This is a genomic window from Geobacillus sp. C56-T2, from assembly GCF_007829715.1.
GTDB lineage: Bacteria > Bacillota > Bacilli > Bacillales > Anoxybacillaceae > Geobacillus > Geobacillus icigianus.
This window is the reverse complement of sequence record NZ_VJWB01000001.1, coordinates 2,367,450-2,421,599: the sequence shown is the minus strand read 5'-3', so window position 1 is coordinate 2,421,599 and position 54,150 is coordinate 2,367,450. Positions and strand designations below refer to the sequence as shown.

Here is a 54,150-nt window from a genome sequence, read left to right as displayed (position 1 = left end):
AAGTGGCGAACGTGCCGATCGTTCCGGAGGTCGAGCCGCCGGAGCAGCTGTTTCAAGTCGGGGCGGACAAATGTTTCGGCTTGAAAATCAGCCCGGACAAACTGCTGTCCATTCGCCGCGAGCGGCTGAAATCGCTCGGTTTGAACGACCAAGCCATTTATGCGAACATGGACCGGATTAAAGAAGAGCTCGCCTACTTTGATGAGGTCGTGAAAAAAATCGGTTGCGATGTCATTGATGTGACGAACAAAGCAGTAGAGGAAACGGCAAGCATCATTCTAAAAACGTTCAAGCGTTAACAGCTCGCCATCCGCACGATTTCCTGCCGGTGATCGTGCGTTTTTTTATGGCATCTTTTCAACGCTTGTATTATAATAAAAAATTGCGAGAAAAAATGGCTCGTCGAGGTTTAGAGCGAGGATGAGACGAGTAAACTATTGATAGCTGTTTGTCAAGGGAAACCAACAAAAGATTTTCGACAAAGTTGTCGATGGTTCGCCAAAAAAAGCAGGATTTTTTGACGAAGGTGTAGAATAGTAGGGGGGAAGCCGACCCTTGTTCGCCTCCGGCTGTCCGGTGTCCCAAAAATGAAAAGAAAAAAGTGAAATTTTCTGTTTCTTGCTGAAATATAATATATCGAGTACATCGTTGGGCTGCGCCGCTGCCGTCGGCGCGCCCTTGGCAGTCTAGGGCGGTCGGCCGGGCTCATTCACTTGGCGGGCAAGGGGCGAACCTAGAGACGTTGAAAAAATTTGTCGAAACAAAAAGGGAAATCGGCCTGCCGCCGAGAATAAATACGATGCGAGGTTGTTCGTATGGGACATCGCATTCCCGAAGAGACGATTGAGGCCATTCGCCGAGGCGTTGATATCGTGGATGTCATCGGCGAGTACGTGCAGTTAAAAAAGCAAGGCCGCAACTATTTTGGCTTATGCCCGTTTCACGGGGAGAAGACGCCGTCGTTTTCCGTTTCCCCGGAAAAACAAATTTTCCACTGCTTCGGTTGCGGGGCAGGCGGAAACGTCTTTACGTTTTTAATGGACATCGAGGGCCTTTCGTTTGTGGAAGCGGCGAAACGGCTTGCCGTCAAGGCTGGTGTTGATTTGTCCTCCTATGATGAGAACGTTGGCGAAGGGGCGGACGGCCCGGCTAGCGAAGCGAAGGCGATGATGGAAGCACACGCGCTGTTGAAGCGTTTTTACCATCATTTGCTTGTCCATACAAAAGAAGGACAAGCCGCGCTCGACGCTTTACAAGCGCGCGGGTGGACGATGGAGACGATCGAGCGGTTTGAGATCGGCTATGCGCCCGATGTGCCTGACGCAGCCGCCAAGCTGCTCGAAAGCCGCGCTTTTTCGCTGGCATTGATGGAAAAGGCGGGCCTGTTGCTGAAACGAGAAGACGGGCGGTATGTCGACCGTTTCCGGAATCGGATGATGTTTCCGATTCATGACCATCGGGGCGCAACGGTCGGGTTTTCCGGCCGCTCGCTTGGAGAAGGGCAGCCAAAGTACATCAATAGCCCGGAAACGCCGATTTTCCGCAAAGGGACGCTTTTCTATTTCTTTCACGAGGCGCGTGTGCCGATTCGAAAGCGCCAAGAAGCGCTGCTTGTGGAAGGGTTTGCCGATGTCATTTCCGCCGTGCAGGCGGGCGTTGATTACGTGGTGGCGGCGATGGGAACGTCGCTCACCGAGGAGCAGGCTCGCCTGTTGCGCCGTCATGCGGAGACGGTCACGATTTGCTATGACGGCGACCGCGCCGGAATGGACGCGGCTTGGCGGGCCGCCGAACAGCTGAGCGCGCTCGGCTGCCAAATCAAGGTGGCCTCGCTTCCGGATGGGCTTGATCCGGATGAATATATACGCGTTTACGGCGCGGACCGCTTCGTTGGCGAAATCGCCGCCGCAAGGCCGCTGATGGCGTTTAAACTGGAGCGGCTGCGGCACGGCAAAAACTTGCAGGAAGAAGGCGATCGGCTCCGTTATATCGAGGAGGCGCTCCGGGAAATCAGCAAGCTGTCAAGCCCGGTCGAAAAAGATTATTACGTGCGCCAGCTCGCGGAGGAGTTTTCGTTGTCGCTGTCTGCGCTTTACGAGCAGCTCTCCCACCATAAGCGCGAGCAGCCTAAGCCGCCGGAAGCCGACGCTGGCCGGACGGAGGCGCGGCCGGCGCTGGCGAAAAAGCTGCTGCCTGCCTTTCAAAACGCCGAGCGTCTGCTGCTTGCCCATATGATGCGAAGCCGCGACGTGGCGCTCATCGTGCAAGAGCAGGTCGGCGGACGGTTTAATCTCGAGGAGCACCAAGCGCTGGCCGCTTACATTTACGCCTTTTACGAGGAAGGGCACGAGGCCGACCCAAGCGCCATTTTGTCCCGGCTGCCGGGCGAATTGCGGCCGCTCGCAAGCGAACTGTCGCTTTTGCCGGTGGCCGATGAGGTTTCGGAGCGCGAGCTTGCCGATTGCATTCGGCATGTGTTGAATCGCCCGAAATGGTTAATGCTAAAGGAAAAAGAGCAAGAACAAACGGAAGCGGAGCGAAGAAAAGATTTTTTGACAGCCGCCCGCATCGCCAAAGAAATGATTGAAATAAAAAAAATGTTATCTTCTTCATAACATGTGGTATGAGTTTTTAAAGGAGGTAATGAAATGGCTGAAAAACCAGCCCAATCCAAACAGGCTGAAGCTGCCGGCGAATCGCTCGAGCAAGTCAAAGAGCAGCTCGCTGAGCTGGGGAAAAAGCGGGGCATTCTCACCTACGAGGAGATTGCTGAGCGGCTGTCCGGATTCGATTTGGACTCCGACCAGATGGACGAATATTATGAATACCTTGCTGACCAAGGCATTGAAGTCATCAGCGAATCTGGGCTCGAGGCGGACCCGGATCTTGACGAGCTGGAGAAAGAGGAGGAGTTTGATTTAAACGATTTGTCCGTTCCCCCTGGCGTCAAAATCAATGACCCGGTGCGCATGTATTTAAAAGAAATCGGCCGCGTTCCCCTTTTGTCAGCCGAAGAGGAAATCGAGCTGGCCAAGCGGATCGAGCAAGGCGATGAGGAAGCGAAGCGCCGGTTGACAGAAGCCAACCTCCGCCTTGTCGTCAGCATCGCCAAACGGTATGTCGGCCGCGGTATGCTCTTTCTCGATCTGATCCAAGAAGGAAACATGGGCTTAATCAAGGCGGTCGAAAAGTTTGACTACCGAAAAGGCTATAAATTCAGCACGTACGCGACTTGGTGGATCCGGCAAGCCATCACGAGGGCGATCGCCGATCAGGCGCGAACGATCCGCATCCCCGTTCATATGGTGGAAACGATCAATAAATTGATTCGCGTCCAACGGCAGCTGCTGCAAGATCTCGGCCGCGAACCAACGCCGGAAGAAATCGCCGAAGAAATGGATTTGACGCCGGAGAAAGTGCGGGAAATTTTAAAAATCGCCCAAGAGCCGGTGTCGCTGGAAACGCCGATCGGTGAAGAGGACGACTCGCATCTTGGCGACTTCATCGAAGACCAAGACGCCACATCGCCCTCGGAACACGCCGCTTACGAGCTGTTAAAAGAGCAGCTGGAAGATGTGCTCGACACGTTGACCGACCGCGAGGAAAACGTGCTCCGTCTCCGCTTTGGTCTTGACGACGGCCGGACGCGAACGCTCGAAGAAGTCGGCAAAGTGTTCGGTGTGACGCGCGAGCGCATCCGGCAAATCGAAGCGAAAGCGTTGCGCAAGCTGCGTCATCCAAGCCGCAGCAAACGGTTGAAAGACTTTTTGGAGTGACCGGTTTTTTCGATAGTTTACTTCTTCATGAAGTAAACTATTTTTTTCTCTCATGTTTAAGAAAGGTGAGCGACCGATGAATCGGCAACGACAGGAAATCATTATCCGAGAAATTGAATATTGGAAACGCTCGCGGCTTTTGCCGGAACAGTATTGCGATTACTTGCTGGCGCTCTACACCGAAGGCGGCGTTCGCCCGCGCGGTCGCCCATGGCGCGGCTCGCTCGCCGTCGCCCTTTGTCTTCTCCTTCCAGCCGCTGCTCTTGTCATTTATTTTACTGAATTGTCATTCGTTTTGCAAACGCTCCTTTTTGCCCTTTTTTTGGCGATCTGTCTTTTTCTCGGTTGGCGATGGCGGCGTGAGCGTCTGCTGTTCCATGTTCCGCTCATCGCCGGCGCTTGGCTGCTGCTCGTTGCGTCCGTTGCCGGGAGCGAACGGTATTTTCCCAGGCAAGGGGGAATGCTGGCGGCTGTTGTGCTTGGAAACTGCGCGCTTTGGCTGGTGATCGGGCGGTTGTTTCGCATCCCTTATCTGTTGGTTGCCGCCGCGCTTGGCGCGCTGCTTGTCGCCGTGATCGCTTGGTGGCGCTGAATGTGGGCCGTTTCCATTTGTAAAACTTAGGGCTTTTCGTTGTCCCGCATTTACAGTAAAATAAAATTGTTTGTAGCGCTTTTCATCATACATAAGGGAGGTAAAAAGATGAACCGCAATCCGCTCATCCCGTTTTTCATCATCATGGCGTTCGGGATTGTGCTGACGTTCGTCTTGTCGTTTAAAGGACTAGGCGATGAAAAGGAGATGGCTCAAGAGAAAAAAGGCGGCGAAAAGACAGAACAGGCTGCTGAATTTAATCCGGAGCAGTTTTACCAACAAACATGCGCCAGCTGTCACGGACAAAATTATGAAGGCGGCATGGGTCCGGCATTAAAAGGAGTTGGCGAACGGTTATCGGCAGACCAAATCAAAGATGTCCTGCAAAATGGGCGCGGCCAGATGCCGGGCGGTCTTGTACCGGCCGAAAACCTCGATGCGATGGCCAAATGGCTGGCCGGCCTGAAATAATGGCGATTGCATCCCTTTGCTTTTGGCAAAGGGATCTTTGTTTTGTACAATAAAAGCAAAAGGCATGGAAGGGAGGGAAACGCAGCCCGCCATCGTGGAAAAATGGTGGAGAGCCGGTTGCATCGAAAGCCATGAATGAATATCGTCTATCCAAACGGCTGGAAACGGTCGCTTCCTTCATTCCAAAGGGGGCGGTGCTTGCCGATATTGGTTCGGATCATGCCTATTTGCCTTGCTACGCTTGTTTGCACGGCTATGCCACCAAGGCCGTTGCCGGCGAGGTGGCGGATGGGCCGCTGCGCTCAGCCCGGCAGCAGGTGGAAACGTGCGGCCTTTCTGACCGGATTTCGGTGCGTAAGGGCGACGGTCTTTCGGTCATCGCTCCCCACGAAGTCGATTGCATTACGATCGCCGGCATGGGCGGAGCGTTGATCGCTCGCATTTTGTCCGACGGAAAAGAAAAGCTTTCCGGCGTGAAGCGGCTCATTTTGCAGCCGAACGTCGGCGCTGAACGAGTTCGCCGCTGGCTGCTCGAACATGATTGGGAGTTGATCGCCGAGCGCATTTTGAAAGAGGACGGGCACATTTATGAAGTGTTGGTCGCCGAACGCGGCGAGGCCGAGCGGCCATACCGCCATTTGGAAGCCGAACTGCTGCTTGGGCCATTTTTGCTTCGGGAAAACAATGACGTGTTTCGGGAAAAATGGCAACAGGAGCTTCGCCATTGGAAGCAAATCGCCGCTGATTTGGCGGCCAACGGGCAAAGCGAAGCAGCGGCAAGGAAGCGGCGCGAACTGGAGCGAAAAATTCGTTTGGTCGAGGAGGTGCTGCCATGAGTCGTGTTCCGTACGGCTACGAAATCGTTCAGCTCATCGAGCAGCTGGCCCCGAAACAGCTGGCGATGAAGGACGATCCGATCGGCTTGCAAATCGGCACGCTCAACAAGCCGGTCAAAAAAGTGATGGTTGCCTTGGATGTGCTCGAAGAAGTCGTGGCTGAAGCGGCGAACGAGCAGGTCGATTTAATCATTGCCCATCATCCGCCGCTTTATCGCCCGCTCAAGCGGCTGCTGACCGATGACGGGCATGGGCGGATGATCGCCGCCTGTCTCAACTATGGCATTGCCGTGTACGCTGCCCATACGAATTTGGACGTGGCCGCTGGCGGCGTGAACGATTGGCTCGCCGAGGCGCTCGGTCTCCACCATCCGACCGTGTTGGTGCCGACCTATACCGAGCCGCTCAAAAAACTGGTCGTGTACGTGCCGGTGACGCACGCTGAAGCGGTGCGCAAGGCGGTGGGCGATGCCGGCGCCGGCCATATCGGCCGTTACAGCCATTGCACATTCAACAGCCGCGGCATCGGGACGTTTTTGCCGGAGGAAGGGGCTCAGCCGTTTATTGGTGCGCAAGGGCGGCTTGAGGAAGTCGAAGAAGTGCGCATCGAAACGATTGTGCCGACCGCGTTGGAACGGGAAGTGGTACAGGCGATGCTGGCCGTTCACCCGTACGAGGAAGTCGCGTACGATCTTTACCCGCTTGACAATGAAGGTCGTCGCTTTGGGCTTGGTCGCATCGGCCGCCTGCCGCAGCCGATGACGCTGCGCGCATTGGCTGAGCGGGTAAAGACGGTGTTTTCGGTTCCGGCGGTGCGCGTTGTCGGCCGGCTTGACGATGTCGTGCAAACGGTGGCGGTGCTCGGCGGGGATGGGAATAAGTTTGTTGCCGCGGCCGCATCGGCCGGGGCGGACGTATACGTGACAGGGGACGTGTATTACCACACCGCCCATGACGCCCAAGCGCTCGGCCTTCGCCTCATTGATCCCGGACATCATATCGAAAACATTATGAAAGAAGGTGTAGCTCGATACTTGACCGCCGAGCTCGCCAAACGTCAATGGGACGTGGAAGTGTTCGCTTCTCGTGTTCACACCGATCCGTTTCAGTTCGTATGAACGGCCGATAAAAAGGCTGTCTTGGACGCGCGGTTTTCTCGCTTGTCCAAGGCAGCCTTTTCAAACAGCGGTTACTGTTCTTTTTTTGTTTTCACTTTCGGCAAGATTTTTTGCAGCGGCACTTTCCGTTCCCATTTCCATGTCGATGGGTCGTTCGGGTCAAACTGCTCCAAAAAGTCGATCACTTCTTTCGTAATCGGCGTCGGAGTGGAAGCGCCGGCGGTGACGGCGACTTTTTTCGCCGTTTTAATCCAGTCGATGTCGATCTCGGTCACATCGGCAACGCGATACGCTTTCGTGCCGGCGATTTCTTCCGACACTTGGGCAAGGCGGTTCGAGTTGTTGCTGCGCGGATCGCCGACAACGATCGTCACATCGGCTTCTTTAGCCTGTTCGGCGACCGCTTCTTGCCGGAGTTGGGTCGCAAGACAAATTTCTTTATGCATTTCCACATGAGGATATTTCTCTTTCACTTTCGCCATGATGTCGGCGACGTCCCATTGGCTCATCGTCGTTTGGTTCGTCACCATCAGGCGTTCGTTGGCAAGCGACAGCCGTTCGACATCTTCGACCGTTTCAACGAGATGGATGCGTTTCGGGTTGATGCCGACCGCCCCCTCCGGCTCCGGATGCCCTTTTTTGCCGATATAGATGATATCGTAGCCGTCGGCGAGCTTTTGTTCGATAAGCTGATGGGTTTTGGTCACATCCGGGCAGGTGGCGTCAATCGTGACGAGCCCTTTTTCCAGCGCTCGTTTTTTTACTTCCGGCGACACGCCATGGGCTGTGAAAATGACCGTGCCGCGGTCGATTTTTTCTAAAATTTCCAATCGATTTTCCCCGTCCAGCGTGATGATCCCTTCTTCGGCAAACGCGTCTGTGACGTGTTTATTGTGAACGATCATGCCAAGAATATAAATCGGACGCGGCAATGACGCATCCAACGCCGCGTTGCGGGCGATGACCATGGCGTCGACGACTCCGTAACAATACCCGCGCGGGGTAATTTTAATCACTTCCATTGCATTCCCTCCCTGCCGCCGGTCATGCGGCGGTTGTTCATCTTCATTATATCGGAGTGCGGGAAGGAAGACAAAGAATAACCGCCCCATGGTGCCAATGCTGGGGCGGATCGGGGTTAGATATCCGATTTTGTCATCAAGGTGGGAAGCGGCTTGCTCCTTTGATTTGCCACCCTTCTAGGTTCGCTATCCAATGTTGGCGCCGAGCGGTTTCCCCGTTTGCGATGGTTCGGCTGAAAATGGATCAGTTTAGATATACAATTTTGGCGTCGAGGGCCGCGGCGCGGTCGATGGCGGCCGTTTTTGCGGCTCATCGTCCGCCGCCTTGGGGACGGGGCGCTTTTTTTGTTTCGCTGCCGCCGGTTTTGGCGCGCTGTCTTTTGTCGCGCTCTCCGTCTTGGCCTCGCTTTCTTCTTCATCGGCCGGCTTTAGCTCCCGAAAAATGCGGATCATGGCCGGAAGATTGCGGATGAGCGGACCGTATTGCTGAACCATCGGCATCACGTTTTGGGCGATGCCGAGCATTTTTTGCACGTTGTTCAACATGCCGATCAATCCGCCGCCCGTGTTGGTCGCTGCCGCTGTAGGGGCGGCGCCTGGCAGCGTTGGCAGCCCCCACAAAGACGAAGAAACGGTCGGCGTCTGTGCGCGCGAAAAGAGGCGGGTCAATAGGTTGCCAGGGCCGTTCGGACGAAGCGGCGCCGCTGGCATCCGGGTGAAAGGGAACGGCGGCCCGCCGGAAAACGGGGACGGCATCATCGGGGGGCGTCCGTATCTCATGGCCGTCATGTCGGTCTCCTCCTTTCAATCGAGCGGATGAACAAATGTCCTCGTTCTAACCTATGCGTGCGGGAAAGGAAAGGTTTTTCGTTGACTACCCCTTGAGTTGCGGCCGGCGGCAGACATTCGCTATAATGGTGAAGCGAACAAAGGGCGTACCAAAGAAGGGAGTGATGTGAAATGGCCGAGACGCTATTTTCCCGTTTCCCGTTTCAGCCGTTTCTGATCGAAGCGATCAACGCGCTTCGCTTTTATAAACCGACGGAAATTCAAGAGCGCGTGATTCCCAAGGTGTTGCGCGGCGAAAGCATGGTCGGACAGTCGCAAACCGGCACGGGGAAAACGCACGCCTATTTATTGCCGATCATAGAGAAGATCGACCCGAAGCGCGCCGAAGTGCAAGCGGTGATCACCGCACCGACCCGCGAGCTGGCGACGCAAATTTACCACGAAACGCTGAAAATAACAAAGTTTTGTCCAAAAGATCGCATGATTGTCGCCCGCTGCCTCATCGGGGGGACGGATAAACAAAAAGCGCTCGAAAAGCTTCATGTGCCCCCGCATATCGTCATCGGTACGCCGGGCCGCATCAACGATTTCATTCGCGAACAGGCGCTTGATGTGCACACCGCTCGCATCCTTGTGGTCGACGAGGCGGATTTGATGCTCGATCTCGGGTTTCTCGTCGACGTCGATCAAATTGCCGCGCGGATGCCGAAAGAGCTGCAAATGCTCGTCTTTTCGGCAACGATCCCGGAAAAGCTGCGACCGTTTTTGAAAAAATATATGGAAAATCCAACCTTTGTCCATGTCGCTCCGAAGCAGGTTGCCAACGAGCAGATCGAACACGTGCTCATTCCGCTGCGCGGACGGGACAAGGTAAAGCTTCTTTATGACGTATTGGTCAGCTCCAATCCGTATTTGGCCATCGTGTTTGCCAATACGCGAAAGATGGCGGATGACATCGCCGACCGTCTCGCGGAACAAGGGCTGAAAGTAGGCGTCCTCCATGGGGATTTGACGCCGCGCGAACGGAAAAAGATGATGAGCCAAATCCGTGACTTAGCGTTTCAGTACGTCGTCGCCACCGACCTAGCGGCGCGCGGCATTGATATCGAAGGCGTCAGCCACGTCATCAATTATGAGCTGCCGGAGGACTTGTCGTTTTATATCCATCGAGCTGGGCGGACGGCGCGCGCCGGTTATAGCGGGGTAGCGATGACGATTTATGAGCCGTCCGATCAAGACGCCATCGCCCGGTTGGAAAAAATGGGTATCGCCTTTGTCCATCGCGATCTCGTGCGCGGGGAGTGGAAGGAGCTGCCCCCATGGAATCGGCGGAGCAAGCGGGCGGACGAAAAGCGCGATGAGCTGGCGCTGCTTGTTGACAAGATGAAAAAAGCGAAGCGAGTCAAGCCCGGCTATAAGAAAAAGCTGCGCGCCGAGCTGGAGAAGAAAAGGAAGCGGTTGGGGCGCTTCAAACAGTCATAGCCGGTGCGGACAGAAAAGGGAGAGAATGACAAATGGTAAAAATCGGATCACACGTGTCCATGAGCGGGAAAAAAATGTTGCTTGCCGCCAGTGAGGAGGCGGCATCGTATGGCGCGAACACGTTTATGATTTACACCGGGGCGCCGCAAAACACAAGGCGCAAAGCGATTGAAGAGCTCAATATCGAAGCCGGGCGCGCGCACATGAAAGCGCACGGCATTGAGGACATTGTCGTCCATGCTCCGTATATTATCAACATTGGCAATACGGTCAATGCCGATACGTTTGCGCTCGGTGTCGAGTTTTTGCGCGCGGAGATCGAGCGGACGGAAGCCATCGGCGCAAAACAGCTCGTCCTCCATCCGGGCGCCCACGTCGGCGCTGGCGTGGAAGCCGGGCTTCGGCAAATCATCCGCGGGCTGAACGAAGTGTTGACGCGCGAGCAGACGGTGGAGATCGCCCTTGAAACGATGGCCGGCAAAGGGTCGGAATGCGGGCGCACGTTTGAGGAGCTCGCTTATATTATTGACGGCGTCACGCACAACGACAAACTGTCTGTCTGCTTTGACACGTGCCATACGCATGACGCCGGCTATGACATCGTCAACGATTTCGACGGCGTTCTGGCTGAGTTTGATCGGATCATCGGACTGGAGCGGCTCAAAGTGCTGCACATCAATGACAGCAAAAACCCGCGCGGAAGCCAAAAAGACCGCCACGAAAACATCGGTTTTGGCTACATCGGGTTTGCCGCGCTCAACTACATCGTCCATCATCCGCAGCTTTCGTCGATTCCGAAAATTTTAGAGACGCCTTACGTTGGCGAAGACAAAACCAACAAAAAGCCACCGTACAAGCATGAAATCGCCATGCTGCGCACACAGGCATTCGATGCCCAGCTTCTTGAAAAAATCATGGCTGAAGAGCAATAAAAAAGGGCGTTTCGCCCTTTTTTACTTTTTTTTCATAAATTGCAAAAATAGTTCGTTCGCTTTCCTAGCGATCTCGGGTGACGTAATTTTGGCCAACTCGCGCACCCACTTTTTCCGTTCTTGCGGGTCAAAGACGTTAATGTCATTTGTGCGGGCGAGATCGAGAATGGTTTGCGCTTGTTTGATCGTAATCGCCAAACCGTAACGATGGCTGTAGGCAACGAGCTCCTCGGGAGTGATCGTTTTCAGCTTTTGCCTGACAAGTTGTTGATACACGTTCATCGCAGCCGCCTCCTTGCTTCTGCTCCCATCATATGACGTGAATGGAAAAGACGTGTATGGTATAATAAAAAAGGCTCTTCTTCAGCGCCGGTGCCTGAAGGCTAGGGAAAAACCGCTGATTTGCTTCATCAATGGGAGAGCGAGTGAAAAACAGGACCGATGCAACAAGATGTTTCGAATTGAGAAATGACATGGTAAAGCCGCATCGACAAGTCAACCACCAGCCTCCTAGCAAACGGGAAGGGAAGCTCGACGTAAGCGTTTGACGATGCGCACAGCCGGGGTCATTTACACGGAACGGAAAGGATGGGAGAGAAGTTTGGGAGTCAAACAACATAAAAAAGAACCGTTCGTCCACGTGATGTATCGGGTGCTGATGATCGCTATCGGCGCCTCTTTGGCGGCGTTTGCCATTGAGCGGCTGCTCGTTCCGAACAAAATGATTGATGGCGGCATTATCGGTGTCTCGCTGATTTTGGATTATGTCATTCCGGACGAATGGCGGCTGTTGAATTTCGCCACGCTTGTCATCCTCTTGAACGCCCCGTTTATGTATTTCGGCTACAAGCAAATCGGCAAAACGTTCATGTTATCGACCATTTTGGGCGTCTTTGTTCTCGGCGCCACGGAACGGCTGTTTCATCATTTTTCCCCGCTGACGACCGAGCCGATTTTGGCGACCGTGTTCGGCGGTTTGGCGCTCGGGCTTGGCGTTGGGCTCGTCATCCGCCACGGAGGATCACTCGATGGAACGGAAATTTTGGGCATCCTCTTGACGAAAAAGATTCCGTTCTCTGTCGGCGAATTCGTCATGTTTGTCAACGTGTTTATTTTCGGATGGGCGGCGTTTGTGCTCGGGATTGAATCGGCGATGTATTCGGTGATGACGTATTACATCGCTTCGAAAACGATTGATGCGGTGATCGAAGGGCTTGATGAAACAAGGGCGGCTTTTATTGTCACTGACTATTATGAAGAAATTTCCGACGCCATTTTGCACCGCTTGGGTCGCGGGACGACGAAGCTGATCGGCAAAGGCGGCTACACGGACGAGCAAAAAGAGATTATTTATGCGGTCGTGACGCGGCTCGAGGTAAGCAAGTTAAAGGCGATTGTCAATGAAATCGACCCGGATGCCTTCATCACCATTATGGCGACGCATGAAGTGCGCGGCGCTCGTTTCAAATCAGCGATTCATTGAGTTTACAAACGCGGCGCGATCGTCTATACTGGCACATAGGGGAAAATCGTAATGATTCTGAATTGCTGAGGGAGACCAGTTATGGAACAACGGCCTGTTGTGCAAGTAGAAGATGTATCGTTTCGGTATGAAAAAGAAGACGTGCTAGAGCACGTCCATTTGTCCGTGCCCAAAGGGGCGTTTTTGGGGCTCGTAGGGCCGAACGGTTCGGGAAAATCAACGCTGTTGAAATGTGTGCTCGGTTTGTTAAAGCCGACAAGCGGACGCATTTTCTTGTTCGGCGAGCCGGTCGAGTCGTTTCGGGCTTGGCAGCGGATCGGGTTTGTATCGCAAAAAGCAAACAGCTTTAACCGCGGGTTTCCGGCAACGGTGGAAGAGGTCGTGACGGGCGGATTGGCGGCGAAGCGCGGCTTGTTCCGGGCATTGCGGCGCGAGGACTACCGGGCGGCCGAAGCGGCGCTCGAAGCGGTTGGCCTAGGGGGCTTGGCGAAGCGCAATATCGGTGAGCTGTCTGGCGGCCAGCAGCAGCGAGTCTTTATTGCCCGGGCGCTGGCGAGCGAACCGGAGTTGCTCATTTTGGATGAGCCGACCGTCGGGGTCGATGCGCGCCATGTGCAAGAGTTTTATGAGCTGCTTGGCGATTTGAACCGCCGCGGCTTAACGCTCATATTAGTGACGCATGACATCGGAACGATCACTGACCGCGTGACTCATATCGCCTGCTTGAACAAGCGCCTTTATTTTCATGGAAATACAGAAGAGTTTGCGCAGCTCGGCGATGAGGCGATTTCCCGGTTTTACGGCCATTCGCTTCGCGTTCTTTGCCACGGGCATTAACGAGAGCGGCGAAACACGGAACAGCGGTCCAGAGCCGTTCGCCCCTTTTGAATAGCAACGCTTCAAAAAACGGAATCGTTTGTTTCGGCGCGGGCCCTTGGCAGGAAATGATGACAATGGAGGAATGACGGGTGTGGGAAGCCATTTGGCACTATGAGTTTTTGCGCAATGCGTTTTTCGCCGGCGTTTTGCTCGGGTTTGCCGCGCCGCTGCTTGGCGTGTTTATTGTCGTGCGGCGGTTATCGCTAATTGCGGATGCGTTGAGCCATGTGACGCTCGCCGGCATCGCCGCAGGGCTGTTGCTTGGGAAAACGGCAACGGCCGCGGCCGGTTGGAATCCTCTTTACATCGGGATGGGCTTTTCGGTGCTCGGCTCGTTGTTTATTGAGAAACTGCGAACCGTCTACCGTCATTATGAAGAGCTCGCCATTCCGATCATTTTATCGGCGGGCATCGGCCTTGGCGTCATATTGATTTCCATCGCCAACGGGTTTACCACCGATTTGTTTTCATATTTGTTTGGCAGCGTTAGCGCTGTCAGTCGAACGGACGTGTGGACCGTGCTGGCGGTGGCGCTCGCCGTGGCGTTGGTGATTGCGTTGTTTTATAAAGAGCTGTTTCTTCTTTCGTTTGATGAAGAGTATGCTCGCGTTTCCGGCGTGCGCGTCAAGCTCATCCACTTTTTGTTTATTTTGTTGGTGGCGCTTGTCATCGCGGCGTCCATGCGCATTGTCGGCGTTCTTCTCATTTCTTCGCTGATGACGCTGCCGGTCGCAGCGAGCATCCGCGTGGCGAAAAGTTTCCGCCAAGCCATCGCTTTTTCCGTGCTGTTTGGCGAGCTGGCGGTCGTCGCTGGGCTTTGGGCGGCGTATGAGCTCGACTGGGCGCCAGGCGGGACGATTGTCATGACGGCGGTCGTTCTGTTGCTTCTCGTTTTGGGCTGGAAAAGGAGGCGGCGTTGATGAACGTCAACGAAGCGTTGCAATTCATGAAAGAAAAAGGGTTCAAATATACGGAAAAACGGCGACAAATGCTCGAGCTGCTTGCCGAAAGCGACAAATATGTAACGGCGAAAGACGTGCTTGAAGCGCTTCGCCCTCTTTATCCGGGCTTGAGCATGGATACGGTCTACCGCAATTTGGCGCTCTTTGCTTGGCTTGGCATTTTGGAAATGACGGAGCTGTCCGGGGAAAAGCATTTCCGCTTTGCCTGCGACGCTCATCGCCATCATCACCACTTCATTTGCACTCGCTGCGGCAAGACGAAGGAAATTGACGCCTGCCCGATGGATCGGCTGGCTATCGAACTCGATGGCTATGAGATCGCTGATCATAAATTCGAAATTTACGGAACGTGCCCGCAGTGTCAACAACGGGGCTGACCGAAAAGGTTGTCTGCCTTCAAGATCGGCACAACCGATCGTGCGGCAGAAGCAGTCAGCACGTAGATAGCAACGAAAGAGGGTATCCCGATCCTTTTGGGACACCCTCTTGTTTTATGGGGAAGGAGAAAGGCGCCGCTCGATTTCGCGCTTCGCTTGGAGCCAGTTGCGGACGCGGATGACGTTTTCCGGAAGCGGTCCTTGGTTGTAAGGGGTGTCAAACAAAATGACCGGGATGCCGCATTGTTCGGCGATGGCGCAAGCGTTGTCGTAGTTGTCTTCGAAAAAAGCAGCAAGCTGGTAACGGCGGACGGCGTCAAGTTTATCGTGCGAGCCGAGCAGTTCAATATGATGGTAATGAACGCCATGCCGCTGGAACCAGCGCTCGGTAAGCTTGTGCAAATGACGGCCGCGCGCGCTGATGTAGTACAGCTCATACCGGTCTTTCCAGCTGTCGATCACCTCGAGGGCGTAGCGAGCGAGCGGAGCCCGCTCATAAATGTCTGCCTCGTTTTCTTCAAGCCAACGGTCCATTTCCTCGTCCGTCACCCCATACAGCGGGGCTAAATGATATTGAGTAATATCGGTGAAGGACAGCGGCTTGCCAAACGCCTCGTTTAAATAAGGAATGAAGGTGGTTGGGCATGTCACAGTGCCGTCGATGTCAAGACCGAGCCGTTGTTTCATCGCTATATCCCCCTTTTAGAAAATATTCACAATGATAAAATGGCGCCGCTTTCCCATACTAAGAATGCTCCTTACTTTAGGAAAGCGAGGGAAGCATATGGCAGATGACCGCGAGCGCACGTATAATGGAAACTACGTGCAATCGATTGGAAAAGAAGAACCTGAACGCCCATTCATGGAAGAAACTGCTGCTGAAATGGCCGAGCCGATTCGCCGCCGCGATGAGCGGGACGAAGAGCGCGCCGATGGCACAGGGCTTGGATGGCTCGCCTTGGCGTTGTCCATCATCGCTTTGTTTATTTGGCCCATTTTGTTGGGAGCGGCCGGCATTATTGTCGGATTTATCGCGCGCCGGCGCGGAGCGGAAACGCTCGGAGCGTGGGCGATCGGGATCGGCGTCATCGCGATTCTCGTCCGCCTGTTTATTATGCCGTTTTACCCGTAAAAAAAGCAAGGGTGTCCCCGTCAAAGGGACGCCCTTTTTCGCGTTGGTCTGTCGGTCGCGCTTCGGCTACTCTAGGAGGGCGGTGATGAAAGGGATGGGTTGCTTCACCGCCTTGTTTCTCAAATGGAGAACCTTTGTGGCACGGGCTTCTCGTTTCACGTCATCCGCCGCGGGCTAGGGGCGGTTGCTGTTTTTCACCAGCTTCCTAGGAGGCTGGTGATTTGATCGTGGACACGGCTTTACCGTGTCATTTCTCAATTCGAAAAGCCTTGTCGCCACTCATAAGGGGACCGGCCGTCTTTCACCGGCCTTCTAGACCGCCGCCTTTCAGCGCAGCTGCTTTTTCCTTTTGTTTTGCAAAATATTCCTCGGCCAGTTTGTCGACTTCTTTTTTCAGCTCTTCGACCATCTGCTCTTCCGGCACTTTGCGGACGATTTTGCCGTGGCGGAACAGCAGCCCTTCGCCGCGGGCGCCAGCGATGCCGATGTCGGCTTCGCGCGCTTCGCCCGGCCCGTTGACGGCGCAGCCGAGCACGGCGACTTTGATCGGCGCTTTGATTTTGGCGATATAATCCTCGATTTCATTGGCGATGCTGATCAAGTCGATCTCAATCCGTCCGCACGTCGGGCAGGAAATGAGCGTCGCGGCATTGGAGGCGAGCCCGAACGTTTTTAAAATTTCGCGCGCCACTTTTACCTCTTCAACCGGATCGGCGCTTAAGGAAACGCGGATCGTGTTGCCGATGCCTTTGCTTAAAATGGCCCCGAGCCCGACCGCGCTTTTAATCGTGCCGGAAAAGAGCGTCCCGGCTTCGGTAATGCCGACGTGAAGTGGATAATCAAACGTGCGCGCCGCTTTTTCATACGCTTCAATGGCGAGGCGGACATCGGACGCTTTTAACGAAACGATAATATCGTGAAAATCGAGCTCCTCCAAAATGCGGATATGGTACAAGGCGCTCTCGACCATGCCGTCGGCGGTCGGATATCCGTATTTTTCTAAAATGCGTTTCTCAAGCGACCCGGCGTTGACACCGATGCGGATCGGCACGCCGCGCTCTTTGGCGGCTTTGACGACCGCTTCCACCTTCTCGCGCCGCCCGATGTTGCCCGGGTTGATGCGAATTTTGTCAACGCCTCCTTCGATCGCCTTTAACGCCAATTTATAGTCAAAGTGGATGTCGGCGACAAGCGGAATGTTGATGCGCTTTTTGATTTCAGGGATCGCCGCGGCCGCCCGCTCATCGGGACAGGCGACGCGGACGACTTGGCAGCCGGCTTCCTCGAGCCGATGGATTTGTGCCACCGTCGCATCGACGTCGTGCGTTTTCGTTGTCGTCATGCTTTGGATGATGACTTCGTTGCTGCCGCCGATCGTCAGCGGACCGACGCGGACCGGCCGCGTTTTTGAACGATGGATGATTTCACCCACGGGAATCGCTCCTTTAAAAACGAGTGCTTTTCTGCACTAAGTTTATCAATAGTGACGGACATTGACAAGAAATTCGCCGCGGTTATTTTTTGTACACCGGAATTTTGTATGTTTTTCCAATTTGAAGAGCATCCGCTTTTGCTTTCGGATTTAGTTTTTCAAAATCGCGAATCAATGTCTCAATGGAAACGGGAAGCGGCCCTTGCTGTTCGCGTTCGGCAATGGATAACAGTGTGTCGCCGGCTTTAATTTTGATGACCTTATAGGAGGGCATGCCTGTGTTCTCTCGAACAACCGGTGCCTTTGATGATCCCGGAAGCGTTCCGACAGTTAAATCTTCGTATGCGATATAGCCGACAAGGAAGGCGACGAGCAACAAAAACCACTTTTTCATTGTACCCCTCATTGCGTTTTTTATGAAATGTATGCTTGTCCGCCCAAAATATGCGAATAATTCCATAAAACATAACAAATTATTTATACGTTCTTAATATTGGATTGACATAATGGGGATGGAGAGGGGGACAACCATGAGAAAGACATTTGGAAAGATCAGTCTGCAAAATCAGCTAATGATTCTGTTTATCGCTATTTTGATTGCCACAGTCGGAATAGGCGGCGTAATATCGTATATCAAAGCTAAACATGAAACGATGGTGGCAATTGAACACCGCCTTCAACGAGAAACCGATATGATGTATGAATTGGCTCAGCAGTTTTTGTTTATGTACGTAGGAGACCGGGAGCGGTTTATGGAACGGGTGAATACAAGCGTTCGCAAGCAACAGGCAGAACTGATGCAGGACGGAATACCGGCCGAATTTTTTCTCGTTACTGACAAGGTTCATCCGTTTCACATTAATCGGCGTTCACGTCTTGTGTTTTCAGAAACGCTCATCGAACATATCAAAAAAGAAAAGAACGGCCTTTCTTATACAGTTATAGACGGGAATGATTATACGCTTGTTTATCGAACTATACAGGAGTTAAAAGGAGTTTACGTCATTGTGGTGCCTACCAGTTCATACATGAACGCCATCCACCAAATGGCTGTTTTCATTTTCACGGCAACACTCATCGGTGCATGCGTTGCTTCACTCCTGATTGTCGCGTTTGTACGCACGTTGACAGCACCGATCATCCGGCTCCAAGAAGCGATGAAAAGGGTAGCGAGCGGCGACTTGAGCCCTAGCCCGCTTATTGTTTCCCGAACGCGGGAAATTCAATCATTGGTTGGTAGTTTTCAACAGATGGTTCAAAACATGAGGGAGATGATGTATCACATATGTGTTACAACGGAACAGTTGGCGGATAAAGGGGAACAATTAAAAACAGTGTCTAAAAAAACGATGCAAAGCAACGAGAAATTGATGGAATCGATTGGAATTGTCAAACGGGGAGCTGAAGAAACCGCTTCTTCCTCCGATTTAACGATTGCTTTTTTTCAACAAATGAAAGAAGACATTATGCAAGTCAGAGAACAGATGAAAATGATCGAGGAAAGCTCGCACTATATGAATACAGCTGCTCTTGAGGGAGGGAGACAAACGAGACAAATGACTCAGTTGGTTCAGACATTTGAACAGGAGTTTGCCAAAATGGCGGAAGCGGTAAGAGAGGTCGAGAAATACTCATCATTGGTTGTTACGGTCGTGCAAGTGATTCGTGAGATCGCCGAGCAAACGAAATATCTTTCTTTAAACGCAACGATTGAGGCGGCGAGAGCAGGAGAGGCTGGAAAAGGGTTTGCTGTGGTGGCCAAGGAAGTGAGATCATTAGCGGAACAGTCCGGGAAAGCAGCTGAATCGGTCGCCAAAACAATGACGGAGATGGCGGAAGTTATTATAAAAGCTTCTAAGCAATGCACTGACGTTTCAGGACGTTTTTCTGACTACATACAGGCATCTTATCGATCGAAAACCGCTCTTGATGAACTGCTAAACGAAATTGCTGTTGTTACAGAGAATATTGAAAAAATGAAGGGAAGCATGGTTGAGCTGGCCCAATCCATTCCTGCTATCGAACACGCGACGGTTTCGTTTGTATCAACGGCCCAACAAACGCTGGCAAGCGCCGAACAAATGCTATATTCTTCCCATGCGCAAACAATGGAAATGAAAACGATGCATGCGATCGGGTTCGAAATCATTGAGCTCGGCCAAACGTTAAGGAAGCGTGTGGAACGGTTTGAAATGAGCGGATAAAAAAAGCCGCCCAACCTCTCTTGGCGGCTAGTCGTTGCGCTGGGCGGCTGCAGGGACTTCTTTGACCGCTAAGAACAGGACGGCGAGCGAAACGAACCAATGGATAAAGGTGCTGTACGGGACGATCGTTTGGACTGTTTCCATGAAAGCAAAAAAGACCGTTGACAGCGTAATTGCATAAGCCGACATGATCCATGTATGACGGTAGCGAAGCTTTTTGTCTAACATGCCGGCAAACAGGAGGCCAAAAAAAGCGAGCAAGCAAACGCTGACGAATTTTCCTGCACAAGCCAGCACATATAAAACAAGCCCAAAAAGCGGAATAAGAACGGGGAGAAGCGACTGCAAGCTGGCAATAAACGCGCGCACGTCCTCGTCCGTGATGGTCACATCAGGAAACGTGGCATAGCTGTAGTGCTGCGCCTGATAGCCAACGACGAGGACAGCCTCACCTTTCAACAAAGCGATGGCGTTCGGTAGCCGTTCTACCTCCCGTCTCGTCACTTTCCCCGTGCTGTCAAAAATGATCGTAAATCCACCTTGGTTAATATGAATCGGTTCAGTCGCTGCGGAGCGGAGTTCGCCGTTTTCAATCGAAAAGGGCGGGAGGTCGTTGCGCAGCAAAGCGCTTGTCGTGCGGATGCTCTCAGCTAGCGACGTTGAGGCATAATAAAAGGTCGGAAGAACGGATAAAAGCGTCAGCAAAAACAAGTAGCCAATGGTTTTCCCAATTCCTTGAAATCGAAAACGGGCAATGTCTTTAGGGGAATATAGACTTTTCCAAAGTTGGACGAATACATTCATCATGGCCACACCTTTCCTTTTCTCCATTTCCATTGTATATGTCAGAACAAGCGAATTCAACTATGAGCGTTTCCTGTTCATTGGCGGACAGGCAAATTCATTGAAACATTGTGGCAATTTTGGTAAGCTAATTTACACGGACGGCTTTACGTCCGCACTACATATACGAACAAAAGGAGGAGATTGTATGCCGTTTGAACTGCCAGCATTGCCGTATCCGTACGATGCGCTTGAGCCGCACATTGACAAAGAAACGATGAACATTCACCACACGAAGCACCATAACACCTACGTCACCAACTTGAATGCGGCGTTGGAAGGGCACGCCGATTTGCAAAACAAATCGCTCGAAGAACTGCTCAGCAATTTGGAAGCCCTTCCGGAAAGCATCCGCACCGCGGTGCGCAACAACGGCGGCGGCCATGCGAACCACTCGCTCTTCTGGACGATTTTGTCGCCAAACGGCGGCGGCGAGCCGACGGGTGAGCTGGCTGAAGCCATCAACAAAAAATTCGGCAGCTTTGCCGCGTTTAAAGACGAGTTTTCGAAAGCAGCGGCCGGCCGTTTCGGTTCGGGCTGGGCGTGGCTTGTTGTGAACAACGGCGAGCTGGAAATTACGAGCACGCCGAACCAAGACTCGCCGATCATGGAAGGCAAAACGCCGATTCTCGGCTTGGACGTTTGGGAGCATGCGTACTACTTGAAATACCAAAACCGCCGTCCGGAATACATCGCCGCTTTCTGGAACGTCGTCAACTGGGACGAAGTGGCGAAACGGTACAGCGAAGCAAAAGCGAAGTAATCAACGAAGCGGGGCGAAACAAAACGCCCCGCTTTTTCATGGTTGGCACGACCCTCGGCGGTCGCCGGTTTCGAATGGGCGCGAACAGCCCGGGAACCGGCGGCCGTTTTCTTTGTTGCGGATGCATAGCGGCAGCGGAAATGGTCACACTACCGGATAGACGAAAAGGGGAGTTTTATGATGTCATTGTTCGAAAAATTGCTGGGTCAAGAACGGGTCGACCGTGATTTGCTGCTGCTTCTTTGCATCGGTGGATTTTATGCGCTCGCGGTTTCGCTGTCGAACACGTTTGTCAACATTTATTTATGGAAACAGACCGGGGATTTTCGCGACGTGGCGTTGTATAATTTGGCGGTCGTCACGATGCAGCCGCTGACGTTTCTATTCGCCGGCCGGCTGGCGAAACAAATCGACCGCATTCTCATTTTGCGGCTCGGGGTGTCGTGTTTGGCCGTTTTTTTTGTCACAGTGTTGTTCGTCGGTCCCCGAGCCCATCAATATTTGCTCGTTCTCGGCGCGCTGTTGGGGGTTGGCTATGGCTTTTATTGGCTGGCGTTTAACGTGTTGACGTTTGAAATTACGGAGCCGGAAACGCGCGACTTTTTTAACGGTTTTTTCGGAGTGCTCACCTCGTCAGCCGGCATGATCGGACCGATTGTCGCCGGCTATGTGATTTCATCGCTCGCCGGCCAAAAAGGGTATACGCTCGTTTTTTCGCTGTCGCTTGGCTTGTTTCTTGTCGCCGTGCTGCTCAGCTTCTTTCTCAAGCGCCGTACAGCGGCGGGAAAATATTTGTTTGTTCGCATTGTAAAGGAACGAACCCAAAATGAGAATTGGCGGTTGATTACAAACGCCCATTTTTTTCAAGGGCTGCGTGAAGGGTCGTTTGTGTTTGTCATCTCCGTGCTGGTGTATGTCACCTCAAACAGTGAATGGGCGCTCGGCAAGTACGGGCTTGTCAATTCCTTTACATCGTTTGTCGCCTACTATGCCGTTTCTCGGCTGATGAAGCAGGAATATCGGATGAAAGCCATTTTGTTGGGCGGACTGTTGCTCTATGCGGCCATCTTTCTCATTGTCTTTCAGCCGTCTTACCCCCGTTTGATCATTTACGCCGTGACAATCGCCATCGCTTATCCGATTTTGCTCGTTCCCTACTCGTCGTTAACATTTGATGTGATCGGGAGAAGCTGGAAATCGGCAGAGGCACGCGTGGAGTATATCGTCGTCCGTGAACTGTTTTTAAACGCCGGACGGGTGGTGTCGATTTTAGCTTTTTTGACGGCGGTGGCTTTGTTTGGCGAAAAGAACGGAATTCGTGCGCTTATGTTCGTATGCGGGGCTGGACATCTCGTAATTTATTGGTTCGTCCGCCGCATTCGTTTCACCGATGGCCAACCGGAGCGGGGCCGGCCGGAGCCGCTCTTGTTTCGGACGAAGCTGGCCGATGAGCGCGGCGGCTCATCGGTGTAAAACGTTGTCCATGTTTTTCCCTAGCCACGCCTGCCTTTTTCTTTTACAATAGGGAAGAGGAGAAAGGAGGACCGGGGAATGAAACGGAAGAAGCGGGCGCAAGTGCCGATTCGGTTAAACATTTTGTTTTTCTTTGTCTTTTTATTGTTTTCGGCGCTGATTTTGCGCCTCGGCGTCGTGCAGATTGTGTACGGGGAGGACTACCGCCGCGAAGTGGAACGAACGCAGGATGAAGTGGTCAGCACGCCGGTGCCGCGCGGCAAAATTTACGACCGGTTCGGCCAAGTGATCGTTGACAATACCCCACAAAAGGCGATAACGTACACGCGCTCGAAAACGACCCAGCCGGAAGAAATTTTGGCGGTGGCTAGAAAACTCGCCCGCTATATCGACGTTCCGGACGCCGAAAAAAAGGTGACCGAGCGCGACATGAAAGATTATTGGATTTTAACACGCCCCGACGAGGCGAAAAAGAAAGTGAGTGAACAAGAGCGGAAAACACTCGCTGATCAAGGCTTGACGCAAAAAGAAATTGACAAAAAAGTATATGAATGGACCCTCGACCGCATTACAGAGAAGGACTTGGCGCAAATTTCGCCGGCAGAGCTTGAAGTGATTGCCATTAAGCGTGAGATGGAAAGCGGCTATGCGCTGACGCCGCAGACAGTGAAAAGCAAAGGAGTGACTGACCGCGAATACGCGGTCGTCAGCGAGCATTTAAGCGAGCTGCCCGGCGTCAATACGACGGTGGATTGGGATCGGAAATACGTCTATGGCAACACGTTCCGCTCCGTGCTCGGGAGCGTGACGGAAGAAGATGAGGGCGTCCCGCGCGAGCGGCTTGACTATTTTTTGGCGCGCGATTACAGCCGCAATGACCGCGTCGGCAAAAGCTACTTAGAAATGCAGTATGAGGAAGTGCTGCACGGCAAAAAAGCCAAAATGAAAAACGTCGTCGACAAATCGGGCAACGTCGTTTCCGTTGAGGAATTGTATCCGGGCGAGCCCGGCAAAGACCTCGTGTTGACGATTGATGCCGAGCTGCAGCAACAAGTCGAGCAAATTATTGAGCAGGAGATTTTGGCCACGAAGCGCAAAGGCCGCTCCCCGCTCTTGGATCGGGCGTTCGTCGTCATGATGAATCCCAAAACGGGCGAAGTGTTGGCGATGGCCGGCAAGTTTCTCCAAGACGGCAAATTTGTCGACTTTGCCATCGGCAACATCACATCAGCTTACGCGATGGGGTCGGCGGTAAAAGGCGCGACCGTTCTCACCGGCTTTCAAACGGGCGTGCTCCATCCGAATACGTATATTAAGGATGAGCCGCTTTATATCAAAGATCTAGAAAAAAAATCATGGAAAACGATGGGGACGATCAACGAGCTGACCGCTCTGAAACAATCGTCGAACGTCTATATGTTTAAAACGGCGATCGCCATCGGCGGCGGCGTGTATCGTCCGCATCAGCCGCTTGACATCAATCCGGCCGCGTTTACGACAATGCGCCATTATTTCAGCCAATTCGGATTGGGCGTGAAAACCGGCATCGACTTGCCGAACGAATTGGGCGGTTTTCAAGGGCAAAGCAAGCTGCCAGGATTTCTGCTTGACTTGGCGATCGGCCAGTACGATATGTATACGCCGATGCAGCTGGCGCAATACGTTTCGACGATCGCTAACGGTGGCTACCGGATGAAGCCGCTTTTGGTCAAAGAAATCCGCGATCCGTCCGTTGACGGAACAGAGCTTGGTCGAGTCATCAAACCATTCGAACCGGTTGTGTTAAACCGGATTGATATGAAGACAGACTACATCAAGCGGGTGCAGGAAGGATTCCGCCGCGTCATGCAAGAGCCAGGGGGGACGGCGTACCCGTATTTCGCCAACGCCCCGTACAAGCCGGCTGGCAAAACCGGGACGGCCGAAGCGTTTTATGACGGACCGATCAAAAGCCGGCGCAACGCTTCGACGTACAATTTGACGCTCGTCGGCTATGCGCCGTATAACAATCCAGAAGTATCGTTTGCGGTTGTCGTCCCGTGGGCGACACAAGGGGAAAGTGATGGCATTAACAACCGCATCGGCCGCCGCATTTTAGATGCGTATTTTGAATTGAAAGTAAAGAGAGCCAATGGAGAGAAGGCGGCTTCAGAAACAAATGAGCAACAATAAACTGGGCTGATTCGACAGGCGGTTTTCCTGTCGAATCAGCCTTTTTATTGAATAAAACAAAGGTGAATAAGCGAATAATAAATACATCCAATTCGCTATTTAACTTGTGCGTGCGGTCAATTTCATTCCTATTTTTCATACAAAAGATAAAGATTTAATTAGGTACCATTTGTCCGAGCCGGACAGTAACGCGGTCGGAATGTTTACACAATCTTAACATTCCGTTCAAACCTCTTTAATAGCCGTCACTTATGATAGGACATGTAGGAGAAAACGAAATGGGTAGGGGGAAAAACGATGAACAAGTGGAAACGGCTCATGTTATCCGGGGTGCTCAGCGGGGTGATGGTAATCGCTGCTGCCTGTGGCGGAGGAAACGGAGCAGGAAAAAATGACGCCAACGGTGAGTCCGCAGCGAACGAACTGTCAGGCGAAGTGATCATGGATGGCTCTTCGACTGTCTATCCGATTGCGGAGGCAGCCGCTGAAGAATACATGGCTGAACAACCGAACGTGAAAGTGTCCGTCGGTATGTCGGGAACGGGCGGTGGATTTGAAAAGTTCACGAAAGGGGAAACGGATTTTTCGAACGCTTCCCGACCGATTAAAGAGGAAGAGAAACAAGCCGCCGCTGCTAACGACATTGAATTCCAAGAATTTCAACTCGCTTATGACGGTCTTTCTGTCGTTGTCAACAAAGAAAACGACTGGGTTGATTACTTAACGGTGGACGAGTTGAAAAAAATGTGGACGGAAGACGGTACGGTGAAAAAATGGTCCGACATCCGCCCAGGATGGCCGGATAAGGAAATTAAGTTTTTCTCTCCTGGCCATGATTCCGGGACGTATGACTACTTTGATGAAGTGATTTTGGAAGGAAAAGAACTGGTCAAAACGGCTCAACTTGCCGAAGATGACAATATTCTCGTTCGCGGGGTTGAAGGAGATCAATACGCGATCGGCTACTTCGGTTATGCCTATTACTTGGAAAATAAAGATAAGTTGAAAGTGGTTCCGATCGATGGCGGCAACGGTCCGGTCGAGCCGACGAACGAGACGATTGAAACAGGAAAATACACTCCGCTTTCGCGTCCGCTGTTTACGTATGTGAACGTCAAATCGCTGAAAGAAAAACCGCAAGTGTATGACTACATGGAATTCTTGCTGGAAACAGTAGGGGACTTGGCGGAAGAAGTCGGTTACGTCCGCCTGCCGGAGGAAAAGTATAAAGAACAGCTTGAAACGTTGAAAGGATTGAAATAAGTTTCGATAGGCCGGCGACAACGGATGTCCGTCGGCCTAGACTTGTGACTGCGGCTGGAATATGTCGGAAAGGAGTTTTCGTTTTATGGGGATTCCAACGAAGAAAGAACAGCAGTTGTCGGTGCGGGAGATGATTGCCGAAAACCAAACGCGGCAACATTGGTCAAAAAAAATGGAGAAGCTCGCGCCGAAGTTTCTTTTTACATTGGCAGCGCTCTCCGTGCTCGTAACGCTCGGCATTTTGTTTACTCTTCTTTTTGAGACGATCGAATTTTTCCGCCGTGTATCGATTGTCGAGTTTGTCACGAGCAAAGAGTGGCTTCCGTGGAACGAGGAACATGGCTCGTTCGGAGTCGCTCCGCTTGTGACCGGCACGCTGTTGACGACCGGTATCGCTATGCTTGTGGCTGTTCCAATTGGACTCGCTTCAGCCATTTATTTGAGCGAATATGCGTCAGAGCGGACGCGCCGAATCATCAAGCCGGCGCTCGAAGTGCTTGCCGGCATTCCAACGATCGTTTACGGGTTTTTTGCGTTGACGATTGTGACGCCGTTGTTGCAAAAGGTCATTCCCGATTTAGAAATTTTTAATGCGCTCAGCCCGGGGCTTGTGATGGGAATTATGATCATTCCGATGATCGCCTCGCTGTCAGAAGACGCGATGAGCGCGGTGCCGAACTCGATTCGCGAAGGCGCTCTTGCTCTTGGCGCTACAAAACTTGAAGTGGCGCTTAAGGTCGTGCTTCCCGCCGCCGCTTCTGGAGTGATCGCCTCATTTATTTTAGGCATTTCCCGGGCGGTTGGCGAAACGATGATCGTGGCGGTAGCTGGCGGATCATCACCGGAATTTACATTTGATGTGACGAAATCGATCCAAACATTAACTGCTTATATCGTCCAAGTGACAACGGGCGATGCCGGTTACGGGACGACGATTTACTACAGCATCTATGCGGTTGGGATGACGCTGTTTGTTTTTACATTGCTTATGAATATTTTGGCGCAATACATTTCCCGCCGGTTTAGGGAGGAGTATTAAAAACGATGGAAAACAAAATAGACAAACCGTTCGTTTGGAAACGAATGAAAGGAAGGCTGGCGCGAAACACCATCCTGCAAGCCTTGTTCTTTTTCGCGACCGTTTTTGGACTGATTGTTCTTATGCTGTTGTTATCCCGTGTTATTATGCAGGCGATCGGCTGGTTGGATGGCGACTTTTTAAACAGTTTTCCTTCGCGCCGACCGGAAGAAGCCGGGATCAAATCCGGATTGATCGGTTCCCTCTGGCTGATGGCAATCGTTGCACCGGTTTCGTTTATTTTGGGGGTCGGGACGGCCATTTATTTGGAAGAATACGCGCGCAAAAACCGTTTCACCGCTTTTATTCAAACGAATATTTCCAATCTGGCCGGTGTACCGTCGATCGTGTTTGGTTTGCTCGGGTTGACGATTTTCGTTCGTGAGCTCGGGCTCGGGCGCAGCGTGCTTGCAGCTGGATTGACCATGAGCTTGCTCGTTCTTCCGGTGATCGTCGTCGCAGCCCAAGAAGCGATTCGTGCCGTTCCTCAGCAGTTGCGGGAAGCGTCGTATGCCATGGGGGCGACGAAATGGCAAACGGTTTGCCGGGTTGTGCTGCCGGCGGCGCTGCCGGGGATGCTGACGGGGGCGATCTTGGCGCTCTCCCGCGCCGTCGGAGAGACCGCTCCGCTCGTGGTGCTCGGCATTCCAACGTTTATCGCCTACTTGCCGAGCGATGTGCTCGATACGTTTACTGTTATGCCGCTGCAAATTTATAACTGGACGGGACGGCCGCAGGAGGAGTTTCAACATGTGGCGGCCGCAGGAATTGTCGTCCTGCTCGTCTTTTTAGTTGTGATGAATTCAGTCGCCGTGTTGATTCGCAATAAATTTCAAAAACGATTTTAAGTGTATGACCGGACAATGAGCGAAAGGAGACCGATCAGATGATGGCAATCAAAACAAAAGAGGCAACGTCGACAGTGGCTGCTAAGTCGTCGCTGGCAGCTGAGGACGGTGTGGCGAAAGGCGTTGTGTATGAAACAAATGATTTAAACTTATGGTACGGGGAGCACCATGCGTTAAAACATATTCATTTAACGATTTACGAAAATGAAGTGACAGCGATTATCGGGCCGTCGGGATGCGGAAAATCGACTTATATTAAAACGTTGAACCGAATGGTCGAACTCGTGCCGAATGTCCGTATTGCCGGCCAGCTCGCCTACCGCGGGCGCAACATTTTTGACCCGTCCTACCCGGTTGAGCAGCTGCGCACACAAGTGGGGATGGTCTTCCAAAAGCCGAATCCGTTTCCGAAGTCGATTTACGACAATATTGCTTACGGTCCTCGCATTCATGGCATCCGCAATAAAAAAGTGCTCGACGAAATTGTCGAAAAAAGTTTGCGTGGGGCGGCGCTTTGGGATGAGGTGAAAGACCGGCTTCACGATCATGCTTACGGCTTATCTGGGGGGCAGCAACAGCGCTTGTGCATTGCCCGCTGTTTGGCCATTGAACCAGATGTCATCTTAATGGATGAGCCGACCTCGGCGCTCGACCCGATTTCGACGTTGAAAATTGAAGAGCTCATTCAAGAATTGAAAAAACAATATAGCATCATTATTGTGACCCATAACATGCAGCAGGCGGCGCGCATCTCGGACAAAACAGCGTTTTTCTTAAACGGAGAAGTGATTGAATACGCAGAGACGAGCAAGTTGTTTTCAAATCCTACCGATCGGCGCACAGAAGATTACATTACCGGTCGTTTCGGATAAAAAACAAAGGGAGGCGAGCAGGGGATGCGTGAAGCGTTTGCCGATGAGTTACGCTCGTTGCATAACAAGTTGATCGAAATGGGGCGATTAACAGAAGTTGCGCTCCAACAGGCGATTGAAGCGTTTCAAACACAAAACAAAAATTTGGCGATGACTGTCATTGACGGGGATGGCTCGATCGATAAACTCGAGGAAGAAGTCAATGATTTCGCGTTATGGCTCATTGCGAAACAGCAGCCAGTGGCGACCGATTTGCGCCGTATCATCGCCGCGATCAAAATCGCGAGCGATATCGAGCGGATCGCCGATTTTGCCGTTAATATCGCTAAGGCGTGCATCCGCATCGGCAGCCACCCGTTTGTCATGGATATCCGACCGCTCGTGTTGATGCATCGGTTAGCTACCGATATGGTCTCGACGGCGATTGCCGCTTACGATCGGGAAGATGTGTCGTTGGCAGCACAAATTGCCGATATGGACCATCGCGTCGATGAGCAGTACGGGGAAATGATGAAATCGTTGCTTGAGGTCGAGAAAACGGACAAAGAGACGTTGGCGCAAATGAACGTGCTTACCCTCGTCGCCCGGTATATTGAGCGGACGGCGGATCATGCGACCAATATTGCCGAACATCTCGTTTACCTTGTCAAAGGGAAACATTACGACTTCAATGACTGAGAAGATAACGAAGGAGGCGGCCTGTTAGGACGCCTCCTTTTTGGTTTGGTTGATTATGGTCCGGCAATCAAGCGGCTGATCGCCGCATAATCCATATCGCTGCGCACGGTGTAGGTGCCGGGGCGGATCGAGCGCGCCAGTCCCCGTTGTTGCAAATAGTCGTTAAACGAGCGGGCGCTGTCAATGACGCCCGCCGCTTCAAGCTCTTTGGCAAAAGACTCCGGGGTGTCGCCTTTCTCAATGACGAGGCGGTACACATAAACGGTTTGCCCTGATGGCTTCGGCGTTGGAGTGGCTGCCACTTTTCGCCCGGTGCGCCGCAGCTGGTCATACTCGTCTTTGGCGATGGCGATCAGCCCATGCTGCTTGAGAAACGCCTTGACTTCCTGCTCTGTGGGCGGCGTTCGGGGCGACAAATAGTAGGCGGCACCGATGAGCGATGCCGAGGCGAGCAAGCCAAGGGCAAACGAGCGCATCGTTCGCTTTCTCATCGCTGCAGCCTCCTTACCGCCCGCTCTACCTCGGAAACGGTTAAGCCGGTTTGTGCGGCGATGTCTTCGAGCGGAAACCCTTGTTTATGCAAAAGCAAAATACGGCGATCGGTCGGCGACAGCGCCCCGCCGCGGCGGGGCGAAGCCGGACGCCGGCGCTCGGGGATGAGCAGCTCTTCCTCGATGACTTGCAGCCGCTTTTTGATTTGGTACGTTTCTTGGGCGAGTGAAACGGTCAGCTGGTCGATTTGTTCTTCGAGCGGTTTTAATTCGTCTTTGGCAAAAACCGAAATGATGAGCAAAACCATGGATAAGGCCGCCAAAGCGACGATTGTGTATTCTACCATCGTCCATCCCTCCCTTTTCACTATATCATATCGCTCTTTATTTGTGGCCGGTCTTGTTGAAAAAGATGAAATTTAGAGGTGGAAATCGTCGCGGAAAAATGCTATCATAGAAAGGTCTGATTATATATAAAGCACGTTTGGAGGGAAAAAAGATGCGCGTGAACATTACATTGGCATGCACCGAATGCGGCGAACGCAATTACATTTCGTCCAAAAATAAACGCAACAATCCAGAGCGTCTGGAACTGAAAAAATATTGCCCGCGGGATCGCAAAGTAACGTTGCACCGTGAAACGAAGTAAGCAGTGGGAAGATCATTCCTGCTGCTTTTTCTGTTAGGAGGGAAAGCGATGATCGATAAGCAGCACTTGCGCCGCTTGATGCTCGGCCGGCTTCGGCAGCTTCCGCTCGAGGAAAAACGGGCTTATGACCGGCGGATTGCCACCTATTTGTACGAGTGGCCGCCATGGCAGCGGGCGCGGACGTTGGCTTTGACCGTAGCTAGAGGAACGGAAGTGGCCACGGCGCCGATCATCGAGCGGGCATGGCAGGAAGGGAAAACGGTTGCCGTGCCAAAATGCGACCCGCTGACAGAAACGATGACGTTCCGGCGCATTGCGTCGTTTGCTCAGCTCGAGAAGGCGTATGCTGGATTGCTCGAGCCGATCGAAGAACAAACAGCAGCGATCGACCGCGATGAGCTTGACCTCATCCTCGTTCCGGGGGTATGTTTCACGAAAACCGGCTACCGGATCGGTTATGGGGGCGGGTATTACGACCGGTATTTGCCGGGGGTGGCGGCGGTGACCGCGGCGTTGGCTTATTCGTTTCAAATTTTGGACCGTATTCCGGTTGAAGCGCATGATGTGCCGGTGAAGGCGATCATTACTGAACAAGGAGTTATGTCGTGTGGGCAATGAAGGCCGGTGGTATGCGTTAGTGACGGCTGTAGCCGCCGGCGCGGTGCTCGCCGCCACGTTTGTGCTCGTGCGCTGCTAGGGGTGTTTCATAATTCGAGAGAAAAAGGGAAAAAGAATAACGAACAGTTCATATGATGAAGGGGGAACAACAATGCACAAATGGTCGTACTCGCTGCTGGCCGTTGCCGCTGGGTGGCTTGCTTACCGTTACCGCTATCGGATGGTCAATTGGGCGCTCGGCATTCCGCCGCTGCGAAAGCAGGTGGTTCGTTGGGCGCTTCAGATTCCAACGGTGCGTAGGGCGGTTGTGTCACAAATGCTGCGCCCGTGAGGCAGCGATGAAACGGAAACGATTTTTCATTATGGTAGAAATCAGCGGCCATCCGAGCAGCGGGTATATGTCCGCGACTCGTGGAAGCTGGATGTAGAGGGCGCGCTTGGCGCCGGCTGGGAGGTTGTGTATTTTCGGTCCCGGCAACCGGCTCCCGCCGGCTCGTCTGTCCCGGTTTGCCGCACGGTCGGCGAGCTGGCCGCCCTGCTGCTCAATGGGCTTGGCCTCGTCGGAGAAAGGGAGAGGGGAACGTGATCGGAACGATGGATGTATTGTTTTGGCAGCTCGTTCATCTTTTGCTTCATGATGGCTACCGCATCGCGCAGCTGTCTGAACGCGGCGATGAAATATGGCTCGAATCGGGGCATTGGCGGCGGCCGACGCTTGTCCGCCTCGTGCGTGCCGATTTTGACTGGAGCCGGTCACTGCGGCTCGATATCGAATACACATGGCAATTGATCCGGCAAATGAACGGGCGGAAAATCGGCAAAGGGGGCCGCGTCGTCAATGTATATGTGATGGCGTACCCGCCGGTGGATGATTGGGAATTTCTTGTTTCCAAGCCGTTGCCGCTTCCCGGCGCTGCCGATGGTCGGTTTGAAACGTTTTTGATTCATAGCGGCAACGCAGATGAGATGCTGCTGCGCCTTGGCGATCTCGTCGGCGTTTCGCTTCGCCCGGAACCGCTTGCTGAAGAAGCTGATCCGTTTGCCGTCGCCGAACGTCTCAAACATGAGGTGCTGACGGAATGGCGCCGCCAGCGGGAGGAAGAGCGGCGCCTCTTTGACTATGGCAAGCCGGTGTTCACGAAGCTGCTGATCATCGTGCAAGTCGCCATGTTTCTCGTTCTCGAATGGAGCGGGGGCAGCACGAATCCGGATGTATTGATTCACTACGGCGCCAAGTTCAACCCGCTCATTGAGACGGGAGAATGGTGGCGATTTTTGACGCCGATGGTTTTGCATATTGGATTGTTGCATTTGTTGACCAATACGTTTGCCTTGTACTATTTAGGGATGACAGTCGAACGGTTGTATGGTTCGCTTCGCTTTTTAGTCATTTATATCACAGCCGGCTTTTTTGGCACGCTGGCCAGTTTTTTGTTTACGCCGTCGTTGTCCGCTGGGGCGTCTGGCGCCATTTTTGGGCTGTTTGGAGCGCTTCTTTATTTTGGCACGGTGTATCGGCATTTGTTTTTCCGGACGATGGGAATGAACGTCGTCAGCTTAATTGTCATCAACTTGCTCTTTGGCTTGCTTGTCCCCGGCATCGACAACGCTGGCCATATCGGCGGGCTCATCGGCGGTTTTTTGGCGGCTGGCGCTGTCCATTTGCCGAAACACGCCGCTTGGGGGCGGCAGTTTCGAGCGTTGGCTGCCGCCGTGCTGTTGGCCGCGGCTGGCTTATGGGTCGGGTTTCGTTAAGCCGCTTGGATGAGCATAATTTTATCGCCGTTTTGCGCCTCGAACAGGATGAGAATTTGCCGGTAATCTTTGCGGATCAAAATGAGCGGCATCGTGCTGCCGAGCGGTGAGAGGATGGAACCATCCTCTTTTTTTATGCCGAGAATGTACGATTTGTACAGCCCTTCCCATAGCCGGCCGATCATCGCCTCCGTTTTCGAAGGCGGCAGGCCGGGAAGCGGCTGCTCCGTGTAGGCGACCAGTTCCGGCAAATAAAGGGCGTAATAGTCGTCCTTCGCCAAGGAAAAATGGGTGAGCAACTCGTCCGCTTTGTGACGCAAAAACTCGTTCACTGCCTTGTTTAAGACGCGTTGCCACTCGCGTTCAGCCGCTGTTTTGGGCCGCCGGAACGAGGTGAGCGGGCGGTACGGTGAATCGATGACATACAAGTAGGAGCTTGACATGGCTTGGCTGCTTGTGATGTCGCTGTTTTTATGGAGCTCGGCGTGGTGGAACGAGACGGCTTGGAACAGCCGGCTGTCCTGCGTCCGCACCGTTTTTTCCATGTCGAGCGCCGCGGTATCCGTTTGCCACTTTGACAATACATCCGCTAGGCGGCCGTCGACAAACAACAAGGAAACGTCCTGCCGCAAATAGGCCGGGCGGTTGAGAATGGACATTGTTGCCCAGCGCAGCGCATAGCGGCCGCTCTGTTTTTTTTCGTTGAGCGTCAAAGAAGTTTTCGCTTCAGTGAACACGGCTTCACGGTCGAGCGGGAAAAATTTGATCGTCTCCGCCGTGCGGCTTCTCTCCCACACGGAAGAGAGGAAAGCGGCAGCCCCGATCAAGATCACAAGCGCCATGGCGATCGTCGTCCGTCTGTTCATGGCCTCCTCCTGAAATCGGACAAGATTTCCACCAATATATGCATGAATCAGCACATTTATGTATGAAATTCCTTGTCCTTGTCTATGATGGGAATAAATCGCAAGCGATCCGCACAGGGGGATGACGATGGACAAACCGATGCCGAAACGGCCGGCTTCCCGCCGTCTCGATGACAATGCAACGTATTTGGCCGAACGGCTGGGGGTCGGAAAAAGTTTTGATGTCATTCGCCTTGACGTCGAATACGGCGGCCGGGCTATGGCGTTTTTTATGATCGACGGATTTGTGAAAGACGACATTTTGCATTACATAATGAAATATTTGTCCCGCCTTGAGGAGCATGAGTTTGACGCCTGCCCGCTCGAAAAGCTGCTGAAGCGACATCTGCCGTATGTCGAAATCGGGCAAACCGACGACTTGGAAGAAGCGGTTGCGGCGGTGTTGGCTGGACCGACAGCGTTGGTCGTCGATGGCGTTGAACGTGTTCTGTTGATCGATGCCCGCACCTATCCGGTGCGCGGGCCGCAAGAGCCGGATACCGAACGGGTCGTGCGCGGGGCGCGCGACGGATTTGTCGAAACGATCGTCTTTAATACGGCGCTCATCCGCCGCCGCGTCCGCGACCCGTCGCTGCGCATGGAATACGTTCAGGCCGCGCGGCGTTCCAAAACGGACATCTGCATTTGCTATATTGAAGAAATCGCTGATCCACAACTTGTGCGCCGTGTCAAGCAGGCCATCGCTGCCATTGACACGGACGGGCTGGTGATGGCGGAAAAAACGGTCGAGGAATTCATTTCCGGCCGGCATTGGAATCCGTACCCGGTCATCCGCTATACCGAGCGCCCGGATACAGCAGCGGCTCATTTGTACGAAGGGCATGTGCTCGTGATCGTGGATGGATCGCCAAGCGTGATGATCACGCCAGCGACTTTTTGGCATCATTTGCAGCACGCCGAGGAATACCGGAACAAGCCGATCGTCGGCGCGTATTTGCGGCTTGTCCGCTTTTTGGCTGTCTGGGCATCGGTGTTTTTGCTGCCGCTTTGGTATTTGTTCATGACCGAGCCGGGGCTGCTGCCGGAGCCGCTGCAGTTTTTAGGCAAGGCGAAATTAGGCGACATCCCGCTTTTTGCCCAGCTTCTTATGATTGAGATCGGGATGGATATGCTGCGGATGGCCGCCATTCATACTCCTTCTTCACTGGCGACTGCGCTTGGCCTCGTCGCCGCCCTCATGATCGGCGGCATCGCTGTAGAAGTGGGCCTCTTTTCCAATGAGGTGATTTTGTATTTTTCGGTCGCTGCCATCGGCACGTTTGCGACGCCAAGCTATGAGCTGAGTTTAGCGAACCGGCTCGTCCGCATCGCTTTGCTCCTTTTGGCCGGCTTGTTCGGCTTGTTCGGCTATGTGTTCGGAATGACGGTGTGGATCATCGCTTTGGCGCGGATGTCATCGTTTGGCATTCCTTATTTATGGCCGTTCATCCCCTTTTCCTATCGGGCGATGCGCGATGTGCTCATTCGCTCGCCGATGCCGCTGAAAAACCGGCGGCCGGCCATTCTTCACCCGCGCGATCCCGACCGGTGACGCAGGCGTTTTGAACAGCGCCTGCGTCCTTTTTTGTCTTGACGGCGGCCGATGTTTGCCGCTACATTAAAAGGGGGAAAAAGGAGTCGAACGAGCGATGAAAACGGTGTATGACGTACAACAGCTCCTGAAACAGTTTGGCACGATCATTTATGTCGGCGATCGACTCGCCGATTTAGAGCTGATGGAAGAGGAAGTGAAAGAGCTGTACGAATCGCAGCTGATCGATGTCAAACAACTGCAGGCCGCGCTGTTCGTTTTGCGGCATGAAGCGCAGCTGGAGCGGGAAAAACGAATGAAAAAAGGATGAGGCAACAATGGAACAATGGTTGGCAGGCATTGACCTTGGCGGCACGACCATCAAAATGGCGTTCGTCACGCTGGACGGCGACATTGTGCACAAGTGGGAAATTCCGACGAACAAGGCGGAGCGCGGCGCCCACATCGTCGCCGATATCGTCCGTTCGCTTCGCGAGAGACAGGATCAAGCCGGCGGTGGGAATGGACAGCTTTTGGCCATCGGCATCGGCGCGCCCGGACCGGTGGAAGAGAAAAGCGGAATGCTGTATGAAACGGTCAACTTAGGATGGACGAATTATCCGTTAAAACAAGAGCTCGAAGCGGCGACTGGCTTGCCGGTGGCGGTCGATAACGACGCCAACATCGCTGCGCTTGGGGAAATGTGGAAAGGAGCCGGCGGCGGCGCCCGCCATTTGTTATTTGTGACACTGGGAACCGGTGTCGGCGGCGGCGTCATCGCCAACGGGGCCATCGTGCGCGGGACGAACGGCGCCGGTGGAGAGATCGGTCACATGACGATGATTCCGGAGGGCGGCGCGCCTTGCAATTGCGGCAAAACCGGTTGTCTGGAAACGATCGCATCGGCGACGGGCATCGTGCGAATCGCCAGCGAAAAATTGGCCGTTGCCGAGCGGCCAAGCGTCCTGCACGGCGGAGATATCTCGGCCAAGGCGGTGTTTGATGCCGCCAAAGCGGGTGATCCGCTCGCCGTCGAGGTCGTTGACGAAGTGACGCGCTACCTTGGCTTGGCGTTGGCGAACGCGGCTGACGTCGTCAACCCGCAGAAAATCGTGATCGGCGGCGGCGTTTCGCGGGCGGGTGACATTCTCGTTGAGCGCGTGGCCCACCACTTTCGCCGATTTGCTTTCCCGCGCGTCGCCGCCGGAGCGGAGGTCGTTTTGGCGACGCTCGGCAATGACGCCGGCGTCATTGGCGGCGCTTGGCTGGCGAAAACGCTTATTGAGGGGTAAACATGGCAACAGCTGGCTCATGGCCGGCTGTTGTTTTCATTTTTTGGCTCCCACCGACATATGCTGGAAATAAAGGAGTCGGAAGGGGAGACGGGGCATGCGCCTGCAAGCATGGTATGGCGACACATTTGAGCAATACGGCCGCTGGTTTTCGGTGCCGACCGAGCTGATCGTTGACGCCAATCCGCACATCAAGAAGCAGGGGCTTCAGCCAGGGCAGACGATCGAAATCCCGGGCTATCGGACAATGGAGAAGTGGGACGCGCTCGCCCGCTGCTTGTCGCTGCCTGTTGAGGCGCTGCAACGGCTGCCGGGAGCGATGGCGGTCATCAATGGGGCAGCGCCGCTGCCGGAGCGAATATCGACCCGGGTCGTCCAGTGCATCCGTCCCTACGATTTTGCCGCCTTGACCGAAGATATCGACGCGCTCGTTGGCCATTATCCGTTTGTGCGCCGGCGAACGATCGGCCATAGTGTATTGGGGTTGCCGTTGGTGGAGCTGCAGATCGGCCGCGGTCCGGTGCGCGTGCATGTAAACGGATCATTTCACGCCAATGAATGGATTACATCCGCGGTGGTGATGGCGCTGATCGATGAGTACGTGCGGGCGCTTGTTCACGATGGTGAGCTTGCCGGCCGCCGCGCGCTTGACTATTATCATAAGATCACGCTTTCGGTCGTGCCGATGGTCAACCCGGACGGGGTCAACCTCGTCTTGAACGGTCCGCCGGCCGAGGAACCGCATCGGAGTGAGACCGTCCGCATCAACGGGGGGACGTTGGATTTTTCGCAATGGAAAGCGAATATCCGCGGCGTCGATTTAAATAACCAATTTCCCGCCAACTGGGAAATTGAGCAGGCGCGCAAACTGCCAAAAGCGCCGGCGCCTCGCGATTTTCCCGGGTTTGCCCCGCTGACCGAGCCGGAAGCGAAAGCGATGGCGGCGCTGACGGAAGCAGAAGATTTTTGGATGGTGGTGGCGTTTCATACCCAAGGGAAAGAAATTTACTGGGGATATGAAGGGCTCGAGCCGCCGGAAGCGGAAGCGACCGTGAAGGAGATGGCGGCCGCGAGCGGCTATCAAGCGGTTCGCTACATTGACAGCCATGCCGGTTATCGCGACTGGTTCATTCAAACGCGGCGGCGGCGCGGCTATACGGTGGAACTCGGCGAGGGGACCAACCCGCTGCCGCTGTCGCAATTTGACGAGATTTACCGCGACAGCCTCGGGCTGTTTGGCGCGCTGCTTCACATGGCATAAAAAACGCAAGAGGCGATCCGGGCCTCTTGCGTTTTTTAGTGTGTGCTGGTTGGAATGCCGTGATGCAAAATAGTCATAATGGTAAACCAACCGAATACGGAAACGGTGGCAAGACCGAGTAAAAATCCGAGCACGTTTTTCTCGCGCAGCGTGCGAAACACTCCATAGAGGGCGAGCAGCGTTACAAGCGCGAAAATAATGACCGTACCCATCTGTTTCCCCCCTTATGGCACAGTATGTACAAACGCTTTTCTTCTCCATTATTGTAGCCTTTTTTCCTTCGTTTGTCGAGTCCATTCCCCTTTATTTTTTCCTTTGCTTGGGCGGAAAAAACCAGTAAAATAAAGCTAAAACATGCATACCATCGCTCCAATCAAGCTCGATGGCTCAACAAGGTGAACCATCATTGAAATTGGACATTCACTCATGCGAAACGAGGAGGGGACGACGATGAAGTGGACGCGCATTCCTGTCGGCCCGATTCAGGCGAATGCGTATCTTTTGACGGCGGAAGACGGTTCGTGCGTCATTGTGGATCCGGGGGCGGAAGGGGCGGCGCTCGTTCGGCACATCGAAGCAAGACAGCTCACTCCGCTGGCGGTTTTGCTGACGCATGCCCATTTTGACCATATCGGCGGCATCCCGGACGTGCTCGCTCGTTGGGAGATTCCCGTCTATGTGCACAAAAATGAAACGGAATGGCTGCCCGATCCAGCGTTGAACGGCTCCCTTTATTTCGGGAGCTCGATCGCGGTCCGCTGCGCGCCGATCAGCTTGCAAGGGCCGCTGACGCTAACGATCGGTCCGTTTGCCTTTGACGTCCGCGAAACGCCCGGCCATTCGCCAGGCAGTGTTTCGTACTATTGCCCGGCGGCGCAAATCGTCTTTTCCGGCGATGCGCTGTTTGCCGGGAGCATTGGTCGCACCGATTTGCCGGGCGGCGATCATCATCAGCTGCTCAAAAGCATCCATGATCAATTGCTGACGCTGCCGGAGGAGACGGTCGTTTTGTCCGGGCACGGGCCTGAGACGACGATTGGCGCGGAAATGGATACGAATCCGTTTTTGCACGGTTTTTCATGACCGCATCCGGCGATTCTCCCGGCTCGCGGGAAAGCGGGAGCGTGTTCGTCGGCGCGTTGCCGCCGGCTGCCGGCGTGCTTCCCTCCCCCCATTCGTTCGGGGCTGGCGGTGGAAAGAGGCGACCGTCAGTGGAAACTAGCGGCCGCCTTGCCCGTCAAGACAAAAAACCCTTCCCGGCTGCGCCAAGAAGGGTTTTTGGGGGATGTTCTACCCAAAATTATGGGAGGGGATATCAATAAGCTGCTACTATAAACGATATACTATTGTTTTTACGATGTCAATAGGGAAAACAGCAACCAAAAAGGAAGGAAAAGGAAATGAATGAGCTGTATAAGGAAATTGAAGCGGCGCCTCATGGGCGCGTTTCGTATGCGGATTATATGGAGTTGGCTCTTTATGACGAACGGTTTGGCTACTACATGCGCGAGCGGACGAAAATCGGCAGGGAGGGCGATTTTTTGACGAACAGCTCGTTTGCGTGCGTGTTCGGGGAGGCGATCGCTTCGTTTTTGCTGCGGCTTGTCGAGAAAGGGGGGCTGCCGCCAGCCGTTTGTGAATGGGGGGGAGGCGATGGGCGGTTGGCCTTGGCCATTTTGCAAGCATGGAAACGAAAAAGTCCAGCTACATACAAAGACCTTTCGTACACGATCATCGACCGAAGCCCGTTCCATCGCCGGCGACAGCAGGAAACGTTGCAGCCGCTTTCGGACCGCGTGCGGCAATACCGCGATATGGCCGGCTGGCTCGATGCGTGTGGGCCGTTTTCCGGCATCGTGTTTTGCAATGAGTTTTTCGATGCGTTTCCTGTCCGGGTCATTGAAAAGCGAAACGGGGTTTTGTACGAGTGTTTCGTCGCCGCCCGCGGCGGTCGACTTGTTGAGGAAACGGTGCCGCTCGGTGATGCGGCGATCATCGAGGACTTGCAGGAGCGCGGCTTCTCCTTGGCTGAAGGCCAGCGCTTTGAAGTGCCGCTCGCGTTGAAACAGTTTTGGGCGGAAGTCGGCCCGCGCTTTCGCCGCGCGGCCATGGTGGCCATCGATTACGGATGGACGGATGAACAGCTTCGTGCTCCGGCCCGGCGGGGAGGGAGCTTGCGCGGTTATGTTCGGCACCGGTTGGTCCCCGATCCGCTCCGCCGTCCCGGGGAGATGGATTTGACGTCCCACGTGCATTGGGATGCGCTCCGCTTATACGCTCGGAAGGCCGGTTGGGAAGAAGTGGCGTTCGTCCGCCAAGATCGGTTTTTAGTAGCGGTCGGGTTGTTGGACGAATGGGACCGTTCGGAAGGGGCCGAGTTGTTTTCGTCATCGACTCGGCGGCATCGGGTCATGCGCTCGTTGATCGCCGATGACGGAATCAGCCGCTTTTTCGATGTGCTCATGATGCAGAAAGGCATCAAGCTGCCCAGCTCAGAACTTTGGGCGGCTCCGGAGTTTCTCGCTTGACAAGAGCATGGGGAGGCGGATCGGCAGAACGGGGGCTGGATCGATCGCTATCAAACGAAAAATCGGAACTTCTTTATTGCAACTTCTATAGAAGCCGATTCTTGCCTAACTCGTTCTTCTCCAATGGCGCCTTTGTAAAGGCGCTTTTATGTCCTCAGCCATTTCAGCGGTTTTTTCATCATCGTTTTCCTCGTCCCCGGAAAGCACAGCGGTATTTTTTCAGTAAAAAATCCCCGTGGTAGCGGACAGATTCAGTCGCTTTCCTGTTTCTGTCCGCTAGCAGAGGGATTCCGCTCACATCGCCTGTCGCGTTTTTATTCGCCCATGCCGGGCACCATCATAAAGGTCGTCCAATACGTAAACGCGGCGAAGAAAATCGTCAAATACGCGCCGAAAATGTAAATGTACATTCTCTCGGTCAGTTTTAAAAAGCCGAGGAACAAGAAAAATATCGTTTGGCCAAAAAACAGAAGCGAGGTCGTATGCATGTGGCCAAGGTAAAACATGACGGCGAAAATGCCGGTCCAAAAGGCAAGCACGCGGAACATGCGGTCCATTCGGTTTCCCTCCTTTGCTAGACAATCCCACCTTACTTATTATAATGTACAATGATTCGGAATGTAAATAACGCGTTCCGGCGCCGGCGCAAAAATTGCTGTTCGCCGCCCGGCGCGGGTGGAACGAAGCAGGCTGCTACGGGCGGATGGTGAGGCGATAACAGCAGCAGCGGCTACCTTTCATCATGTTTTCCGTTTCAATGAGGCGGGCATCGGCAAACAGCGCCTCAGCCATTCCCTCAAGAAAGGCGTGGTGCATGCCGCAAACCGTCTCTGGTTGTTTTTCGGCGATTTCTTTGAACGGGCAGTTGCAAAATTCGAAAGACATGGCTGTGTCCTTGACTTCACGGCGGGCTCGAGGGAGAAATCCGGCCGCTTCTGTCAGAAGGCGAATCTTTTCTTCCGAACGGAGCGCCGCGATAGTGTCGCTATGCGCTACGCGGTTGGCGATGTACTCGCGTCCGAACTCCTTTCCTGCTTCCCGCAGAACTTTCTGTCCGCTTGGCCCAAGCCCGACCAGCGTTTGAACGGCGATGTGGGCGAGGAGCTGATAATCGCGGAACGGAAAACATAAGCTGATCACTTCATCCGACAGCCGATACCATCGGCTGGGCCGTCCACCTTTTCCCGTTTTTTGCGTGTTTGAGACGACGAGGTTCACATCTTCCAGTTTTGTTAAGTGAAGACGAGCGACGTTTGGATGAATGCGAAATTGATCGGCGATTTCTTGCACCGAGACGTCGCGCCGGATGGTGGCCATATATTCGTAAATATGAAACCTCGTCGGGTCAGAGAGCACGCTTGTCATTTTCAGCGTTGGTTCCAACGGCGATCCCTCCTAAATAAAGCATTGATACAGTTATGATAATGAAATGATCCAAGGCGCAAAATGATTTTTGTCACGGTTTGGAGCTGGCCAAGGAAATGTTAAAAAATGTTCACAAAAAATTTTTCATTCTTAGCAGGAAAACGGTTGATCCTTGTCGAAATAAACGACATCCGAATCGAAAGGAGGAATGGTGCACTGGAGCCGATTGAGCAGATCGCTAGCCGTCTCCTTGCCGAGGCCGTGCGGCGCCGCGCTTCAGACCTCCATCTTGTCCCGCGCCGTTACGATGTCGTCGTTCGCCTCCGCCTTGACGGTAGGCTGACGGAGATTGGCACGCTGACAAAGGAGACAGCGGAACGGATCATCGTTCACTTTAAGTTTTTGGCCGGTATGGATATCGGGGAGCGACGCCGGCCGCAAAGCGGCGCCATGGAAGTGAATGAACAGGGGGAAACGGTGTATTTGCGCTTATCCACGCTCCCGACCCTCTACGATGAAAGCCTCGTCATCCGCCTGTTGCCGCAGCGTTTTTCGCTGCCGCTTCGCGAACTTTCCTTATTTTCGCATTCCACCGCGCGATTGGTTTCTTTGATGCAGCAACCGCAAGGACTCGTCTTGCTGACCGGGCCGACCGGCTCCGGAAAAACGACGACGCTGTACACTCTCCTTGATTGGTGCCAAGCCAACAGACAACGCAATGTGATTACCCTTGAAGATCCTGTCGAAAAACGAAACGACCGGTTTTTGCAAGTGCAAATCAATGAAAAAGCGGGCATGACGTACGCGTCAGGGTTGAAAGCGGCGCTGCGCCACGATCCTGACGTGTTGATGGTCGGCGAGATCCGCGATCAAGATACAGCGGTGATCGCTGTTCGTTCCGCCTTGAGCGGCCATTTCGTCGTGTCCACGATGCACGCCGCCGATGCGGTCGGCGCCGTTTATCGGCTGCGCGAGTTTGGCGTTTCGCCTCGGGATTTGGCTGAGACGCTGCTTGCCGTTTCTGCCCAGCGCCTCGTTGAGCTCCGCTGTCCGTTGTGCGGCGACGTCTGCCACCTGTCATGCCGCCGCCTTGGGCGCCGGCGGCGAACCGCGATCCATGAACTGCTCTACGGCGCCGCGTTGGGCGAGGTGATCGATTCGCTCACTAGCGAAAGCCGAAAACGCCGCCCCGCTTACCTCACGCTTGCCCGCCTTGTCCGTAAAGGGATGGCTCTCGGCTACTTGCCGTCACGTACGCTGGAACTTGTCGGAGGGGATGAACGATGAGAAAAACAGCATGGCCGCCGGCCGAGCAGGCGTTGTTTTTCACTCGGCTTGGCCGGCTGCTCGAGCGGGGGTATCCGCTTGCACGAGCGCTTGAGTTTTTGGCCATTCAGTCTTCAGCGCCGCGCCGTTTGGAGCTGGAGCGTTGTTTGCAGCGGCTGCGAGATGGCCTGCCGCTGTCCGCCGCCATGGAGGCGCTGTCCGTTGATCGCCTCGCCGTCAGCCTGCTCACGTTCGCCGAGCGGAATGGCGATTTGCCGCGCGGCCTGATGGAAGCGGGGGAAACGCTGGCCCAGAAGGCGCGCTTCCAAGAGCAGCTGCGCCGCCTCACCCGCTATCCGCTTTTCCTCTTTCTCCTGTTGCTGGTCATGCTTGCGATCGTTGAATGGTGGTTGCTGCCGCAGTTCGAGCAGGCGGCCGCCTCGTTTTCCGCTCAACGCGGGCATACCGCTCAGCTGCTGGACGTGATCGCCCACTTCCCCACCGCACTGGCCGCTATCGCCTTGTTGGCAGCGCTCGCCGCTCTCATTTCCGCCGTTTGCCTTCGCCGCTGGCCATTATCTCGTCAACTCTACTGGATGCTGCGTATACCATGGTTCGCCTCCTTTCTGAAAATGTTCCTTACCCAACTTGTGGCGCGTCAGCTCGGGCGTTTGCTGCAAGCGGGGTTGTCTGTTTACGATGCGCTTGATGCGTTCAGCGAGCCGTCGTCCCCCTCATTTTTGCAGATGGAAGGGCAGCGCATGCGCGACGGGCTGAGGCAAGGGCGGCCGCTTGATGAGCTGATCGGCGCCGCCCGCTGCTATGAGCCTGAGCTGGCGCTGGTCATCCGCCACGGCCAATCGAGCGGCGAGTTGGGGAAAGAGCTCGAGCATTACAGCGAATTTTTGCTGCAGATGATGGAACGGCGAATGGAATCGGCGTTGAAACGGGTGCAGCCTTTGCTGTTGGCGGTCGTCGGCTCAATGATTATCGGCTTGTATTTGGCGATTTTGCTGCCGATGTTTTCGATGTTGAGTGAATGGTGACGAGGTGCGCGATGAAGCGACAAGATGTTCCCGCGTCTGGCGGCTGCTGGGAACGGGCGCCGCCTTCCCCTCTTTCTCCTGAAAAAACGGGCTTTGTTCCGTCTCCTGCCCGTTCTTCTCAAAAGCAGTCCATCATCAGTCCGTTTCTATATTCCAAATGAGGCGAGGAGGAGGAATCATGAAAGAAAAGGGCTTCACCTTAATTGAAATGCTGATTGTCATGGCGGTGATTTCTGTCCTGCTCTTGATTGCCATTCCGAACATGACCAAACATAATAGCATGATCCAGTCGAAAGGATGTGAGGCGTTTTTGAACACCGTGCAAGCGCAAGTGAAGGCGTATGAAATGGAGTATCACCGCGTTCCGACCGTGCAGGAGCTGGTCGCTGCCCGTTATATTAAGTCCGACCGTTGTCCAAACGGACATGCCGTTCAAATCAGCGCGGATGGTGCTGTGAGTGAGAGCGGTTCGTAACGGCGGATTCACGCTGCTGGAAATGTTGATTGTGCTGACGGTCGTTTTACTGCTGACGGGGTTGGCTGTTCCCGCGCTTGGCGGCGTCATGCGCCAGCAAAACGAGATCCATATGCTCGCCGTGCTGCGCACCGATTTGTATAGCGCGCAGCAATACGCCTTAGCTCATCGGATGAAGGTCGCGGTCTTTTTTACGGAACGCGGCGCGGAGTACAAGGTGATCGAGGCAGCCAGCGGGCGGCAGGTCGCCGCCCGTTCTCTCCCGTCTCCATGGCGGTTTCAGCTAGTGACGCTGCGCAATCCGCTTGTCTTTACCGGCAACGGCAACATTGAAAGAGGAGGGACGGTTTGGGTGCAAGGAGTGAAGCAAAGCTACAAGCTGACGTTTTTGCTCGGGAAAGGAAGATTTTATGTGCAAAAAATGTAGCAAAGGCTTTTTGCTCGTGGAATCGCTGCTGGCGTTGTCGCTGCTTGGGCTGACCGTCGCCGGGTTTCTGCCGCTTCTTGTGCAGATCGCCGCCGAACGGCGCAATCTAGTTCTCGAAGAGCAGGCGGATCAGCTATTGACGGTCGCGATGTATGAACAGCCGCTTGTCGGGGAAGCGGTCGTGGTGGACGGACGAACGACGTTTCGGTTGCAAGGACAGGAGGAAGGAGAGAGAACGTGGCGCGTATGCGTGCGCTGGAACGATTACGTCGGCCGCGAGCGGGAGCGCTGCGGCTACAGCAAACGGTAGGAACGAGCGGGTTTACGTTGATCGAAGCGCTAATTTCACTGCTGGTGGCGATCATGATCACCGCCGCTGTTCCGCTGCTTTTGTCCGCCCGCGTGCTAGGAACGGCGGCGATTGACGGGTTTTCGCCGCTTGAGTGGCGCTTGTTTTTGCAGCAGCTGCGGATCGAGATGAATGAAACAGAGCGCTGGTCGGTCGATGGGGACGTCTTCTATTTGCAAAAGTGGAGCGGTGAGACGGTCCGTTTTTTGCTCGCGACGCGGCGGGCGGAATTGATTCGCCAGGTGAACGGCGCCGGCTATGAAACGGCGCTTCGCCATGTGCGCGCCGTCTCTTATCGCGCCGGTGCCCGCGGCTTGTTTGTGACGGTGGTCGCTGACGATGGAACGGTTTGGGAGGCGTTTGTCGCCCGCGCGTTTTAGCGAGAAAGGCGACATTGGTCGTGAAAAAAACGTAGCGGCAAAAGAGGGGAGAAGATGGAACGGCAAGCAGGTGTCATTTTTCCGTTCATCGCCGTGGTGGCGATGCTGTTTTCGTGTGCTGTGGCGAACGCCTTGCTTCTGTATGAAGCGGAGCGGCAAGCGGCTGAGGCGGCCCGGCAGGCGGCAGAAGCGGAGGAGTTGGTGCAGATGGCGGTCGTTGATGTCAAAGCGCAGATCGCGGCAGCGTCGTTGTCGACGGCCGGGCAAGAAGGGGAATGGGCTTATCCGCGCGGGGTTGCTGCCTATCGCTGGGAAAGGAAAGACAAAACGAACGTTCGGGTCGTGTTATCGATCCGCTCAACATCCGGGCTTCAGCGCGCGGTGACGTTTACCGTCGTGCTGCCGGCGCTCAATATTACGGAGTGGAGGGAGGGGAACGGTTAAAAAAGGAAGAAGGAGGGAAAACTGAAGGGGGAGGGATTCGATGGCTGTGAACGATTACGTCAAGTTTGTCACCCAACAGTTTGTCGCTTACATGGATATGCCGAAAGAGGAGCGAAGGAAGCGACGGCAATCGCGGAAACAAGAGCGCCCCCCGCTCTCGTACCATTTGTTTGGCATGGTTCCGTTTTCGCTCCGTCTCTTATTTCGCCGCCGTGCGCGGTGAAAGTCCGCCGGCTGACTGCCGGCGGACTGATTTTGGTTGGGCGAGTCGTGCCGTTTCGCTCCGCCCGGGGCGGGAAGCGTCTTTCCATGTTGCGGAGCCGCAGGAGATCGTCATCGGTTCGATCATTCGCGAGACGGAAGTGCCTTTCCGTGTTGCGGAGCCGCAGAAGATCGTCATCGGTTCGATCGTTTGCGAGACGGAGGCACCTTTCCGCGTTGCGGAGCCGCAGGAGATCGTCATCGGTTCGGTCGTTTGCGAGATGGAGGCGCCTTTCCGTGTTGCGGGGCCGCAGGAGATCGTCATCGGTTCGATCGTTTGCGAGACGGAAGTGTCTTTCCATGTTGCGGAGCCGCGCCGTTTTTTACGGTTGGCGGGGCAGCAAGTAAAACAAGCCGCCGTTGACGATGGAAACGATGATGCGCGGCTTGTATTGTTTTTCGAGCGCCTCTTTTTCAATATAGTAGCATTCCGGTTTTTCCTCACAGTCTTTGTAAAATTCATCGAGCAACGCCAAATCGTCAGCCCAGCGCCGGCGCGCTTCCTCCGCCCACGTGTGGTCGTCCGCACCGATGCGGCTCTCGATGTATTGTTCAAGGCGACCGATGCCGCTTCGAGGTTTAATGAGCGGAGAAATCGTGAAACAATAATCGGGAATTTTCGGCGTCAGCCGCCGCTCACGCAGCCGTTCGTGAAACGACTCGACGATCGTTCCGCTGATGAGATGGATGCCAAGCGAAACGATCTCATCTTTTTTTCGGTCGCATTCATACGAAATCACCACGTTCATGCCAAGCCATGGATGAAGGGCGGCGTTTCCGTTTAAGGGCGCGTTTGGCTCCTCATACAGGCGGATGAAGCTGCCGCGTTTTTGCGCCGAGCGAAACAGCTGATGCAAGCGGGGCGCGCCGAAATGGAGGCGTTCTCCTTTCAGTTTGTCTGTTCGTTCATTGGCGCGGGTGATGAGCGTGAGCTGCATCGGCTGCGGGACGCCGCCCGTCCGTTCGATGTAATGCCAATAAAACGGTCGATTCATCAGCTCCTTGTCCATTTCCGCCGTCAGTTGAACGGTGAGGTAATCATCATTAGCTTCTAGGAGCGCGCAGCCATTGGCTGTAAAGTAACGTTCCACAAAGCGGCGGATTTCATGTTGCTGCATGGCGTTGTCCTCCTTCTCTTCGCAGCTGTTCTGCCAGTTCGATCATCGCTATAATGTTCTCCATTTTAATTTTCATTTCCCCTTCGCTCCGTGAGTGGACGATCGCGTCTTCCAAGTAATGTTCAAGGTTAGTGAGGTTCATCTTCGCCAAAATGTCGTCCAGCTCGCCGACGACCCGCTCAAATAAGCGGATTTTTTCATATAGAAGCGTTAAAATATGCTCTTCGACCGTCTGTTTGACGGCAAAATTGTAAATATAAACGTCATCCGTCTGGCCGAGGCGGTGGACGCGGCCGATTCGCTGCTCAAGGCGCATCGGGTTCCACGGCAAGTCGTAGTTGATGACATGGCGGCAAAATTGCAAGTTGATGCCCTCGCCGCCCGCCTCGGTAGCGATGAACACTTGGGCGTGGTGTTTAAACAGTTCCTGCATCCAGTCTTTTTTGCCGCGCCGGAAGCCGCCGCGAAACGGGACGGACGAGATGCCGTGCTGCTTTAAAAACCATTGCAAATACAGCTGTGTCGCCCGATATTCGGTGAAAATAATGACTTTGTCATTGATCGAGCGGATGAGCTCAAGCGCTTTTTCCGCTTTGGAGTTCGTCGTGACGGCGTTGATTTTTTCCAAAACGCGCTCAAGCGGTTCTGGAACTGCTTCGCCGCATTTGTCGACCATGTTTTTGATCGTGAGAAACAACGCCTCGCGGCTGCTGCACGCCTCGCGAAGCAGCGTGATGAGCGAAAACGAGCCGGCGAACGATGCATGACGGAGCGCTTTTACCGCCTCATACAGCTCGCGCTCTTCATCGGTAAACTCGATCAGCACCGGCTCGACGTGGCGCTTTGACCATTCGATCGGCGTGTCGGCGCGGCGGTTGCGGATCATCACTTTGTTGACGAGCGCTTTTAAATGGTCGTTCGCCTGCACCGCCCGCGTTTTGCCGTATGTTTTCGCAAACTGTTCGGCGCTGCCTAAATGGCCGGGCTTCAGGAGCGAGACAAGGTTGAAAATTTCTTCGATCCGGTTTTGAATCGGTGTGGCCGTCAGCAGCAAGCAAAACTTCTTTTTTAAATTTTGCACAAACTCGTAGTTTTTCGTTTTGTTGTTTTTCAGTTTGTGCGCCTCGTCAATGATGATCATATCGTATGGCTGCTCATAGATGATGTCGCGGTGCGGCGGCTTTTTCGCCGTATCGATCGAGGATACGACGATGTCGCACTGCTCCCAGACGTAGCTTTTTTTCTGCTGGACGGCTGGAATGAAAAACTTTTCGTTCAGCTCTCTTACCCATTGCGAAACAAGGGAGGCGGGAACGAGAATGAGCGCTTTTTTGACAAGCCCGCGAATCATATACTCTTTCAAGATGAGCCCGGCTTCGATCGTTTTTCCAAGGCCGACTTCATCCGCTAAAATGGCTTTGCCGTTCATCTCCTCGACGACGCGGCGCGCCACTTCAAGCTGGTGCGGCAGAATCGTTACATGCGGCAAATGTTTCGGCGCCTGCAAGCCGTCAAATTCCGGAACGATCAAATGATGGGCAGCTTCCAGCGCCAGCTCGTACATTTCCCAGCTCGCCCACGGTCCGTCCTTTTCCACGCGCTCGAGAAATTCCTCCTTCCACGTCCGATCCATTTCCAAATCGATATTCATGGCGATCCCCTTCCCTCATGACGAATGTTTATCAACCAAAGAGATAGTATGTTAAATAAAAAGAGAACATTTTGGACTTCAATTCCTAATAAAGTTCGATCATTTCCTATTGCCCTCGGGCTGTCGTTAATGGTAGTATAAATTTAGAACATTCACATGACTTGTTGCTGAGGGCGTTTGTTAGTATGCCCGTTTTGGAAAAAAATATCGCGTAGCGGATGACGGCAAGGGGAGAGACTACGGAATGTAGCGCCGAAGGAGCAAGCGAAAACGCGAATCTCTCAGGCAAAAAGACTCTTGCTTGACGCAGCTCTGGAGAGCGCCTGCGTTCGCGCAGGCCACCCAAGAGGAAACCGATCGGCCCCGCGGACCGGAAACGGACGCGCCAGCCGGCCGGCGGGAAACTTTCAGGTGCCAGGACAGAGCCCCCCTTTGATCGAAAGGGTGGAGTCTGTCTTTTTTTCTGCGATCGACGACAAGGAGGGAATGAGATGCTGAAGCGCACGCCGCTTTTTCCGGCGTATGCCCGCTATGGCGCCAAAACGATTGAATTCGGCGGCTGGGAAATGCCGGTGCAGTTTTCCAGCATTAAAGAAGAGCATGAAGCCGTACGGACGCGCGCCGGGCTGTTTGACGTGTCGCATATGGGGGAAATCACCGTCCGCGGCCGCGGAAGCCTCGCGTTTTTGCAAAAGCTGATGACGAACGACGTCGCCAAACTGCGGCCCGGCCGGGCGCAATATACGCTTATGTGCAATGAGAACGGCGGCACGGTCGATGATTTGCTCATCTATCAAAAAGGGGAAGACGACTATTTATTGGTTGTCAACGCCGCCAATACCGAAAACGACTTTGCTTGGCTGAGCGAGCATGCCGAGGGGGACGTCGAGCTTGAGGATGTATCGGCGGAGACGGCCCAGCTGGCTTTGCAAGGGCCGGCGGCCGAACGCGTGCTGCAAACGTTGACCGATTTCGACTTGACGGCGCTGCGCCCGTTTTCGTTCGCTGACGGCGTCGAAGTTGCGGGCGTGAAGGCGCTCGTTTCGCGCACCGGCTATACCGGCGAGGACGGGTTGGAACTATACTGCCGCGCCGAAGACGCCGCCGCGCTATGGGGGGCGATCCTCGACGCTGGAGCCCGTGACGGCGTTCTTCCATGCGGATTGGGCGCGCGCGATACGCTCCGGTTTGAAGCGTGTTTGCCGCTTTACGGTCAAGAGCTGTCCGCCGCGATTTCACCAATTGAAGCGGGGCTCGGTTTTGCCGTCAAGACGGAAAAAGAGCCGCCGTTTATCGGCCAAGCGGTATTGAAGCGGCAAAAAGAGGAAGGGCCGCCGCGCCGGCTCGTCGGCATTGAAATGATCGACAGAGGCATTCCGCGCCACGGATACGTTGTCTTTGCCGACGGCGAAGAGGTCGGGTTTGTCACGACCGGCACGCAGTCACCAACCTTGAAGAAAAACATCGGCTTGGCCTTGGTGAAAGCGGAGGTGGCCGCCATCGGCCGGGAGGTGGAGGTGGACATCCGCGGCAAGCGGCTGAAAGCGAACATCGTGCCGATTCCGTTTTACAGGCGGGCTAAGTGACGATTCCAAAGCGACAAGGAAAGGGGAAAAACGCAGTGCTCCATCGTTATTTGCCGATGACGGAAGAAGACAAACAGGAGATGCTGAGGACGATCGGCGTTGCCTCGATTGATGAGTTGTTTGCTGATATTCCGGAACAAGTTCGCTTCCGCGGCAAGCTGAAGGTGAAACCGGCCAAATCGGAGCCGGAGCTGTGGAAAGAGCTTGTGGCTTTGGCGGAAAAAAACGCCAACATCAAACAATATGTTTCCTTTTTAGGAGCCGGGGTGTACGACCATTATATTCCGGCTGTCGTCGACCATGTCCTGTCGCGCTCTGAATTTTATACGGCGTATACGCCGTATCAACCGGAAATTTCCCAAGGCGAGCTGCAGGCGATTTTTGAGTTCCAGACGATGGTGTGTGAGCTGACCGGCATGGACGTCGCCAACTCGTCGATGTACGACGGCGGCACGGCGCTCGCCGAAGCGGTGCTGCTAGGCGCCGCGCATACGAAGCGCAAAAAAGTGCTCATTTCCACCGCCGTTCATCCGCAGTATCGAGAAGTTGTGCGCACGTATGCGAAAGGTCAGAAGCTTGAGGTGAAAGAAATTCCGTATGACGGCGGCGTCACCGACCTTAAGGTGCTTGAAGCGGAAATGGGCGATGATGTGGCGTGCGTTGTCGTCCAATATCCGAACTTTTTTGGTCAAATCGAGCCGCTGAAAGCGATCGAGCCGCTCGTTCATGAAAAGAAAAGTGTATTCGTTGTCGCCAGCAACCCATTGGCGCTTGGCGTGCTGACGCCGCCAGGGGCGTTTGGCGCCGACATTGTCGTCGGGGACATGCAGCCGTTTGGCATTCCGACGCAGTTTGGCGGTCCGCATTGCGGCTATTTCGCCGTCAAAGCGCCGCTCATGCGAAAAATTCCAGGGCGGCTCGTCGGGCAGACGACCGATGAGAACGGGCGCCGTGGGTTTGTTTTGACGCTTCAAGCGCGCGAGCAGCACATCCGCCGCGATAAAGCGACATCGAACATTTGCTCCAACCAAGCGTTAAACGCCTTGGCCGCTTCCGTAGCGCTCTCGGCGCTCGGCAAGCGGGGCGTGAAAGAAATGGCGGCGATGAATATGCAAAAGGCGCATTATGCGAAAAGCGAGCTTGAAAAACGCGGGTTGTCGTCGCCGTTTGCCGGCCCGTTTTTCAACGAGTTCGTCGTCCGGCTCGGCCAGCCGGTTTCTGATGTGAACGATCGCCTGCTCGAAAAAGGGATCATCGGCGGCTATGACCTCGGCCGCGACTATCCAGAACTTTCCGGCCATATGCTGATTGCGGTGACGGAAGTGCGGACAAAAGAAGAAATCGATCGGTTTGTCAATGAATTGGGGGATGGCCATGCGTAATGATCAACCGCTCATTTTCGAACGAAGCAAGCCGGGGCGCATCGCCTACAGCCTACCGGCGCTTGACGTGCCGGCTGTCGATGTCAGCGAGCTCGTGCCGGCCGACTACTTGCGCACCGAAGAGCCAGAGCTGCCGGAAGTGTCGGAGCTTGACTTAATGCGCCACTACACAGCGCTGTCGAGACGAAACCACGGCGTTGATTCCGGCTTTTACCCGCTCGGGTCGTGCACGATGAAATACAATCCGAAAATCAATGAAAACGTCGCCCGCCTCGCCGGGTTTGCCCACATTCATCCGCTTCAGCCGGAAAAGACGGTGCAAGGGGCGCTTGAGTTGATGTATGATTTACAAGAGCATTTAAAAGAAATCACCGGCATGGATGCAGTCACCTTGCAGCCGGCGGCCGGCGCCCACGGCGAGTGGACCGGGCTGATGATGATCCGTGCTTACCATGAAGCAAACGGCGACTTCAACCGGACGAAAGTGATTGTCCCGGATTCAGCGCACGGCACGAACCCGGCGTCAGCGACGGTGGCCGGTTTTGAGACGGTGACGGTCCAATCAACGGCCGATGGGCTTGTCGATTTAGAGGACTTAAAGCGCGTCGTCGGTCCGGATACAGCGGCGCTTATGCTCACGAATCCGAATACGCTCGGGCTGTTTGAAGAGCAGATCGTCGAAATGGCCGAAATCGTCCACGCAGCCGGCGGCAAGCTGTATTATGACGGCGCGAATTTAAACGCGATTCTTGGCAAGGCGCGCCCGGGGGACATGGGCTTTGACGTCGTTCATTTGAACTTGCATAAAACGTTCACCGGCCCGCACGGCGGCGGAGGCCCAGGCTCCGGTCCGGTCGGGGTGAAAGCGGACCTCATTCCATTTTTGCCGAAGCCGGTCATCGAAAAAGGGGAAAACGGCTATTATCTCGATGACAACCGCCCGCAGTCGATCGGCCGCGTCAAGCCGTTTTACGGCAATTTCGGCATCAACGTCCGGGCGTACACGTACATCCGCTCGATGGGGCCGGACGGCTTAAAAGCGGTGAGCGAGTACGCTGTGTTAAACGCCAACTATATGATGCGGAGGCTTGCCGACTATTACGATTTGCCGTATGACCGCCATTGCAAGCACGAGTTTGTCCTGTCGGGACGTCGGCAAAAGAAACTCGGCGTCAGGACGCTCGATATTGCCAAGCGGCTGCTTGATTTCGGCTTCCACCCGCCGACGATTTACTTCCCGCTCATCGTCGAAGAGTGCATGATGATTGAGCCGACGGAGACAGAGTCAAAAGAGACGCTTGACGCGTTTATTGACGCCATGATCCAAATTGCCAAAGAGGCGGAGGAAAATCCGGAAATCGTTCAAGAAGCGCCGCATACGACTGTTGTCAAGCGATTGGATGAAACGACCGCGGCCCGCAAGCCGATTTTGCGCTACGAAAAATCGACCGTTCACCGCGGATGACAAATCCGCCATAAAGTGGGGTGTCCCAAAACGACTGGGACACCCTCTCTCATCGCTATATAGAAGCACCGGCCGTTTCCCTGCCACACGATAGGTTGTGTCTTTCTTGCGGGGAGATCGCCTTTTGGGTCAGCTCCGTTTTGTTCGCTGGCGTTGACAGAACAAAAGAGTTAGTTTAATATATAAACTAATGGTTAGAAATGAACAAAGGGAGAGAGGAACATGCGGTATCGGCAGTTGGGGAACACCGATCTGCGAGTCAGTGAGCTCAGCTTTGGCACATGGGCGATCGGCGGCTCGTGGGGGAAAGTCGACGATCAAGAATCGCTGCGGGCGTTGGCGTATGCGATTGATCGCGGCGTCAACTTTTTCGATACGGCGGACGTGTACGGCAACGGCCATAGTGAAGAGCTGCTGGCGAAGGCGAC

At 54.1% G+C, this 54,150-nt stretch carries 61 protein-coding genes and 1 riboswitch (2 of these 62 running past the window's edge); of the genes, 46 read left to right on the top strand and 15 right to left on the bottom strand.

Annotated elements, in window-relative coordinates; all coding sequences use genetic code 11:
• The 7 genes from GC56T2_RS12105 to GC56T2_RS12075 all read left to right on the top strand — a co-directional run.
• Positions 1-299 carry the end of a pyruvate, water dikinase regulatory protein gene (locus GC56T2_RS12105; protein WP_144975490.1) on the top strand. It extends 502 nt beyond the left edge of the window, so 299 of the gene's 801 nt are visible here — the last part of the coding sequence; its start codon lies beyond the left edge, outside the window; the stop codon is at positions 297-299.
• A 516-nt stretch (positions 300-815) separates the two neighbouring features.
• Positions 816-2,615 carry a DNA primase gene (gene dnaG, locus GC56T2_RS12100; protein ID WP_144975488.1) on the top strand — a complete coding sequence of 600 codons (1,800 nt, stop codon included), beginning with the start codon at positions 816-818 and terminating at the stop codon, positions 2,613-2,615.
• Between the two features lie 33 nt (positions 2,616-2,648).
• Positions 2,649-3,776 carry an RNA polymerase sigma factor RpoD gene (rpoD, locus tag GC56T2_RS12095; RefSeq protein WP_033018947.1) on the top strand — a complete coding sequence of 376 codons (1,128 nt, stop codon included), beginning with the start codon at positions 2,649-2,651 and terminating at the stop codon, positions 3,774-3,776.
• Between the two features lie 76 nt (positions 3,777-3,852).
• Complete coding sequence (locus GC56T2_RS12090; RefSeq protein ID WP_144975486.1) at positions 3,853-4,368, top strand: hypothetical protein; 516 nt, start codon at positions 3,853-3,855, stop codon at positions 4,366-4,368.
• Positions 4,369-4,476: 108 nt separating this feature from the next.
• A complete protein-coding gene (gene cccA / locus GC56T2_RS12085) occupies positions 4,477-4,839 on the top strand; it encodes a cytochrome c550 (protein WP_144975484.1) in 363 nt (120 codons plus the stop codon).
• Positions 4,840-4,970: 131 nt separating this feature from the next.
• Positions 4,971-5,675: a tRNA (adenine(22)-N(1))-methyltransferase gene (locus GC56T2_RS12080; RefSeq protein ID WP_144975482.1), complete on the top strand. Its 705-nt coding sequence runs from the start codon at positions 4,971-4,973 to the stop codon at positions 5,673-5,675.
• Complete coding sequence (locus tag GC56T2_RS12075) at positions 5,672-6,793, top strand: Nif3-like dinuclear metal center hexameric protein (protein WP_144975481.1); 1,122 nt, start codon at positions 5,672-5,674, stop codon at positions 6,791-6,793. Before GC56T2_RS12080 ends, GC56T2_RS12075 begins: the two co-directional genes overlap by 4 nt.
• Before the next feature lie 71 nt (positions 6,794-6,864).
• Here GC56T2_RS12075 and GC56T2_RS12070 read toward each other — a convergent pair whose 3' ends face one another.
• Together GC56T2_RS12070 and GC56T2_RS12065 are read right to left on the bottom strand one after the other, a co-directional pair.
• Positions 6,865-7,815 carry a 4-hydroxy-3-methylbut-2-enyl diphosphate reductase gene (locus tag GC56T2_RS12070; RefSeq protein WP_144975479.1) on the bottom strand — a complete coding sequence of 317 codons (951 nt, stop codon included), beginning with the start codon at positions 7,813-7,815 and terminating at the stop codon, positions 6,865-6,867.
• Between the two features lie 249 nt (positions 7,816-8,064).
• Positions 8,065-8,604, bottom strand: a complete 540-nt coding sequence (locus GC56T2_RS12065; protein ID WP_255516080.1) for a YqfQ family protein — start codon at positions 8,602-8,604, stop codon at positions 8,065-8,067.
• A gap of 171 nt (positions 8,605-8,775) precedes the next feature.
• On the opposite strand from GC56T2_RS12065, the gene GC56T2_RS12060 reads away from it, so the two are divergent.
• Both GC56T2_RS12060 and GC56T2_RS12055 read left to right on the top strand, forming a co-directional pair.
• Entirely contained in the window at positions 8,776-10,086 is a 1,311-nt protein-coding gene (locus GC56T2_RS12060) for a DEAD/DEAH box helicase (RefSeq protein WP_144975477.1), read from the top strand.
• 32 nt (positions 10,087-10,118) lie between these two features.
• Positions 10,119-11,018 carry a deoxyribonuclease IV gene (locus GC56T2_RS12055; RefSeq protein WP_144975475.1) on the top strand — a complete coding sequence of 300 codons (900 nt, stop codon included), beginning with the start codon at positions 10,119-10,121 and terminating at the stop codon, positions 11,016-11,018.
• A gap of 21 nt (positions 11,019-11,039) precedes the next feature.
• On the opposite strand, the gene GC56T2_RS12050 is transcribed toward GC56T2_RS12055, so the two are convergent.
• Positions 11,040-11,300: a DUF2624 domain-containing protein gene (locus tag GC56T2_RS12050; protein ID WP_144975473.1), complete on the bottom strand. Its 261-nt coding sequence runs from the start codon at positions 11,298-11,300 to the stop codon at positions 11,040-11,042.
• 319 nt (positions 11,301-11,619) lie between these two features.
• On the opposite strand from GC56T2_RS12050, the gene GC56T2_RS12045 reads away from it, so the two are divergent.
• From GC56T2_RS12045 to GC56T2_RS12030, 4 genes are all read left to right on the top strand, one after another.
• Positions 11,620-12,501, top strand: coding sequence for a YitT family protein (locus tag GC56T2_RS12045; RefSeq protein WP_144975471.1), 882 nt, complete (start codon positions 11,620-11,622; stop codon positions 12,499-12,501).
• An 81-nt stretch (positions 12,502-12,582) separates the two neighbouring features.
• Positions 12,583-13,338 (top strand): metal ABC transporter ATP-binding protein, encoded by a 756-nt coding sequence (locus tag GC56T2_RS12040; RefSeq protein WP_144975469.1) that lies wholly within the window; start codon positions 12,583-12,585, stop codon positions 13,336-13,338.
• Positions 13,339-13,469: 131 nt separating this feature from the next.
• Positions 13,470-14,300 (top strand): metal ABC transporter permease, encoded by an 831-nt coding sequence (locus tag GC56T2_RS12035; RefSeq protein ID WP_144975467.1) that lies wholly within the window; start codon positions 13,470-13,472, stop codon positions 14,298-14,300.
• Complete coding sequence (locus tag GC56T2_RS12030; protein WP_144975465.1) at positions 14,300-14,719, top strand: Fur family transcriptional regulator; 420 nt, start codon at positions 14,300-14,302, stop codon at positions 14,717-14,719. Before GC56T2_RS12035 ends, GC56T2_RS12030 begins: the two co-directional genes overlap by 1 nt.
• Before the next feature lie 114 nt (positions 14,720-14,833).
• Here the strand turns inward: GC56T2_RS12030 and GC56T2_RS12025 are convergent, their stop codons facing one another.
• A complete protein-coding gene (locus GC56T2_RS12025) occupies positions 14,834-15,406 on the bottom strand; it encodes a hypothetical protein (protein ID WP_144975463.1) in 573 nt (190 codons plus the stop codon).
• A 97-nt stretch (positions 15,407-15,503) separates the two neighbouring features.
• Here GC56T2_RS12025 and GC56T2_RS12020 point away from each other — a divergent pair, with 97 nt between their 5' ends.
• Positions 15,504-15,851, top strand: coding sequence for a DUF4190 domain-containing protein (locus GC56T2_RS12020; RefSeq protein ID WP_144975461.1), 348 nt, complete (start codon positions 15,504-15,506; stop codon positions 15,849-15,851).
• A gap of 301 nt (positions 15,852-16,152) precedes the next feature.
• Here the strand turns inward: GC56T2_RS12020 and ispG are convergent, their stop codons facing one another.
• Both ispG and GC56T2_RS12010 read right to left on the bottom strand, forming a co-directional pair.
• Entirely contained in the window at positions 16,153-17,283 is a 1,131-nt protein-coding gene (gene ispG, locus GC56T2_RS12015; protein ID WP_033018962.1) for a flavodoxin-dependent (E)-4-hydroxy-3-methylbut-2-enyl-diphosphate synthase, read from the bottom strand.
• Positions 17,284-17,365: 82 nt separating this feature from the next.
• On the bottom strand, positions 17,366-17,677 hold the full coding sequence (locus GC56T2_RS12010) for a LysM peptidoglycan-binding domain-containing protein (protein ID WP_144975459.1): 312 nt from the start codon (positions 17,675-17,677) through the stop codon (positions 17,366-17,368).
• Positions 17,678-17,813: 136 nt separating this feature from the next.
• Between GC56T2_RS12010 and GC56T2_RS12005 the strand changes: the two genes are divergently transcribed.
• Entirely contained in the window at positions 17,814-19,487 is a 1,674-nt protein-coding gene (locus GC56T2_RS12005; RefSeq protein WP_172706116.1) for a methyl-accepting chemotaxis protein, read from the top strand.
• 27 nt (positions 19,488-19,514) lie between these two features.
• On the opposite strand, the gene GC56T2_RS12000 is transcribed toward GC56T2_RS12005, so the two are convergent.
• On the bottom strand, positions 19,515-20,291 hold the full coding sequence (locus GC56T2_RS12000) for a DUF1189 domain-containing protein (protein WP_144975455.1): 777 nt from the start codon (positions 20,289-20,291) through the stop codon (positions 19,515-19,517).
• A 187-nt stretch (positions 20,292-20,478) separates the two neighbouring features.
• On the opposite strand from GC56T2_RS12000, the gene sodA reads away from it, so the two are divergent.
• From sodA to phoU, 8 genes are all read left to right on the top strand, one after another.
• Positions 20,479-21,093, top strand: a complete 615-nt coding sequence (gene sodA / locus GC56T2_RS11995; RefSeq protein ID WP_033018968.1) for a superoxide dismutase SodA — start codon at positions 20,479-20,481, stop codon at positions 21,091-21,093.
• A gap of 180 nt (positions 21,094-21,273) precedes the next feature.
• Positions 21,274-22,566: an MFS transporter gene (locus GC56T2_RS11990; RefSeq protein ID WP_144975453.1), complete on the top strand. Its 1,293-nt coding sequence runs from the start codon at positions 21,274-21,276 to the stop codon at positions 22,564-22,566.
• A 78-nt stretch (positions 22,567-22,644) separates the two neighbouring features.
• Positions 22,645-24,738, top strand: a complete 2,094-nt coding sequence (locus GC56T2_RS11985; RefSeq protein ID WP_144975451.1) for a peptidoglycan D,D-transpeptidase FtsI family protein — start codon at positions 22,645-22,647, stop codon at positions 24,736-24,738.
• Positions 24,739-25,035: 297 nt separating this feature from the next.
• A complete protein-coding gene (locus GC56T2_RS11980; RefSeq protein WP_144975449.1) occupies positions 25,036-26,001 on the top strand; it encodes a PstS family phosphate ABC transporter substrate-binding protein in 966 nt (321 codons plus the stop codon).
• An 85-nt stretch (positions 26,002-26,086) separates the two neighbouring features.
• Positions 26,087-27,040, top strand: a complete 954-nt coding sequence (pstC, locus tag GC56T2_RS11975) for a phosphate ABC transporter permease subunit PstC (protein ID WP_144975447.1) — start codon at positions 26,087-26,089, stop codon at positions 27,038-27,040.
• 5 nt (positions 27,041-27,045) lie between these two features.
• Positions 27,046-27,927 carry a phosphate ABC transporter permease PstA gene (gene pstA, locus GC56T2_RS11970; RefSeq protein ID WP_144975444.1) on the top strand — a complete coding sequence of 294 codons (882 nt, stop codon included), beginning with the start codon at positions 27,046-27,048 and terminating at the stop codon, positions 27,925-27,927.
• Positions 27,928-27,965: 38 nt separating this feature from the next.
• Positions 27,966-28,799 (top strand): phosphate ABC transporter ATP-binding protein PstB, encoded by an 834-nt coding sequence (gene pstB / locus GC56T2_RS11965; protein ID WP_144975442.1) that lies wholly within the window; start codon positions 27,966-27,968, stop codon positions 28,797-28,799.
• 24 nt (positions 28,800-28,823) lie between these two features.
• The gene (gene phoU / locus GC56T2_RS11960) at positions 28,824-29,477 is read left to right on the top strand and encodes a phosphate signaling complex protein PhoU (protein ID WP_144975440.1); all 654 of its coding nucleotides are present in this window, start codon (positions 28,824-28,826) and stop codon (positions 29,475-29,477) included.
• 53 nt (positions 29,478-29,530) lie between these two features.
• Here the strand turns inward: phoU and GC56T2_RS11955 are convergent, their stop codons facing one another.
• Together GC56T2_RS11955 and GC56T2_RS11950 are read right to left on the bottom strand one after the other, a co-directional pair.
• Positions 29,531-29,968 carry an MltG/YceG/YrrL family protein gene (locus GC56T2_RS11955; RefSeq protein WP_144975438.1) on the bottom strand — a complete coding sequence of 146 codons (438 nt, stop codon included), beginning with the start codon at positions 29,966-29,968 and terminating at the stop codon, positions 29,531-29,533.
• The gene (locus tag GC56T2_RS11950; RefSeq protein ID WP_144975436.1) at positions 29,965-30,315 is read right to left on the bottom strand and encodes a sigma factor-like helix-turn-helix DNA-binding protein; all 351 of its coding nucleotides are present in this window, start codon (positions 30,313-30,315) and stop codon (positions 29,965-29,967) included. Before GC56T2_RS11950 ends, GC56T2_RS11955 begins: the two co-directional genes overlap by 4 nt.
• Positions 30,316-30,467: 152 nt before the next feature.
• Between GC56T2_RS11950 and rpmG the strand changes: the two genes are divergently transcribed.
• The 5 genes from rpmG to GC56T2_RS11925 all read left to right on the top strand — a co-directional run bounded on the left by rpmG (position 30,468) and on the right by GC56T2_RS11925 (position 32,990).
• Complete coding sequence (rpmG, locus tag GC56T2_RS11945; protein WP_008879868.1) at positions 30,468-30,617, top strand: 50S ribosomal protein L33; 150 nt, start codon at positions 30,468-30,470, stop codon at positions 30,615-30,617.
• A 48-nt stretch (positions 30,618-30,665) separates the two neighbouring features.
• Positions 30,666-31,235 (top strand): 5-formyltetrahydrofolate cyclo-ligase, encoded by a 570-nt coding sequence (locus GC56T2_RS11940; protein WP_144975434.1) that lies wholly within the window; start codon positions 30,666-30,668, stop codon positions 31,233-31,235.
• 151 nt (positions 31,236-31,386) lie between these two features.
• Positions 31,387-31,566 carry a hypothetical protein gene (locus tag GC56T2_RS11935; RefSeq protein WP_144975432.1) on the top strand — a complete coding sequence of 60 codons (180 nt, stop codon included), beginning with the start codon at positions 31,387-31,389 and terminating at the stop codon, positions 31,564-31,566.
• Between the two features lie 126 nt (positions 31,567-31,692).
• Entirely contained in the window at positions 31,693-31,821 is a 129-nt protein-coding gene (locus tag GC56T2_RS18165; protein ID WP_255516079.1) for a hypothetical protein, read from the top strand.
• Positions 31,822-31,829: 8 nt separating this feature from the next.
• Entirely contained in the window at positions 31,830-32,990 is a 1,161-nt protein-coding gene (locus tag GC56T2_RS11925; protein WP_144977308.1) for a rhomboid family intramembrane serine protease, read from the top strand.
• Here the strand turns inward: GC56T2_RS11925 and GC56T2_RS11920 are convergent.
• Positions 32,987-33,856 (bottom strand): hypothetical protein, encoded by an 870-nt coding sequence (locus tag GC56T2_RS11920; RefSeq protein WP_172706115.1) that lies wholly within the window; start codon positions 33,854-33,856, stop codon positions 32,987-32,989. The genes GC56T2_RS11925 and GC56T2_RS11920 overlap by 4 nt on opposite strands.
• 127 nt (positions 33,857-33,983) lie before the next feature.
• Between GC56T2_RS11920 and GC56T2_RS11915 the strand changes: the two genes are divergently transcribed.
• From GC56T2_RS11915 to GC56T2_RS11900, 4 genes are all read left to right on the top strand, one after another.
• Entirely contained in the window at positions 33,984-35,447 is a 1,464-nt protein-coding gene (locus tag GC56T2_RS11915; RefSeq protein ID WP_144975430.1) for a spore germination protein, read from the top strand.
• A gap of 97 nt (positions 35,448-35,544) precedes the next feature.
• Positions 35,545-35,757 (top strand): YqgQ family protein, encoded by a 213-nt coding sequence (locus tag GC56T2_RS11910; RefSeq protein WP_033018979.1) that lies wholly within the window; start codon positions 35,545-35,547, stop codon positions 35,755-35,757.
• Between the two features lie 7 nt (positions 35,758-35,764).
• Entirely contained in the window at positions 35,765-36,718 is a 954-nt protein-coding gene (locus GC56T2_RS11905; protein WP_144975428.1) for an ROK family glucokinase, read from the top strand.
• Positions 36,719-36,815: 97 nt separating this feature from the next.
• Positions 36,816-37,979 carry a M14 family metallopeptidase gene (locus GC56T2_RS11900; RefSeq protein WP_144975426.1) on the top strand — a complete coding sequence of 388 codons (1,164 nt, stop codon included), beginning with the start codon at positions 36,816-36,818 and terminating at the stop codon, positions 37,977-37,979.
• A 35-nt stretch (positions 37,980-38,014) separates the two neighbouring features.
• Here GC56T2_RS11900 and GC56T2_RS11895 read toward each other — a convergent pair whose 3' ends face one another.
• Positions 38,015-38,191: a DUF2759 domain-containing protein gene (locus tag GC56T2_RS11895; RefSeq protein ID WP_144975424.1), complete on the bottom strand. Its 177-nt coding sequence runs from the start codon at positions 38,189-38,191 to the stop codon at positions 38,015-38,017.
• A gap of 238 nt (positions 38,192-38,429) precedes the next feature.
• On the opposite strand from GC56T2_RS11895, the gene GC56T2_RS11885 reads away from it, so the two are divergent.
• The gene (locus tag GC56T2_RS11885; RefSeq protein ID WP_144975420.1) at positions 38,430-39,062 is read left to right on the top strand and encodes an MBL fold metallo-hydrolase; all 633 of its coding nucleotides are present in this window, start codon (positions 38,430-38,432) and stop codon (positions 39,060-39,062) included.
• A gap of 317 nt (positions 39,063-39,379) precedes the next feature.
• The gene (locus GC56T2_RS11880; RefSeq protein ID WP_144975418.1) at positions 39,380-40,507 is read left to right on the top strand and encodes a class I SAM-dependent methyltransferase; all 1,128 of its coding nucleotides are present in this window, start codon (positions 39,380-39,382) and stop codon (positions 40,505-40,507) included.
• A gap of 314 nt (positions 40,508-40,821) precedes the next feature.
• Here the strand turns inward: GC56T2_RS11880 and GC56T2_RS11875 are convergent, their stop codons facing one another.
• Positions 40,822-41,064, bottom strand: coding sequence for a DUF2626 family protein (locus GC56T2_RS11875; protein ID WP_033018986.1), 243 nt, complete (start codon positions 41,062-41,064; stop codon positions 40,822-40,824).
• Positions 41,065-41,200: 136 nt separating this feature from the next.
• Complete coding sequence (locus tag GC56T2_RS11870; protein ID WP_144975416.1) at positions 41,201-41,890, bottom strand: helix-turn-helix transcriptional regulator; 690 nt, start codon at positions 41,888-41,890, stop codon at positions 41,201-41,203.
• Between the two features lie 198 nt (positions 41,891-42,088).
• On the opposite strand from GC56T2_RS11870, the gene comGA reads away from it, so the two are divergent.
• The 8 genes from comGA (at position 42,089) to GC56T2_RS11830 (ending at position 46,482) form a co-directional block, all read left to right on the top strand.
• Positions 42,089-43,159, top strand: a complete 1,071-nt coding sequence (gene comGA, locus GC56T2_RS11865) for a competence type IV pilus ATPase ComGA (RefSeq protein ID WP_255516147.1) — start codon at positions 42,089-42,091, stop codon at positions 43,157-43,159.
• A complete protein-coding gene (gene comGB / locus GC56T2_RS11860) occupies positions 43,156-44,184 on the top strand; it encodes a competence type IV pilus assembly protein ComGB (protein WP_144975412.1) in 1,029 nt (342 codons plus the stop codon). The genes comGA and comGB overlap by 4 nt, the downstream gene beginning before the upstream one ends.
• Before the next feature lie 178 nt (positions 44,185-44,362).
• On the top strand, positions 44,363-44,659 hold the full coding sequence (gene comGC, locus GC56T2_RS11855) for a competence type IV pilus major pilin ComGC (protein ID WP_033018995.1): 297 nt from the start codon (positions 44,363-44,365) through the stop codon (positions 44,657-44,659).
• A complete protein-coding gene (gene comGD / locus GC56T2_RS11850) occupies positions 44,643-45,086 on the top strand; it encodes a competence type IV pilus minor pilin ComGD (RefSeq protein ID WP_144975410.1) in 444 nt (147 codons plus the stop codon). The genes comGC and comGD overlap by 17 nt, the downstream gene beginning before the upstream one ends.
• Positions 45,070-45,396: a competence protein ComG gene (locus GC56T2_RS11845; protein ID WP_144975408.1), complete on the top strand. Its 327-nt coding sequence runs from the start codon at positions 45,070-45,072 to the stop codon at positions 45,394-45,396. The genes comGD and GC56T2_RS11845 overlap by 17 nt, the downstream gene beginning before the upstream one ends.
• On the top strand, positions 45,333-45,815 hold the full coding sequence (gene comGF, locus GC56T2_RS11840; RefSeq protein ID WP_144977302.1) for a competence type IV pilus minor pilin ComGF: 483 nt from the start codon (positions 45,333-45,335) through the stop codon (positions 45,813-45,815). The genes GC56T2_RS11845 and comGF overlap by 64 nt, the downstream gene beginning before the upstream one ends.
• A 54-nt stretch (positions 45,816-45,869) precedes the next feature.
• Positions 45,870-46,259 (top strand): competence type IV pilus minor pilin ComGG, encoded by a 390-nt coding sequence (comGG, locus tag GC56T2_RS11835; protein WP_144975406.1) that lies wholly within the window; start codon positions 45,870-45,872, stop codon positions 46,257-46,259.
• A gap of 40 nt (positions 46,260-46,299) precedes the next feature.
• Complete coding sequence (locus tag GC56T2_RS11830; protein ID WP_144975404.1) at positions 46,300-46,482, top strand: YqzE family protein; 183 nt, start codon at positions 46,300-46,302, stop codon at positions 46,480-46,482.
• 361 nt (positions 46,483-46,843) lie between these two features.
• Here the strand turns inward: GC56T2_RS11830 and GC56T2_RS11825 are convergent, their stop codons facing one another.
• Both GC56T2_RS11825 and GC56T2_RS11820 read right to left on the bottom strand, forming a co-directional pair.
• On the bottom strand, positions 46,844-47,638 hold the full coding sequence (locus GC56T2_RS11825) for a YqhG family protein (RefSeq protein ID WP_144975402.1): 795 nt from the start codon (positions 47,636-47,638) through the stop codon (positions 46,844-46,846).
• On the bottom strand, positions 47,625-49,289 hold the full coding sequence (locus GC56T2_RS11820) for a DEAD/DEAH box helicase (RefSeq protein WP_144975400.1): 1,665 nt from the start codon (positions 49,287-49,289) through the stop codon (positions 47,625-47,627). The genes GC56T2_RS11825 and GC56T2_RS11820 overlap by 14 nt, the downstream gene beginning before the upstream one ends.
• 218 nt (positions 49,290-49,507) lie before the next feature.
• Positions 49,508-49,596: riboswitch (glycine riboswitch) on the top strand.
• 184 nt (positions 49,597-49,780) lie between these two features.
• Here GC56T2_RS11820 and gcvT point away from each other — a divergent pair.
• From gcvT to GC56T2_RS11800, 4 genes are all read left to right on the top strand, one after another.
• On the top strand, positions 49,781-50,875 hold the full coding sequence (gcvT, locus tag GC56T2_RS11815) for a glycine cleavage system aminomethyltransferase GcvT (RefSeq protein ID WP_144975398.1): 1,095 nt from the start codon (positions 49,781-49,783) through the stop codon (positions 50,873-50,875).
• Positions 50,876-50,910: 35 nt separating this feature from the next.
• Positions 50,911-52,257: an aminomethyl-transferring glycine dehydrogenase subunit GcvPA gene (gcvPA, locus tag GC56T2_RS11810; RefSeq protein WP_144977299.1), complete on the top strand. Its 1,347-nt coding sequence runs from the start codon at positions 50,911-50,913 to the stop codon at positions 52,255-52,257.
• Positions 52,250-53,722 carry an aminomethyl-transferring glycine dehydrogenase subunit GcvPB gene (gene gcvPB / locus GC56T2_RS11805; protein ID WP_144975396.1) on the top strand — a complete coding sequence of 491 codons (1,473 nt, stop codon included), beginning with the start codon at positions 52,250-52,252 and terminating at the stop codon, positions 53,720-53,722. Before gcvPA ends, gcvPB begins: the two co-directional genes overlap by 8 nt.
• 222 nt (positions 53,723-53,944) lie before the next feature.
• Positions 53,945-54,150 carry the 5' end (the start) of an aldo/keto reductase gene (locus GC56T2_RS11800; protein ID WP_144975394.1) on the top strand. 778 nt of this gene lie beyond the right edge of the window, so 206 of the gene's 984 nt are visible here — the first part of the coding sequence; the start codon lies at positions 53,945-53,947; its stop codon lies beyond the right edge, outside the window.

Coding starts and splice junctions, on each gene's coding strand:
- dnaG (WP_144975488.1), top strand. CDS start 816: ATGGGACATCGCATTCCCGAAGAGACGATTGAGGCCATTCGCCGAGGC.
- rpoD (WP_033018947.1), top strand. CDS start 2,649: ATGGCTGAAAAACCAGCCCAATCCAAACAGGCTGAAGCTGCCGGCGAA.
- GC56T2_RS12090 (WP_144975486.1), top strand. CDS start 3,853: ATGAATCGGCAACGACAGGAAATCATTATCCGAGAAATTGAATATTGG.
- cccA (WP_144975484.1), top strand. CDS start 4,477: ATGAACCGCAATCCGCTCATCCCGTTTTTCATCATCATGGCGTTCGGG.
- GC56T2_RS12080 (WP_144975482.1), top strand. CDS start 4,971: ATGAATGAATATCGTCTATCCAAACGGCTGGAAACGGTCGCTTCCTTC.
- GC56T2_RS12075 (WP_144975481.1), top strand. CDS start 5,672: ATGAGTCGTGTTCCGTACGGCTACGAAATCGTTCAGCTCATCGAGCAG.
- GC56T2_RS12070 (WP_144975479.1), bottom strand. CDS start 7,815: ATGGAAGTGATTAAAATTACCCCGCGCGGGTATTGTTACGGAGTCGTC.
- GC56T2_RS12065 (WP_255516080.1), bottom strand. CDS start 8,604: ATGACGGCCATGAGATACGGACGCCCCCCGATGATGCCGTCCCCGTTT.
- GC56T2_RS12060 (WP_144975477.1), top strand. CDS start 8,776: ATGGCCGAGACGCTATTTTCCCGTTTCCCGTTTCAGCCGTTTCTGATC.
- GC56T2_RS12055 (WP_144975475.1), top strand. CDS start 10,119: ATGGTAAAAATCGGATCACACGTGTCCATGAGCGGGAAAAAAATGTTG.
- GC56T2_RS12050 (WP_144975473.1), bottom strand. CDS start 11,300: ATGAACGTGTATCAACAACTTGTCAGGCAAAAGCTGAAAACGATCACT.
- GC56T2_RS12040 (WP_144975469.1), top strand. CDS start 12,583: ATGGAACAACGGCCTGTTGTGCAAGTAGAAGATGTATCGTTTCGGTAT.
- GC56T2_RS12030 (WP_144975465.1), top strand. CDS start 14,300: ATGAACGTCAACGAAGCGTTGCAATTCATGAAAGAAAAAGGGTTCAAA.
- GC56T2_RS12025 (WP_144975463.1), bottom strand. CDS start 15,406: ATGAAACAACGGCTCGGTCTTGACATCGACGGCACTGTGACATGCCCA.
- GC56T2_RS12020 (WP_144975461.1), top strand. CDS start 15,504: ATGGCAGATGACCGCGAGCGCACGTATAATGGAAACTACGTGCAATCG.
- GC56T2_RS12010 (WP_144975459.1), bottom strand. CDS start 17,677: ATGAAAAAGTGGTTTTTGTTGCTCGTCGCCTTCCTTGTCGGCTATATC.
- GC56T2_RS12005 (WP_172706116.1), top strand. CDS start 17,814: ATGAGAAAGACATTTGGAAAGATCAGTCTGCAAAATCAGCTAATGATT.
- GC56T2_RS12000 (WP_144975455.1), bottom strand. CDS start 20,291: ATGAATGTATTCGTCCAACTTTGGAAAAGTCTATATTCCCCTAAAGAC.
- sodA (WP_033018968.1), top strand. CDS start 20,479: ATGCCGTTTGAACTGCCAGCATTGCCGTATCCGTACGATGCGCTTGAG.
- GC56T2_RS11990 (WP_144975453.1), top strand. CDS start 21,274: ATGTCATTGTTCGAAAAATTGCTGGGTCAAGAACGGGTCGACCGTGAT.
- GC56T2_RS11985 (WP_144975451.1), top strand. CDS start 22,645: ATGAAACGGAAGAAGCGGGCGCAAGTGCCGATTCGGTTAAACATTTTG.
- GC56T2_RS11980 (WP_144975449.1), top strand. CDS start 25,036: ATGAACAAGTGGAAACGGCTCATGTTATCCGGGGTGCTCAGCGGGGTG.
- pstC (WP_144975447.1), top strand. CDS start 26,087: ATGGGGATTCCAACGAAGAAAGAACAGCAGTTGTCGGTGCGGGAGATG.
- pstA (WP_144975444.1), top strand. CDS start 27,046: ATGGAAAACAAAATAGACAAACCGTTCGTTTGGAAACGAATGAAAGGA.
- pstB (WP_144975442.1), top strand. CDS start 27,966: ATGATGGCAATCAAAACAAAAGAGGCAACGTCGACAGTGGCTGCTAAG.
- phoU (WP_144975440.1), top strand. CDS start 28,824: ATGCGTGAAGCGTTTGCCGATGAGTTACGCTCGTTGCATAACAAGTTG.
- GC56T2_RS11955 (WP_144975438.1), bottom strand. CDS start 29,968: ATGAGAAAGCGAACGATGCGCTCGTTTGCCCTTGGCTTGCTCGCCTCG.
- GC56T2_RS11950 (WP_144975436.1), bottom strand. CDS start 30,315: ATGGTAGAATACACAATCGTCGCTTTGGCGGCCTTATCCATGGTTTTG.
- rpmG (WP_008879868.1), top strand. CDS start 30,468: ATGCGCGTGAACATTACATTGGCATGCACCGAATGCGGCGAACGCAAT.
- GC56T2_RS11940 (WP_144975434.1), top strand. CDS start 30,666: ATGATCGATAAGCAGCACTTGCGCCGCTTGATGCTCGGCCGGCTTCGG.
- GC56T2_RS11935 (WP_144975432.1), top strand. CDS start 31,387: ATGCACAAATGGTCGTACTCGCTGCTGGCCGTTGCCGCTGGGTGGCTT.
- GC56T2_RS11925 (WP_144977308.1), top strand. CDS start 31,830: ATGGATGTATTGTTTTGGCAGCTCGTTCATCTTTTGCTTCATGATGGC.
- GC56T2_RS11920 (WP_172706115.1), bottom strand. CDS start 33,856: ATGAACAGACGGACGACGATCGCCATGGCGCTTGTGATCTTGATCGGG.
- GC56T2_RS11915 (WP_144975430.1), top strand. CDS start 33,984: ATGGACAAACCGATGCCGAAACGGCCGGCTTCCCGCCGTCTCGATGAC.
- GC56T2_RS11910 (WP_033018979.1), top strand. CDS start 35,545: ATGAAAACGGTGTATGACGTACAACAGCTCCTGAAACAGTTTGGCACG.
- GC56T2_RS11905 (WP_144975428.1), top strand. CDS start 35,765: ATGGAACAATGGTTGGCAGGCATTGACCTTGGCGGCACGACCATCAAA.
- GC56T2_RS11900 (WP_144975426.1), top strand. CDS start 36,816: ATGCGCCTGCAAGCATGGTATGGCGACACATTTGAGCAATACGGCCGC.
- GC56T2_RS11895 (WP_144975424.1), bottom strand. CDS start 38,191: ATGGGTACGGTCATTATTTTCGCGCTTGTAACGCTGCTCGCCCTCTAT.
- GC56T2_RS11885 (WP_144975420.1), top strand. CDS start 38,430: ATGAAGTGGACGCGCATTCCTGTCGGCCCGATTCAGGCGAATGCGTAT.
- GC56T2_RS11880 (WP_144975418.1), top strand. CDS start 39,380: ATGAATGAGCTGTATAAGGAAATTGAAGCGGCGCCTCATGGGCGCGTT.
- GC56T2_RS11875 (WP_033018986.1), bottom strand. CDS start 41,064: ATGGACCGCATGTTCCGCGTGCTTGCCTTTTGGACCGGCATTTTCGCC.
- comGB (WP_144975412.1), top strand. CDS start 43,156: ATGAGAAAAACAGCATGGCCGCCGGCCGAGCAGGCGTTGTTTTTCACT.
- comGC (WP_033018995.1), top strand. CDS start 44,363: ATGAAAGAAAAGGGCTTCACCTTAATTGAAATGCTGATTGTCATGGCG.
- GC56T2_RS11845 (WP_144975408.1), top strand. CDS start 45,070: ATGTGCAAAAAATGTAGCAAAGGCTTTTTGCTCGTGGAATCGCTGCTG.
- comGF (WP_144977302.1), top strand. CDS start 45,333: ATGCGTGCGCTGGAACGATTACGTCGGCCGCGAGCGGGAGCGCTGCGG.
- comGG (WP_144975406.1), top strand. CDS start 45,870: ATGGAACGGCAAGCAGGTGTCATTTTTCCGTTCATCGCCGTGGTGGCG.
- GC56T2_RS11830 (WP_144975404.1), top strand. CDS start 46,300: ATGGCTGTGAACGATTACGTCAAGTTTGTCACCCAACAGTTTGTCGCT.
- GC56T2_RS11825 (WP_144975402.1), bottom strand. CDS start 47,638: ATGCAGCAACATGAAATCCGCCGCTTTGTGGAACGTTACTTTACAGCC.
- GC56T2_RS11820 (WP_144975400.1), bottom strand. CDS start 49,289: ATGAATATCGATTTGGAAATGGATCGGACGTGGAAGGAGGAATTTCTC.
- gcvT (WP_144975398.1), top strand. CDS start 49,781: ATGCTGAAGCGCACGCCGCTTTTTCCGGCGTATGCCCGCTATGGCGCC.
- gcvPB (WP_144975396.1), top strand. CDS start 52,250: ATGCGTAATGATCAACCGCTCATTTTCGAACGAAGCAAGCCGGGGCGC.